Source organism: Thermodesulfobacterium thermophilum DSM 1276 (genome assembly GCF_000421605.1).
GTDB classification, from domain to species: Bacteria; Desulfobacterota; Thermodesulfobacteria; order Thermodesulfobacteriales; family Thermodesulfobacteriaceae; genus Thermodesulfobacterium; species Thermodesulfobacterium thermophilum.
On sequence record NZ_ATXI01000002.1, the window covers coordinates 115,344 to 157,794 of the forward strand.

Genomic DNA, 42,451 nt, shown 5'->3' on the forward strand with positions numbered 1-42,451 from the left:
TTCAGATGCAGACAAAAAAGTAACAGAAGTCTTACAAGGTATAACCAAACCACTTGTTGGAATATCAGTTAGTAGTGGAAATAAACTTAAGGAGTTAGAAAACGAAAAAATCGCAGAAGTTATAAATAAAATTTTACAAGAAAAAGATTGTTATATCGTTCTGATCGGATCCTCTCAAGATAAACTTAAGGCACAAGAGGTATTAAAACTGGTTAAAAATAAAGAAAAAGTTTTAGATTTGACAGGAAGATTTAGTTTAGGAGAACTACCAGCCCTACTTGAAAGACTTTCTGTCTTTATAGGAGTTGATACAGGAATAACCTACATGGCAGATGCTTTAAAAATTCCTATTGTTTACATCCCGGGACCCATAGACATCTCTGAGCAACATCCTACAGAGAGTAGAATATTTTGGGTTAGGGAAAACCTCAGTTGCGCACCTTGTAGTTTTGTTTTTAAAACCGTTAGCTTTTGTAAAAACAACATAAGAACCTGTGTTAAATTGATAGACCCCGAAAAAATCGTAGCCGGAGTTAAAAAATTTTTAGAAACTTCTAAAGAAAATTGAATAAAATATTAAACATGTATGTTTCAAAGATCTCTGATTTTGAAGTTGTTGATGCACATTTGCCGTTTTTTTATAAAATTTTCGACCCTAATTTGTTAAGACTCAACCTCCCTGCTCCTTTTTTTGAACGAGAAAAACGCTACAGACAAATCAAAGGTTATGAGGTAAACGGACAGAAATTTTATATCAAAATCTATACTGCCCACTTTGAGGAGGCAGAGGCTGAGTGGGAAAATCTTTTAAAGCTAAAAGCTTTAGGTTTTTCTGTCCCTGAACCTTTTTTCAGGCACAAATCTTTCGATAAGGTTGAAATAGCAACCTTTGCCCTAAAAGGGGTTCCCCTTTCAAGTTTAATACCAAAGAGCCAACAAAACCAAGAATTTTTACTCTACAGACTTGCAGAGCTGATTTCAAGAATGCATTTAAAAAATTTTTTTCATCAAGATTGTTATCTAAACCATTTTTTCTGGGATGAACATAGCCAAAACTTAGGGTTTTTAGACGTATCAAGGGTTATCAAAGATCCCAAAATTCCCCTAAGGTATCAAATCAAGGATTTAGGCCAGCTTGGCTATTCTTTTGAGGAGTATTTTGGAAATAGCGGACCGATCCTATTTGAGAAGTTCCTATCTTATTATTTAGGTCTGGTTAACCAGTCTTCTAAAGGGTTGCTAAAATTTTTAGTAAAACTCAAAGTCTGGTTAATCAGAAGAAGAACACTCAAAGCCAAAAAAAGAGGGAAAAAACTATAATTTCAATTTTTTGAAAATAAGCTAAAATAGCGGGTATGAAAGACAGGGTTGATAAAATCGGGATAGTAGTTTTACTCATTGGATTTGTCCTCAGACTCTATGAGTTCTGGTCCATAGAGCTTATTTCTCGCGATTCTCCCCTTTATCTTTATCAGGCGATGGTCCTTGCTACAGGCAACCTCAACCTTTTAGACCTTTGTGGCCTTTCTTCAAGGATAAGGGAAATTAACCTTTTTTCAGTTGCGATCGTTCCGTTTTATTATCTTTTTAGAGATTGGGAGGTTGCAGGAAAGTTGGTTTCTTTTGTCTCAAGCTCTCTTTCTTTGGTTTTGCTTTATTCAATCATGAGAAGAGTTTTTAAAGCTCCTATCCTTTATTTAGTTTTATTAGCCTATAGCTTTAATCCAACCTTGATAAAAGAGTCTGCAGAGGTGATGAGGGAGTCTTTTTTTACCTTTTTAGTCCTTTTGGGAGTCTGGTTTTTTATAAAAGGTTATCAGGAGTCAAGCAAAAAAAAGGTTATTTTTTTTGTGTTAGCCAATCTTTTCTGGGTTTTATCTTCTTGGGTAAGGGTTGAAGGGGTATTTCTCATAGGGTTAACTTTCTTGTATCTTCTTTTCTGTTTTATCTTTGGAAAAGACAAAAAATCAGCCTTAAACACCTTGGTTAGCTTTTCTATAATACCTTTTATCCTTCTTTTAGTGGGTATAGGTTATGTAAGTTTTTATAAAGGGTTTTTTTTGGTTGAATTAAAGGGCAAGCTTTCTTGCTTAAACCCCTTTGAACAGCCCTTCGCAAAAGAGTTAAAAAACTTCAGATATTTAGACATTCCTATGCCTTCTCCTTATTTCTGGGATATTTTAAAGCAGAACCTTTGGCTGATTGCCTTTGGAACTACTTTTTTTTATAAATTTATCCCTGCTCTACACTTCCCTATCTTTCTTTTATTTTTAGCAGGATTTAAAAACTTAAGAAGTTTTCTTAAGGAAAACCCTTTAACTACATACTTTTTGGTAATTTCAGTGGGATATTTTGTGGGACTCTGGTATTTTACCTTTGCTAAATGGTATATGGAAAAAAGATATATGTTGCCCCTTCTCTATTTTGTAAGTCCTATCGTGGGGGTAGGAATGCTTAATGTTAAAACCTTTTTAGAATGGAAATTTAGGCTTTCTTCTGACAAGATTATAGGACTTCTTATGGCCTATATCGTAATTTTTTCAGGTATTAAGGTGTTTCAGCCAGAAAGGGTAGATAAATTAGGGATTAAACAGGTAGCCTTAGATATAGCAAGGTCTCTTCCAGAGGAAGAGCTAAAGGTTTGCTCGGAAAAAGCCTGTAAAAATTTAGTTTTTACCAGAGAAGGAAAACTTCTTTTTTATATTTCAAACTACAAAAAGGTTCCTCTGTGTCCCGCAATCGAATGGAGAGATTTTTATGTTAAACTTGGGAAAAGGACTGTGGATGAGGTGGTAAACTACATCACTTCTAAAGGATATAAATTTGCTATCCTGGAACGAGAAATATTTAAAGAAAACACCTTTGTTTTAAAACAACGGTTAGAATTCTCAGGTATCAAAGTTTATGTTTTATAGCGTTTTTGAATGAAAAAAATCATTCTTTTAAGGCCAAAAATAGGTTTTGGGATCGGTGGGGCTGAGGCCCACGCAGCAAACGTAGCCTTAAAGCTTTTAGAACGAGGGTTTAAGGTAGGACTAATTGCCCATACCATATCTTTCCCAGAAGAGATCCTAAAAAATTTGGAGCTATATCAGGTAAAATGGAAAGGCTTTGGGTCAGTACCTAAACATCTTTTCTTTATCTCCCAAGCTAAAACAATCCTTGCCAATCTTTCTTCCTACAAACTCATAAGCTTTTTTCGCTATCCCTATCCCTCTGACCTTTTTATCCTTTGCGACCCTTTGATAGCCTTTTTACAGCAACAAAAAGCTTCAATTTTTAGACGTTTTAGCCTTAGATATAAAATCCTTCTAACCTTTGAAAAAAAAGCACTTGTTAACGCAAAAAAGGTGGTTTCTCTTTTTTGTCTTGGCAAAGAGTTGATCAAACAGTTTTATCCAGAGGTCTACAGTAAAACTGTAGTTTGTTATAGGGGAATGGATTTTAAAAGATTTAACCCCTCTTTGAAAAAGCTAAAAACAATTTGTAGAAAAGAAAAAGGTTTCAGAGAGGAGGATTTTTTGCTTCTTTTCGTAGGGTATGATGCTAAAAGGAAAGGGCTTTCTCTTCTGATGGAGGTTTTACCAGAACTTCCAGAAAGGGTGAAGTTGCTTGTGGTTGGGATAGAAGGAATTTCCACCAAAAGGGTGTTCTTTTTAGGTAAAACTAAAGAAATAGAAAAATACTATGCTATGGCAGACCTTTTTGTTCTTCCTACGAGGTATGACCCTGGAGCCATGGCAACGCTTGAGGCTTTAGCTACAGGAACTCCTGTGGTTACCACTTTTTATGATGGGACAAGTGAGTTTGTTAAGGAGGGACTTAATGGATTTGTGGTAAACCGAACAAAAGAAGACTTAAGGCAGGCAATTTTAAAGGCCTTGGCCCTTAGGTTTGATCCAGAAAGGATTTCGCAAACTGTAAGTCATCTAACCTGGGATAGTTATGTGGACTGCCTTATTTCCCAACTGGAATAGCTTTAGGTTTTACTTTTTTTCTGAAGAAGCTAAAGAGGTTTTTAATCAGCTTAAAACAGCCCCCTTTTTGGCTAAACCTAATAAAATTACTCCGTCTCATCTAAACTTTTTGATATCTTTAGAATCTTCCGGAAAAATAGACTTTTTTGTTAAAGCGTTTATCCCCAGGTTTTTTAAAAAAAACAGGGTTAAAAGTTATTTGGAGGTAGTAAAATCCTTAAAAAAATTAGAGGTCCCTATAGTCGAACCGTTGTTTTTGTTTTGGAAAAGTCCTCAGGTTGCGTTTCTAAAAAAAGAGACCTTTTACGGTGGGATTGTTTTTCCCTATCTTTCCCAAGGTTTTTTAGGTTTTAAAGACTTTTTAGAAAGAGAAAAACTTTTAGAAGATTTGGTCAGGTTTTTGTTTGGTCTTCATCAAAAGGGTGTTTTTATAAAAGATACTAAGTTCAATAATTTCTATCATACAAATGAGGAAGGGTTTAAGATTTTTGACCTTGACGGGGTAAAAGTGTATAAAACCCCACTCGATAAAAAGCTCCGTCTAAAAGACCTATCAGCCCTTGCTATGACTTTAGAATGGAGTGGTATGAAAGGGGCAACAAAACGCATTTGGGAGGTTTATGCAAGCCTTTATTCAGGGCTAACTCAAGAAGACTTTTTGTTTTTTTTAAAACAGGTAGAAAAAAGAAGAAAAAAAAGAGAAAAACATTTTGCCCTAACCCGCAGCACAGTTTAACCCCAGGGTTAGATCAAAATACCTTGTCCCTTAAATAGATTTTAGTTAGATCATCATTCTGTCCCTATAAAGCTTTCTCTTATACTAAAGTAATTTTTTCAACAACCCATCAAGTGTCCTCTTCAATTCTACTAAAGATAGCTCGTTATACTGCCTCATTAATGCTGCTTCGTTAAAACCTTTTTCACTTCCTAAGACACACTTGAACTCTCCATCATCCTCTGCTAAAAGTGTATTAGCCAAAAACTCTTTCTTACCCCTACTGTCAGCCAAATAAACACACCTACTTCACCTTGTTTTTCAAGTATCCCAAAAAATTATCAAAAAATTACAAAATTTTACAAAAATCTACAGTTAAGCCATCTTTAAATCTTCAAAAAATCAAAACATTTTTCTGGCATTAAATTTGAATATCTACTATAAGACCATCGATTGAAGAGTTCAAAGGAGATGAGGATGTTTAAGTTTTTAGTTAGCTGGAGAATGGGTAAAGATTTAAACAAAAATGGGAAAAAGTCTTACAACAATCATTTTATGAAAGAGGTAATAAGAAACGCCTTAAACCTTGTGGAACTTGCGCCTTTAATCAATAAAGAATCAGAAATTCTTAATGAAGTTACCAAAGAACTTAACCTTGAGATTAAAAGCATTAAAAAAGAAGTTAACTCTTTAAAAGAAATAGCCAGCCAAATTTCTTTTTCCTCTATGGAAAACTTAAAAAGGGTGGGTATAGTTAATGAAAACGTGGAACACATAAAAAGAAGTTTTAAAGATACAGAACAGAGCATGCTTTTTGTTAAAAAAGCTGTAGATGAGCTTGTTGAGGCCACTAAAGAAATATATAATACCGTTGAGATTATATCCACTCTTACCAAAACCATAAACAAGATTGCTGATAAAACCAAAATTTTAGCTCTAAATGCTTCTATAGAAGCTGTAAGAGCAGGACAAAATGGTAAGGGATTTGCGGTAATAGCTCAAGAGGTGAGAGAGTTAGCCCAGGCAACCACAGAAGCTACCAAAGATGTTACCATAAAAGCAAAAGAAATTTTTGGCACCATAGAAAAAATAAAAGAAAAAATGAGCTCTATAGACCATCAAGTTCAAAGAACCTACAACCTTGTTTGTTTAAACCGAGAAAAATTAGAACAAATTAATCAACCTATTAAAGAACTAACTCTTAATGCAGAAAGTCTAAATGAAATTTCAGCTAACCTTGACGGAACCACAGCTACTCTTTCTAATACCATCTCCAAACTCTCTGAGCTTATCGAAAAAACCACTCATTCGTCTTCAACATTAAAAACCTATTCAGAAAGGCTACACTCCTTATCAGAAGAGCAAATTTTAACAGTTGGAAAGGCCAGGGTTGACCTCTACGACTATGCAAAAGAAATAATTCAAGAAGCTGCTTCTTCGTTTGAGCTAAGGTCTATGCATAGACCTACCATGGAAAACTATCTAAAGAGATTGATACAACAACATGAAATATTTGAACTTCTTTACATCACAAACGACCAGGGCATCCAGATTACAGACAACATTGCTCGGTGGGATTTCAGAGCAGCCTATGGTTCAACAGGATATGGAGAAAACTGGTCAAGTAGACCATGGTTTATAAACGTAAAGGAAAGCCTTGATACCTATATTTCAGATATCTATGTCTCCTTAGCCACCAATTCTTATTGTCTTACCATTTCCTGTCCTATCTTCGACGATAAACACAGACTGATAGGGGTGCTTGGTGCAGATTTAGATCTAAAGAAGGTTATAGAAGGTGATAGATCATTAACTCAAAAAATAAATGGCCTGGATAAAGTTGATACAAAAACCCTCTCTTAAAGATGTCTAACTAATATCCATTTTGAGCTTCTAAAATAGATTTCTATCTCCAGTTTTACCCATAACTACTAAAAGGACCCATCCCTTTTTTACACTCAACCCCTTTTAAACCTTGACTTTTTGCGAAAATTGATTATTTATTATAACAAATAATGTTATTTAACGTTAACTATGATAACATTAAAAAGTTTTCTTAAAGAATCATTTCCTACAATTTATCACATTTCTGTTACTGGAAAATGCAACGCAAGCTGTGAAGGCTGTTTAAACGGGTTAATCTATGGTGAAAGGAGGGCTTTTGCCTCTTCTTGGGAGGAAGATCCAGAAAAAACCTTTCAGGCGATAAACTGGCTATTAGATCAAACAAACGGAAATCCTGTCTTTATAGCCTTTTATGGAGGAGAACCTCTTCTTGTTTTTGAAAAAGTCCAAGATATTTTTTACAGAATAAAAAATTATTATCCACAGAAAAACCTAAAGTTTTTTCTTTACACTAACGGAAATCTCCTTAGAAAAGCTGTAGAAAAGGACCCAGAGTTTTTCAGCCAGTTAGAATTATTGATCATCTCTATCGATGGAACAAAAGTTCAGCACGAAAGGGTAAGGAAAGGGACCTCATTAGACCAGATTGAAGCAAGTTTGGAGTTTTTAAAATCTCACTGCCAGACCAAAACACTTATGTGGTCCACCTTGAGAGAAGGGATGAGTTTTAGAGATTGCTTAGAAGAGTTTTTTACTCTTAGGCAAAGAGGGCTGGTTGACTTTTTCTTTTGGCATCTGATAGAAAAAGACTGTCCTATACAAAATTTCTCTGCTTTTAGAAGTTCTTACTTAAAAGACTTGAGTTATCTTTTTGAAAGGTTTGTGGCTGAGCTTTTTAAAGGAAAAATCCTTCCAGTACTGCCGTTGGCTGAGCTGTTTTTCTTTTTATTACAAGGTATCAGAAGGGGTCAAACTGGGTGTGGAGTAGAAAAAATGAGAAGTTTTGATGTTCTTTCGGGTAAAATTCTACCATGCGTAGACATGGGAGAAGAATTGATTTTAGCTGATTTTCGCAAAGATGAATTTAAAAATCTCGATTTATCAAAATTGCAGGACAAACTTTTATCCTTAGTTTCTTATAAGGACTGGTTAGGCTGTAACACCTGTGAGGCAGAGTTTTTCTGTGGAGGGAGATGCCCTGTACTTATTAAAACCTCACCTGAAAGAGCGATGCAATACTGTGTTCTTATTAAAGATCTGGTTAGTCTGGCCCAAACCTTTTTACCTGAAGTCAAAAAAGCCCTAAAGGCCCACAACCTCTCAGAAGAAAACCTTTATTATCCCTATGGCTACCTTAACCTTCTTACAGATGTAATTCCCTAATATTAGAACATCTTCTGTTCACCTAAATCAGTTAGCCAAACTTGACCCACAGAGCATATAAAATATAATAAATTTTCTAAAGTAGAAAACCAAAAAACCGAAAAAATTAAAAAAGGAGTTGGTATGAAAAAACTTTATTTTGCCATACCTACCTGGAACAGGGCTAAAAAGCTTGAAAAGTGTATAAGAGCTATTGCAACTCAGATAGTTGAACTTGGGGAACAAGATAACATCGGAATTTTCGTTTCAGACAACTGTTCAACCGATGATACCTTTAAAGTTCTGTCTAAACTGAAAAAAGAATTCCCTTTTCTTGAATATACCCGGTTATCTAAACATGTGGATATGGCTACAAACGGAGCCAATGTAGTTAGGTTTTCTAACGGTGAATATGTTTGGATTTTTGGAGACGATGATATTTTACTTAAAGATGGGTTAAGGATGGTATGGCATGTTCTAAACACCAAAGAGGTAGATATCATCCATGCAGGAAATGGTTGGCTTAAACCTCATAGTTATAAAATCTACGAAGGCACTGTCCTTGAGTTTGCCAATAAGATGGGATTCAACCAATTTCTTGGGTGGATAACCTCTGTAATTCATAAAAAAGAGCTACATAACATACCTTGCAACATCCCTCCAAAATATAAAGAAAGTTTTACTAAATCTGCCTTTTCTCATGTGTTGCGATTTCTTTGTGTAGCTGCCTATTCCCCTGCGGTGGTGATAGACTTTCCTATAGCAGAACCGATGGAACCACAAACCGAAGAAGACATTAAAAGATGGGATGAAGAAAACATAGTTTGGAGATACTATCTTACTGTTGAGGGGTTGCAGGCCCTTTTTGAGATGGAAATCATAAAAGAAAAATTAAAGCCTACGTTTTTTAAATATCTCGAGTATTATCTATGGGATAGGTTTATACTCAACATGATAGCCGCAGAGCTTAAGGAAATACCGTTTCCAGAAAAAGGGTGGGATTTAATCCTTGCTATGGCAGACATGATCGATGACCCTGGACTTGCTAAAAAGATTCGTGAAACTACCATGGCGGCAAGACAGTTGTGTGAAACCAGAAGGTTTATTAAAAACCATCTCAAAGAGATTGAGGAAACCCTGACTCAACTTTATCACGAAGCTAATACCTTACTTTTTGAACCAGGATGGGGAGGTAAATCCTAATTGAAGGCTGTGATCCTTGCCGGAGGGTTAGGCACAAGGCTTGCCGAAGAAACCCATCTCAAGCCCAAACCCATGGTAGAAATCGGAGGAAAACCCATCCTGTGGCACATCATGAAGATCTACTCAGCCTACGGAATAAACGACTTCATCATATGCTGCGGATACAAAGGTCATATCATAAAAGAATTCTTTGCCAACTACTTCATCCATACCTCAGACATAACGATAGACCTAAAGTCCAATCAAATGGTAATACATAACTCTCAGGTTGAAGCCTGGACAGTTACCTTGGTTGACACAGGAGAGTTTACCCAAACAGGAGGTAGGCTTAAAAGGGTTGCCAAATATCTGGAGGGAGAAGAAATTTTCTGTTTTACCTATGGAGATGGGTTAACAGATGCAAACCTAAGGGAAGAGATAGAATTCCACAGACAGCATGGTAAACTGGCTACTGTTCTTGCTGTGCGTCCGCCTGGCAGGTTTGGGGCCTTGATACTTGAAGGTTCTACGGTTAAAGATTTCAAAGAAAAACCTGTAGGAGATGGAGGTTGGATAAACGGAGGTTTTTTTGTGCTTTCTACTAAAGTAATAAAATTGATAAAAGGAGACCATACAAAATGGGAAGAGGAACCCTTGGAGATACTTGCTCAGCTTGGGGAGCTCGTTGCCTTTAAACACGAAGGATTTTGGCATCCTATGGACACGTTAAGAGACAAAAACTACTTAGAAGAACTATGGAGAAAAGGAAAAGCCCCTTGGAAAGTATGGTAAAGTCTGATTTCTGGTTAGACAGGCCTGTTTTTGTAACCGGAGCTACCGGCCTTTTAGGGAGTTGGTTGGTAAAAAGACTGTTAGAACTAAAAGCTGAGGTGGTATGTTTAGTAAGAGACTGGGTACCTCAAAGTGAACTTGTGCTTTCAAAAACGATTGAAAGGGTAAAGATAGTAAGAGGGGATGTTAGGGACCAAAAGCTTTTAGAAAGGGTTTTAGGAGAATATGAGATAGATACGGTGTTTCATCTGGCAGCCCAAACCATAGTAGGAATAGCCAACCGGAATCCTGTTTCAACCTTTGAGACAAACATTCAGGGCACCTGGTCGCTTCTTGAGGCCTGCAGGCGTTCTCCTCTGGTAAAACAAATAGTTGTTGCCTCCTCAGACAAGGCCTACGGAGAACATGAAAACCTCCCCTATACCGAAGAAACGCCCCTTCAAGGCAAACATCCCTACGATGTTAGTAAAGCCTGCGCAGACCTGATTGCTCAAACCTATGCTTATACCTATGGACTTCCTGTAGTAATAACCAGGTGTGGAAACCTTTATGGAGAAGGAGACTTAAACTGGAATAGAGTTATCCCTGGCACCATCAGGTCTATTTTAAAAGGACAGAGGCCCGTGATACGCTCTGACGGAAACTATGTACGAGACTATTTTTACGTAGAAGATGGAGTAAGTGCCTATTTAAGCCTTGCTGAAAAACTTTCTGAAAACAAAGATTTAGCAGGACAGGCTTTTAATTTCTCCAACGAAGAACCGATAAGTGTAATAAATCTTGTAAAGCTTATTCTTAACCTTATGGATTCTAACCTTGAACCTCTGATTTTAAACGAAGCTACCCATGAAATTAGAGAACAGTATCTAAGTTCTAAAAAAGCGCGGGAAATTCTTAACTGGAAACCTAAGTTTTCTCTTGTAGAGGGATTAACCCTTACGATAAATTGGTATAAAAATTTTTTAGAAACTTTCGACTTAAAATAAGTTTGGGAATATGAACCTTATCCAATTCTATAAACCCAAACCTATCGATACCCAAACAAACCTTTATGTACATCTTGACCCTCTTCATAAACTTGGTATTAGCGGTTGGATTGTAGAAGAAAAAACCCTGAACTCAAGAATTATAGAAGTTTGGGTTAACCAAACGAAAATTTTAGAAAGGGCAGCTAACCTTTACAGAGCAGATATAAGCGCTGTTTTAGGGAAAAAACTAAACTGCGGCTTCTTTATAACCTGGAAGGAAATAAATCTACCTTATTCGTTAGAACATAACCAAGTTTTAAAGATTAAGCTCATAGATAAACTAAGTGGTGTTAAACTTGAAAGCATATACATAACCCAAAACTCTTTTTTAAAAATACTTCAGGGAAAAAAGGTAGAAGAGGAGTATCAGATAATTAAGGATAACTGGCTTTTTGATGAACCCTGGTATTTAAAGAACTATCCTGATGTTAAAGAAAATCACTGGGACCCTATAATCCACTATATCTTGGTTGGATGGAAGGAAGGTAGAGACCCATCTCCTAATTTTGATACGGATTACTACCTGTTTTCAAACGTAGAAATAGTTTTAGCTCAAAAAAATCCTCTGACTCACTACATTTTAGAAGGAAGATATAAAGGCAGACGGGCTAAACCTGTTTTTTCTGACTCAGATTACAAGTTAAGCTATTTTCAAGGTTTAAAGGTTGCTCAAAAAGGACCCTCCTTTGAGTTTTTTCCAGAAACTGATGTAGACCTTTCAGAAGCCAGAAAATATCTACCTTTTAAACTGATTGCCTTTTATCTTCCTCAATTTCATCCTATCCCAGAAAACGACCAGTGGTGGGGAAAAGGTTTTACTGAATGGACTAACGTTACCAAGGCTGCGCCTAATTTCTTGGGGCACTATCAACCTCACTTGCCGATAGATTTGGGATTTTATGACTTAAGGGTGCCTGAGGTTAAAAGACGGCAAGTAGAATTAGCTAAAAAATATGGAATATCTGGGTTCTGTTTTTATGTATACTGGTTTAGCGGAAAACGACTGCTTGAAAAACCTGTTGATGCCTTTTTTGAAGATGAAGTCTTAGACTTTAATTTCTGCATCAGTTGGGCTAATGAAAACTGGACCCGTAGATGGGATGGCAAAGAAAATGATGTTCTCATGCCACAGATACACACCTATGAAACCGACTGTCAGTTCATCCATGACATGGCAAAATATCTTGCTCACAGAAATTACCTGAAGATAGAAGGTAGACCTGTAATCTTAGTGCAAAGGGCCCATGATTTGGCAGACCCTGTTAGAACGGCAGAATACTGGAAATCCTTTTGTGTTAAACAAGGTTTAGGGGAACCAATCTTGGTTGCGGTACACTGCTTTAATTTTTATGAAGACCCTGGCCAAATAGGCTTTGACGCCGCTTTAGAGTTTCCACCCCTCTTTCGTAAACCTACCCTTGAAAAAATCAACCAACATGCCTTGCTGTTAAATCCTGACTTTCAGGGCGCAATCTTTGACTATCACCAGGCGGTTGAAGTTTCTCTAAACAAGCCTAAACCTGATTACAGGTATATCAGAACAGCCCTGGTAAGTTGGGATAACACCGCAAGGAGACAAGACCAGGCAACCATTTTTGCCTTCAGTAGTCCCTATCTTTACAAAAAGTGGTTAAGCTTTCTCATAAAAAAAACTTTTGAGGCTAAGTTCCCAGAAGAAAGGCTTATTTTTATCAACGCCTGGAACGAATGGGCAGAAGGGAACCATCTTGAGCCTGACAGAAAACATGGATATGCCTACCTTCAAGCCACAGCAGAAGCTATCCTTGAAAACCTACCTTCAGATGTCTCGGTGAAAAAACCGAGGGTTATGCTGTTTAAAAAAGGGCAGCGGATATTTTATGAAAATATAAACCTGAACCAAATCATCAAAAAGGCTGATTTGGCTGTTATTCTTCATCTATATTATCCAGATTTATGGGAGGAGTTTAAACAATACCTGAGAAATCTTACCTGTAGTTATGACCTTTTTGTGTCTATACCTGTAGAGGTCTATTTTGATACCGATCAAATCTTTGATTTTCATGCTAACTCCTACGTTTATAGAAACCTCAACCGAGGAAGAGACATCGCCCCTTTTTTAGAAATTTTTAAAACTATCTATCCGATGGGATATCTATATGGACTAAAAATACACTCAAAAAAAAGCATTCACAGACCAGACGGAGAGGTATGGAGGAAAAAGGCTATCAAAGCCTTAGTTGGAAGTCCAGAAATAGTAGATAAAATCCTTAAAACCTTCGAAAAGGACAAAAGATTAGGAATAATCTCAGGTAAAGACATGTTAACTACATATCAGGCCCATGTAGGGACAAACCAGCACTATCTAAAACTTTTATGCCATAAACTCGATATTCAGTGGGATGGGGAGGATTTCTTATTTCCTGCTGGGTCTATGTTTTGGTTTAGGTTTGAGGCATTAAAGGACTTACTAAAGCTTGAGTTGTCTTTCAGAGATTTTGAGCCTGAGTTTTATCAAATAGATGGATGTTTGCATCATGCTTTAGAGAGGTTTTTTGGGCTGCTTGTGAGTAAAACCGGTTATTTTTGCAAATCTTTAGATTAGACTTATACCCCTAAGTATTTGACGCAATGATCAAAATACACTTTGGCCCTTTTCTTAGGTATTTCAGGAACATCAAAATTGAGAGCCACATATCTTTGCATTAATTTTATCTCATAGATATGTCTATATTTATTTTTTGAATGAATGACACTTTGGCTGTGCCTTCTGTGTAAATTTAAGCTATCAACGATAAAGGCTATCTTACCTTTTTGAAGTAGTTTAACATAAAAATACCAATCACCTGCTATCTCAAATCTTGCAAGATTTTTTAACACTTTTTCTTCAAAATCTAACTTTTTAAACAAAACTGCACTTACGTTTGGGATAGTATTTTGGATAGACAAAAAATGGATGATTTCATTGCAGCCGTCATTAACATAAGATTTTTTCCATTTATATTTGCTTGAAAAAGCTAAATAATGCAGGTAATCATCCGCTATAATCTTGTCTTTTTCATCGATTATCTTGCTTTGACAATAACTTAACACTACCTCTTCAAATAAATGAAAAGGTTCTATGACTGTTTCTAAAAAAGTTTCTTCACACAAATCATCTGCCTCTGCAATCCAGATTATTTCTCCGTTAACCCGTTTTAAACCATTTATCCACTGTTTATAAGGAGATCCAGAGTTTTGTTGATTTACTATCAAATCTATCTCTAAAACACTTGGTGCTATATCCTCTATATATTTTTTTACGATTTCAACACTTTTATCGTTAGAAGCATCATCTAAAAATATGATTTCATAGATAGGATAGTTTTGCTTGAGTATAGAGTCTAAACGTTTTTTTATGTAGTGTGCATAGTTATAGTTAGGAATAATGACTGAAACCTTAAAAAATCTATCTCCAAACAAACTTAACAAATCATACACATAGTTTTTAAAGGAAAAATCAAACGTATTTTTTAGACAGTTTAGACCTATTTTCGACTTGGCGATCTGTTTTATTTTACCATATAAAGCCTCAGGGTTTTCTCTCTCAACCAACACCTCTTCACTCAGGCATTCTACAAAACCTCCGCTATCTTTAAAAGCAACCACCGGCAACCCACACATCAAAGCCTCTATCAGAGTAGAAGGGAAAGGATCTTCTCTTGAGGAAAGCAGGTATAGATCTGAGGCAAGGTAGTAGCGTATTACCTCATCAGCAAACGGAATTACTTTTAAATTTGAAAGATGTGAATATTTATTATCAAGTAGCTTCTGACTGTTTAAATCTAAGTTTCCTACCCAAACAAAATAAAAGTTGCTGTCTTTCTCTTTTTCTGCTAAAGAAGCAACTTCTAAGAATAGGTCAAAACCCTTTCTGTAGTCTCCATATCCTACTCCTAACACCATAAAGGTAGATTCAGGAAGTTTTAATTCTTCAAAAACATTTTTCCTTATTTTTTCTTTTTCTGGTTTAAGCTGTTTTATAACTTTTTCATAGTAACATCCTTGGGGTCTATATACACACTTTTCCTCTGGAAATTTTATACCAAAACTTTGCTCGATTTTCAATTTGTTATATCTTGCAGGAAAAACAAAGTAATCACCATGGAGGGCTATATTCTTTAGTTTGTCACTCAATTTATACTGATTAATTAGCCACGGTAATTCGTGAATTAAAGAAATTACCTTAAAACCGCAGGATTTTAGAGCAAAAACGGCATCTCCTGTCACAACTGTATTACATATGGCTTTTTTAAAACCTTCTTTAAATAATTTTTTACCTAATTCTCTGATTTTTTGCCAACTTTGTTCTCCGTCATACATCATATCTGCTACTTTAGAATATTCCTCTATGAATTTTCCATCGTATTTCCATAAAATTAATGCTACATGATATTTAAACCGCTCTTTTAACTCTTTTAAAAAATATAAAGTAAGAATTTGTGCACCATGTGGATAGGCATCATGTCCAACAAAGACGATTTTTTTTGCCCCTTCGATCTCAGACTCAACCAAAGCTTGATAAGTAGCCTCTAAATAACCAAATCCATGTTTTCTATCAGGCTCTAAGTATGCACCCTCTGCCCATTCGTTCCAAGCATTTATAAAGATGAATCTTTCCTCTTCAGGAAAATTTTCTCTTGTATACTTTATTAAATATTTCAACCATTTTTTATACTTTTCAGGAGTTGAATCATGAATAACTACTCCTCTACCTGGTCTTCTTGACTCATTATCCCAAGAAGGACAAATTCCTCTAAACTTTCTATAAGGAACTTTTTTAAGAGAAAAGGAAAGTTCGATGAGTTCGTCATACTCAAAAATTTTCCCCTGATAGTCTGGGTTTATGATGGTATATTTTGAGTTTCTTGGGGTTAACGGATAGGTATTTGGAGGATAGTCTACTGCACAATCAAACCCAAATTCCTCAGGATTTATATGTTTAAAAGAATGCACACATAGTAGATATAAGTCTTCGGCAATTCCTTTTTTTCTACACCAATTTTTCCATCTTTCTGCAGTTTCCTTTACATTAGGGAAAAGCTCTGGTCTATAAACGACCAACATAGGTTTATCTTTTACCCTAATATATCTTTCATCCATAAAATACTTTGCGCAATCTTTGATAAACTCTATATCATCCTCTGGACTGTGTTGTTGTTTGATTAAAATCTCATGGTCTAATCCATCCCAGGTCCGCGTCCAGTTTTCGTTTGCCCAGTGAATACAAAATTTAAAATCAATCTCCTTATGTTTTAAAAATAAATCTATCGGAGTTCTCAAAAGTTTCTTACCTTTAAACCAGTAATGATGAAAAACGAACCCATAGATTCCATAATTTTTTGCAATTTCTACCTGTTTTTTAATGTTCTCTACAAGCCTAAGGTCATAGAAACCTAAATACACTGGGAGCCTTGGTTAATAGTGCCCGATAAACTGAGGGAAACACTTGGTTACATTTGTCCATTCTGTGAACCCTTCTTCCCAAAATACATCATTCTCATGAATGGGATGAAATTGGGGTAAATAAAAAGCCAACAACTTAATGTCTGTTAAAACAGGTTCATGAGGTGTATACCCTACATGAGTAGGTATTTCAGATAGCTTTCGCGAAAGGATAAAAAGTTGTTCAAAGTATTCTCTAATTAACCTCATACTTTATAAGTATCGGAAGAAACATATCTTTATTTAAAAATAAACTCGCAAAAATTAAAAAAATTGTTTTTTTTCTTTTTTCAGCATATTAAGTATTTTATTCAACTCAACTAACTTTTCAACCAAAATATCATTAACAGACTGTAAGGAAAAATACTGTAGTCTGACTTTTATTGACCTTATACCTTGAATATCATCTTGGCTACGGGGCCATATCTGAGGGTCATCGTGTAAGAAAATCCAGAAATTTTTGTCTATATTATAACCATTGTGCAGTAAGTTTTCTGTAAGATCTATTACCTTACCATTTTTTAAACACCCCTCTACCCTTTCTATCTTAATTCCACAACGCTTATTTAAGGGGTCGAACCTAAAGTTTTTTACATTTTCAGGCAGTTCGAACACAAACTCCTGGATATAACTATATGGTTTTACTTCACCTATAATAGAATTTTCTTCGGTAAACCCTGTTTCTATATCTATAAAAACCTGAAAAAAATATTTTTTGTCTGATATCCATTCATATATCACTGCTTGCTCTTTTATAAGACTTTCGTATAGATTTCTCCATTCATCAAACTTTTTCTCAAGTTCTAAGCTTAATTTAGCCTCACCTTTTGCTAACCTCTCCAGAGTATATCCAAGCTCTTTAATAAAATCTGGAGTATTTTCTGGTAAATCTGAAAGTTGAAAATTAAATTTTTTTAGCTTTTTGTCTAAAAATCCCAACATGTCTTTATTTCTTAAAAACTCTATGCCAAATTTTGATTGAACTTTGTCCAACTCATCTTTTGGATTATTTATCAACTTTTCATAGCTCACAAAAACCCTTCTAAACATCCTGCTGTTTAATTCAGCATAAAGGTTGTATTTTGCCCATAAAAACAATCCATAACCTATAGAAAAACCATCTCTCTTAAACAGAGAAAAACTAACTTCTAAAGGGTTCCTGTAGGGAATTATTATCAAGGGTTCTATCTCAAGTCTATAAAACACCTCTTCCCAAAAGGGGAATAAAACACAAAGACGAGGGTCTTTTATGCAAAAGATTTCCTCAGATTCATATTCCTCTTTTATTATCTCTATAGCTTCTTTAATGTATTCTTCTTTGTCAGAAAAGTTAAAAAAAATATCTAAACCTAAAGGGGTTAGATCATCCCAGGTTGTTCCCAATTTCGGCATTAATTTAGTCTCATTGAATAAAGTTATTTTCTCATTCTCAAAAAATCCTTTAGGATTATCTTTTGCTGGTTTAAGCAAAGTTTTGCCTGCTTTTATTCCTAAGTGATGTAGTAAACCTGCCAGGGCACTGGTTCCACTTCTGTGCATACCCAAAATACAAATTACTCTTCTCTTCAACTCTTACTCCCTTAAATTTTTACAGCTTTGATAAAAGCTATGTCTGTTCTCCCAATCCCACGAACTATTGAAAAATCAGATATTATAAAATCCTCTTTATTAATCTCTAACAAAACATCCTCTATAGTCCCATGTGTAGAAGTGTCCTCTACAACCTTACCTTCCGAATAATTCCATACCAAATTTTTGTTAGGAATTAAATCGATAGTAAGCAACAAGCTTCCACCTGGTTTAATTACCTGTCCGATATTTTTTATTATATACCTTCTTTTAATACTTGGAATATGTTCTAAAGTAGACACCGAATATACTATATCAACCTTTTCATCATCTTTATTTATTATTTTATCTATGTATAAGGCATCGATGTTAAAAGATTTTATAGTTTTATCAAAGAGAGAATAGTCCAAAAAGCCCCACTCGCTTTTTATTTTATTCGGATCAACCTGAGTTTCGTGATTGTCGATTGTTATCACATCAAACCCCTTTTTAGAAAAGTATAGTGGTAGTGGGTTTACACCTGCACCTATTTCTAAAACTCTTTTTTTCTCACCCTGCATATTTTCAACCTGTTCCACAATATAAGGATATTCGTAAAAACGAGATTTTGTTTCCGTAAACCATCCAAAAGAATCAAAAGAAAGCTGAATTATTTCACGCAGGACCTTTCGATTAGGACAAGTATACAGGTAATATACCGTTTCTATAAATAAATCCAGATCAACAACTTCTTTGTTTTTCATCTTAGCTAATATTATTGAAGTATCTCTATACGACCCTATATGTTTGATTGAAGCTACTTTATGGTTTCTTTTAAGTGTTTCTGTGATAGGCTCATAATAAAAAGTAATGTCAGAGGTATATAAAGGTGAAGAATCATAGCCTTCTACTATAAGCACATCTTCTGTGAGTTCGACCAATTTACTGACAAAATTAAGATACTGTTCATATGTAGGTTGATGGATAAGTACTGCTCCACAGTATACTAAGTCATATCTTTGGCCTTCAAAATTTAAACGATTAAAATCTCCAGCTATAAAATTCCAATCTGTACGCTTTTTTCTTGCTATTTTTATAGCCTCCTCTGATATGTCAATCCCTGTATAGTTTTCACATTCTGCCATACAACTTAATTCCAAGTCTCCACATCCAACATCAAGGATCTGTTTATTTCCATAAAAATAAAAAAAAGGATATAATATCTTTCTTCTTGTCTCTAAATTTTCCCCTCTACTTCCTATGCCTGAACCTATGTCTTCAAATCTTTGATATCTATACTCCCAAAAAATTTTATTATCAAAATTTTTCTTTCTAAAAAGAGAAATAAGTTCATTAGCCTTTTTGATCGACTGATCAATCTTAGGTATACTTAAAAACTCTATAAAACCATGACAATCTAATTTTTTATGATAATGTAAAACTTTAGGAGATGAAAAACTATCTTCATCGTATGCGTTCAAATCTAAGTGTATAGGGAAATTATACTCTACAGGAATTAACTCATAAGGAAATTCTGATTTCATCAATGACAAACAAAAACTTATTTGATCGATATGAATAAAATATCTTCCTAAAAGTGTTTGATATTTGATCAAATCGGAAGCAATTTTTGTCCAAGAAGTATATAAAGTATCTAAATATTTAGAAGGTATTATGTAAAAACCTCCATTCCAGTTCGTATCAAAGGTTAATTCATTTGAATGGGAGGTGTTTGTTAGGTTAGGCTTTTTCTTTATATCAAATTCTTGTCTAAGCTTTTCTAAAATTTCAAGAGGAGGATTAGGAAGGTCTACCACTTTTCCTCTAATAAGTTGAGATGAAGATTCTATGAAATCTCTAACATTATCGGCAAAGGCTATGTCTGTGTCTAACAAAACTACCAACTCTGCGGTTTTTAGATACTCATTTTCAAGCTGTCTAAGTTTATTACAATATCGGGGTAGTTTATAATCTATGGGTTTAACTTCATGTACTTCCAAGGTAAGCTTCTCTACAAACTCAATAAAATCCTTATCTACTCCTTATACAACGTGAACGACAATTTCTTCAGGTTTTGCTGTTTTAGATTTTAATAACGTAGCTATTAAATTAAGAGTTTGAATGTAAAAAATCGGGTCAGCATCTACCACAAAGGAAAAACAAACCTTTTTCTTCATTTCTGTATAATCCTCCTCAAAACTCTATCTACACATTCCTCTATACTCTCTTTTTCTGTTTTTAAGTGGACATCTGGTTTGTCTGGGACTTCATATGGATCATCTATACCTGTAAAATTCTTTATCAGACCAAGCCGTGCTTTTTTGTACAATCCCCTTGTATCTCTTTTTTCGCATACTTCTATAGAAGTATCTACAAATACCTCCATAAACTCTCCTTCTTCAAACATCTTTCTTACTTCTTCTCTATCCTTTCTATACGGAGAAACTAAAGCACATATAACTATATACCCCTGATCTACAAGGTCTTTGGCAATTTTGGCAACCCTTAATACATTTTCTCTTCTGTCTTCTCGAGAAAAACCTAAGTCTTTTGAAATGGTCTTCCTTACCTCATCTCCATCAAACAGACGAACTTTAAAGTTCTCTCTTACAAGGACTTCATATAATCTTTTACTGATTGTCGTCTTGCCTGCACACGGAAGCCCGGTAAACCAGACGCACAACCCTTTATTTTCCTTAAAATAAGCACTCATCCATAAACCCTCTGTTAAAAAAGATATCTACACAATTATGTTTTTAAAATTATACCAACCACTATACCTTATCGGTTATAATCTTTCAACAGTTAAAACTTAGGGCACCAATAGGTATACCCTAAAACCAAAAATACAGTATACTTCAAATAAAGTTTGGTTCAAAAAACCAAAGAGGGGATCCATATGAAGGTAGTGATCCTTGCCGGGGGATTAGGCACAAGGCTTGCCGAAGAAACTCATCTCAAGCCCAAACCCATGGTAGAAATCGGAGGGAAACCCATCCTGTGGCACATCATGAAAATCTACTCAGCCTACGGAATAAACCACTTCATCATCTGCTGTGGATACAAAGGTCATATCATCAAAGAATTCTTTGCCAACTACTTCATCCATACCTCAGATATAACGATAGACCTAAAGTCTAATCAACTGGTAGTCCATAACTCTCAGGTTGAACCCTGGACCGTGACCTTGGTTGACACAGGAGAGTTTACCCAAACAGGGGGCAGGCTTAAAAGGGTTGCTAAATACTTGGAAGGAGAAGAAATCTTCTGTTTTACCTACGGAGACTGTCTAAGCGACGTAAACATTTTAGAGGAAATAGCTTTCCATAAAAAACATGGCAAACTTGCTACTTTTCTTTCTGTTAAAGCCCCTCCAAGGTTTAACTCACCTTTTGAACCTGGTAGCTGGATAAGTGGGGGCTTTTTTGTACTTTCTTACAAAGTGTTGGAACTGATAGAAGGAGACCATACTGACTGGAATGACATTACCAAACTTTTAGCTAACCAAGGAGAACTTGTGCCTTACACCTATACAGGATTTTGGTACTCTATGGAAACCCTTGCAGACAAACTCTATTTAGATGACCTCTGGAAAAGCGGTGCTCCCCCTTGGAAGGTCTGGTAAATCTGCTTGTGTTCTTTATACCAATCTACCGTCCTTTTTAATCCCTCTTCCAAGGAGATCTTAGGATACCAATTAATCTCCTTTTTTAACTTATCGACCTTAGCTTGTAGATACATCGTTTGGTTAAAATCATAAGAAATTTCACCCAAGCCCAACCCCATCGATGGATCTATTAAATCTCTTATCTGTTCTACAATACTCTTTATCTGATGGACCTTACCAGAACCTAAGTTAAAAACCCCCTGAACCTTTTCAGAAACAGCCACCCTATAAATCGCCTCTACCACATCCTCTACATAAAGATAATCCCATTTTTGCTCTCCCTTGGTAAGGGCTGGTTTTTCCCTGTTAAGCAAACTCAGGATCACATAAGAAATCAAGGAAGAAGGATTGTCTGCAGGACCATAGACCCCAAACAAACGCAACCAGACAAACCTCATACCATACAACTCGCAAAGTCTTTGGGCTAACATCCCGGTACACAACTTGGTTAAACCATAAAGAGTAACAGGCTTAGGGCAAAACTCCTCGTCGATCGGTTCGTTATACACCCCATATTCAGCCTGAGAACCTAACCCTACAAACACCTGGCAATTGGAATTTTTTAGCACCTTTAACAAGGTTAGCGTTCCCATAAGATTTTGTATCTGTTCTGGACTGTTAAAATCCCTGTTCTTTACCCCACTCCATCCAAGATGAAAAGCCACAGAAGGATTAAACCCTTGAATTTCTAATTCTACCTTCTCAATCTCTTTGAAATCTCCATAGATAAGCTTCATCTTAGAAACTACATCCTTAATCCTCCAAAGATTACTATCATGTCTGATTAAAACAGCAACCTCCCAGCCTTCTTTTGCCAATCTCTTTACCAGATGACTTCCTATAAATCCTGTAGCCCCGGTTACAAAAGCTCTCATCTTTAATGCTGTCTTTTCTATTATTTTAGCTTAGAATAGCCTCTCCTTTGTCAACCGTCAACCAAAAACCTTGAAGATTTTTTAATTACCTTAAACAAAATATATTTTTCAAACAAACTCAAAAAGTTGCAAAAAACTAAAAAAGAAGTATACTATCAAACCAAGATGAAGATTCCTAACCGGAAAGGATATTTTGGGAAGTTTGGAGGAAGGTTTGTCCCTGAGACCTTAATTCCCCTTCTTTACGACCTGGAAAAGGCTTATCTTAAAGTAAAAAAAGATCCCTCTTTTTGGAAAGAATGGCAATACCTTCTTAAGGAATATGCCGGGAGACCAACCCCTCTATATTTTGCCCAAAATCTTTCCTCTTACCTTGGGAAAAAGATCAAAATCTACTTAAAAAGAGAAGACCTTCTTCATACCGGAGCCCACAAAATCAACAACACCATCGGTCAGGTTCTTCTGGCTAAGAGGATGGGTAAAAACCGGATCATTGCTGAAACAGGAGCAGGACAGCACGGGGTAGCTACAGCCACTGCCTGTGCGCTTTTAGGCCTAAATTGTGTGGTCTACATGGGGGCTAAAGACACTGAAAGGCAAAAATTAAACGTCTTCAGGATGAAGCTTTTAGGAGCAGAAGTAGTCCCTGTCTATTCTGGTACTCAAACCTTAAAAGACGCCATAAACGAAGCCCTGAGAGATTGGGTTACTAACGTAACCTCTACTTTATACGTAATCGGCTCAGTGGTAGGGCCTCATCCTTACCCTATGATGGTAAGAGATTTCCAAAGTATTATCGGGCTTGAGATAAAAAAACAGATCCTAAAAAAAGAAGGACGTCTCCCTGATTTAGTGCTTGCCTGTGTAGGAGGAGGATCTAATGCCATGGGGACTTTTTATCCCTTTAGGCAGGACCTTCAGGTAAGACTTGTCGGGGTTGAAGCAGCAGGAGAAGGCTTACATACAGACCATCATTCAGCTACCTTAGCTGTAGGAGAACCAGGGGTCTTACATGGGATGCTTACCTATCTACTTCAGGATAGGGTAGGGCAGATAAAAGGAGCTCACTCTATAGCCCCTGGGCTTGATTATCCAGGAGTAGGGCCTGAACATGCCTATTTTAAAGATACAGGCAGGGCTGAGTATGTCTCGGTTACCGATGAAGAAGCCCTTGAGGCCTTTCAACTACTTTCTGAAAAAGAAGGCATCATCCCTGCGTTAGAGTCCGCCCATGCAGTAGCTTATCTTTTAAAAATTGCTAAAGACCTCCCTAAAGACACCATCGTGGTGATAACCCTTTCTGGAAGAGGAGATAAAGACGTTGCCTCTGTAAGAGAATACTTGGAAGGGAACTAAGCTTGATGGAAAAAAACGCCTCTTTGATAAAAAAGGCTATAAACACCATTAAATCTAAAGGTGATGTAGCTGTCATTCCTTATATCTGCTGCTGGGACCCTGACCTTGAAACCACAGAGGCTATCCTCTGGGAATTGGCTGAGGTTGAACCCGCCTGTATCGAGTTAGGTTTCCCTTTTTCCGACCCTGTTGCAGATGGCCCCACCATCCAAAAAGCTATCGTGAGAGCCCTTGAACATCAACCTACCTTTGAAGCCTATTTTGAATTTATCTCAAGACTAAATCAAAAAGGATTCCCTTATCCTATTGTTTGCATGACCTACTATAACATCATCTACCGGTTCGGTTTGGAAAAAACCGTAGAACATGCTTTACAATCAGGTCTTGCTGGCTTTATCATCCCGGACTTACCTATAGAAGAAGCCCAACCCTGGATAAAGGCAAACCAAAACTCAGGTCTTGCCACCATCTTTCTTGCAACCCCTACCTCCTCTGAAGATCGCATCCAAAAAATTGTTAAACACACCAAAGGATTTCTTTACTACGTTTCTATTACAGGTATAACAGGAGCCCGAGACTCTCTACCAGAAGACTTAGCAGATCGACTAAAAATCACTAAAAATCTTTGCGGAAATAATCTCCCTTTAGCCGTTGGGTTTGGCATCTCAAAAAAAGAACAAATAAAGCTTCTCTATCCTTACGCAGACGCCTTTATCATAGGTAGTGCCATAGTAAAAATCATAGAAGAAAAGGGGAAAAACTCACCTAAGGAAATAAAAACCTTCTTGAAAAACCTTAAAAATCTGTAACATGTCTGTAATTACTGTTAAAACTAAGCCATCTTACCAGATATTGATCAAACCTCATATCTTTGATGAAATAGCCGAAGACCTAAAAGCCTCTTTTAACTTTGGCAAAGTAGCTATTATAACCGATGACACGGTAAAAACTCTTTACGGAGAAAAGCTTTCATTACAGTTAAATACCTCTGGAATCAAGGCTGAAATTTTCTCTTTTCCTCCTGGAGAAGGGTCTAAAACCATAGACACGGTGATCTCTTTAGCCCGAAGTCTTATTCAAAAAAGGTTTGACAGAAAAGACCTTTTGATTGCTCTTGGAGGTGGGGTAGTAGGAGACATCACGGGTTTTCTGGCAAGCATCTACCTTAGAGGGGTAAAATATGTGCAGGTCCCAACCACCCTTCTTTCCCAGGTAGACTCTTCTGTCGGAGGAAAAACCGGGGTTGACCTGCCAGAAGGCAAAAACCTTATCGGCACCTTTTACCAACCAAGTAGGGTTTACATCGATCCCGTGGTTTTGAAAACCTTACCTAAAAGGGAAACCCAAAACGGACTTGCTGAGGTAATAAAGTATGGCTGTATCCTAAAAAAGAAGTTGTTTACTTTTATCTCTCAAAAAGGAGAAGAGCTTTTTCAACTAAACCCTGAAGACCTTCAATACCTTATCTATGAAAGCTGTAAAACTAAAGCTTATGTGGTTTCCAAAGATGAAAAGGAATCAGGACTAAGAAAAGTACTAAACTTTGGGCACACCATCGGACATGCCCTGGAAACTGAATTAAACTATTCTATCCCTCATGGACTGGCAGTAGCCTTAGGGATGCTTGCCGAGGCAAAACTTTCAGAAAAACTTGGGGTTGCAGAAAAAGAGGTTTTTTCTCCTTTAAAAAATATTTTAGCGAATCTTTCCTATCCTCTCAGCCTTCCTTCTAATCTATCTCCTCAACAAGTGTTAAAACACCTTTCAAAAGATAAGAAGGTTTTTCAGGGGAAACTGACTATAGTGCTTCTTAAGCGTATAGGAAAATATTGCTTCTATGAAGACCCTCCTATAAAAGAATTCCTTGAAACTTTAGAAGAATTAAGATAAAATTGTAAAATATATTAATAGTAGTATTATCGTATAATTAAACATACGAGGTTTTTTATGAGTATCGAAAGACTTGAGTCTGAAAAAGAGGGAATAAGTTTTTACAAACTTTGTGCTTCAGGAAACGACTTTATCGTTATTTTAAACTTTAGTGGTGAGATCTCTCCAGAAGAAGGGAGAGAACTTGCCAAAAAACTCTGTCGTCCCAAATTTTCTGTATCAGCAGATGGTCTTATCTTGCTTGAAAAATCATCAAATCCACAAGCTAAGTTTGCCTGGAGGTTTTTTAACTCTGACGGAAGCGAAGCCGAAATGTGCGGAAACGGTGCAAGATGTGTAGCAAGGCTTGTTACAGAACTTGGACTTTTCGAAAGCCCTTTTTATTTTGAAACCAAAGCAGGACTAATCTATGCTGAGGTTAAAGGGAAACGGGTAAAGGTTGCCCTTACTTCTCCTAAAGATTTAAAGCTCAACCTGGTTTTACGTACAGACTATGACTGGTTTTTAGCCCACTTTGTAAACACCGGTGTTCCTCATACAGTTATCTTCTGGGAGGACATAGAAAACGCACCGGTAACCAAGATAGGGCCTAAAATAAGATACCACGAAGTCTTTAGTCCAGCAGGAACCAACGTTAACTTTATAAACATCGTAGAAAAAGACGGTCAGAAAATTATCCAAATAAGGACTTATGAAAGAGGGGTCGAAGGAGAAACACTTGCTTGTGGGACCGGTTCTGCAGCTTCAGCATATATAGCCTATAAACTTGGTCTGGTAAACTCTCCGGTAAACGTTCTTACCAGAGGTGGAGAGCTTTTAACCATTTACATTGAAGAAAATGAGAATAAAATCTACTTAGAAGGAGATACCCTTTTGGTGTTTAAAGGGACAATTTTCGAAGACGCTTTAAAATAAATAAGGAGGGCATTAAAAATGAACCTGCAGGGCTCTATAGTAGCCTTAGTTACCCCTTTTAAAGATGGAAAGGTAGATGAAACTTCTTTGAGAGGATTAATTCGCTGGCACCTTCAACAAGGCACAGACGGAATTCTTGTCCTTGGAACAACCGGAGAAGCCGCAACCTTGGAAAAAGAAGAGAGAAAAAGGGTTATGGAAATAGCCCTTGAAGAGGCCAAAGGTAAGGTACCTCTTATCGTTGGTACAGGAACAAACAACACAGCAAGAGTTCTTGAATATACAAAACTTGCCGAAGAGATGGGGTTTGATGCAGCCCTTATCGTTACTCCTTATTACAACAAACCAACCCAAAATGGCCTTTACGCTCACTATAGCTACATCGCTAAACAAACCAAAATACCTATCATCTTATATAATGTGCCTGGCAGAACCTCGGTAAACATGCTCCCTGATACCACCGCCAAATTGGCAGAAATAGAAAACATCATCGCCATCAAAGAAGCCTGTGGGGATATAAAGCAGGTTACCGAACTTTTGATGAGATGTCCAAAAGATTTTATAGTGCTTTCAGGGGATGACTTTACTGCCCTGGCTACGGTATTTTTAGGAGGAAAAGGGGTAATTTCTGTGGTTGCCAACGTAACCCCTAAGGAAATGGCAGCCCTTATGCGTTATGCCCTAAGCGGGGATATTGCCAAGGCCAACGAACTAAACCTTTACCTTTATCCGTTATACAAGGCTATGTTCATAGAAACCAACCCTGCACCTGCTAAACATGCCCTTTGGCTCATGGGAAAGATTGAAACCCCTGAGGTAAGACTACCTCTTGCTGGGTTAACAGAAAGTTCAGCAGAACAATTAAAGAAACTGTTACAAGAAAAATATAAACTTATCTAACCCCCCTATCAGGGCCAAATGTTCCACGTGGAACATTTGGCCCTGACTGTTTTTTTTTGAAGTTCAGGCTCAAAATAACTATATGGATTCATATCCATCTAAAGGTTTTATGGCAAAAATTAAAATCACTCAGCAAAGGCATAAAAAGCTTCTAAGGTAAAGGGAAAAAACTGAAAAATTCCAAGACTCAATTTCTAATTTTGGCATGTTTTCTCCATACATGTGAAGAAATTACAAAGTCTCACCAAATTATTTGTTAATAGGCTTTAAGCTTTTCAAAAGACAAAGTAGATGGTAATATAATAAAAAACAACTCTTTTAGTGCGGCAGGAGGGGCAAATGAAAGTAATTGCCTTTAACGGAAGTCCAAGGAAGCAGGGAAACACCCAAAAAGTGCTTGAACTCTTGGCAGACGAGCTAACTTCTCAAGGGATAAAAACCGAGATCATTCAGGTTGGAGATAAAGCCATCAGAGGATGTCTTGCCTGTTATACCTGCAGGAAAAAACAGAACGAAAGGTGTGCTATAGAGGATGAGGTAAACGATTGGATTCAGATGATGAAAAAGGCTGACGGGATAGTTTTGGCATCTCCTGTTTATTTTTCTGGGATAGCAGGGACGATGAAATGTTTTTTAGATCGAGCTTTTTTAGTTTCTGCGGTAAACGGGAATCTTTTTAGGCACAAGGTTGGGGCTGCTATCGCAGTATGTAGAAGGGCAGGTGGTGTTGCCACCTACGACCAACTTTTACATTACCTAACTTATGCAGAAATGGTTGTGGCTACCTCTAACTACTGGAACGGAGTATTTGGGCTCAGTCCTGGAGAGGTTTTACAAGACGAGGAAGGAAAACAAATAGTAAGGATTTTAGCTAAAAATTTAGCCTGGTTACTAAAGACTACCCAAGGGAAAAGGGCGAAAAGCTTAAGTCCAGAAATAGAGCCCAAAATATTTACCAATTTTATAAGATAATTTTTCTTAAAAAGAGGTGTTCCACGTGGAACACAAGGTTTCTCAAAACGAAGATTTAAAATCTTTCTTAAAAAGTACCTTCTATTTTAATCGGCTGTCTGAAGATGACCTCTCTAAACTTAGTGAAATCGCTATGGTCAAAAAATTTTCCAAAAAAGAACATATCTTTGCTGAAGGAGACAGAGCTACCGGATTTTATCTGGTAAAAGACGGCTGGATAAAAATTTACAAACTTTCTCCAGAAGGCAAGGAAATGGTAGTACATATCTTTGGATCTGGGGAAATTTTCGGAGAAATAGTATTGGCTGGGGTGGGAGAATATCCTGCCTGGGCACAGGCTCTTACAGAAACCGAAGTAATATTTTTTGAAAAGAACCTTTTTAAAAGCTTGATCGGAAGATCACCAGATTTATGCCTTACTCTTCTATCTGTCTTTGCTTTAAAAATAAAGGACTTGCTCCATAGTCTTGAGAATATAACTTTAAAAGATGCTAAGGAGAGACTTTTAAATTTTTTTTATCACGCTGCCAAGGCTTCTCCAGAAAGGCTTGTAAAACTTGAAATCCCTAAATCTCAATTAGCCTTGCTTTTAGGTATTACCCCAGAAACTCTTTCAAGGCTTTTAAAAAAACTTGAGGAAGATGGATTTATCAAGGTTGATGGCAAGCAAATCTGGGTTAATGATAGAGTTTTAACCTAACTAAACCTAGTTTAAGTTTAAACATGCAACAGCTTTACCTTATACAAAAAAGGAGGGGACATCTTGATGAAAATAGCCTTTATCTGTACAGGAAACTCTGCAAGAAGTCAGATGGCTGAAGGTTATGCTAAACATTTTGCAAATCTTTATAAGCTGAATATAGAAGTATACTCAGCTGGTTCAAACCCTGCTTCAAGTATAAACCCCTTAGCCATAAAGGTTATGGCTGAAGAAGGGATAGATCTATCTTCTCAAAGGCCCAAATCTTTTCAGGAAATCCCGTTTGATCAGATCAATATAGTTATAACCCTTTGTGGAGACGCTAAAGAAACCTGCCCTTATGTTCCTGCCCAGAAAAGAGAACACTGGGGACTTCCTGACCCTGCTAAAGCTGAAGGAACTGAAGAAGAAAGATTAAAAATTTTTCGCAAGGTCAGAGATGAAATAAAAGAAAAAGTTAAAAAACTTATCCTTTCCCTTAAAAACCCATAAACTTCATCTATCCCTAATTTTTATAAAAATTTAAAAACCTTTTAACATAGTTTTAACCTTTCTCTTTTATCTTTCTTATTAACAAAATAACCCAAAACATCACAAGGAGGTGACTTATGAACCAGGAGTTTTTTATAAGCCTAATTAGAAGTTGTATAAAAGATTGGGGACTAAAAGTTTTTGATAAATCTCCTGTTTTGACAGAATTTTTTAACTATCAAAAAGTAGCGAACCTAAAAGATTTTTCTTACAAAGGATGGTACGAAAACGATCTCTTAGGGCTAATCATGGTGATAACTGCTGAAAAAAAATTGGTAATCCAGTATGCCAAAAAGGTATCTCCACATTTTATGATAGACTTTAACCTACTTAAAAATTTAGACTCCTTCTGTTTAAAATCTTTTCAAGAACTTATTCAGGAATTAACCCAAAAGGTATTAGATAGATTAAATCAAAAAAACCTAAAGTTTTGTATTAAAACTCAAGAATTTTTCAGGTCTTCTAATTTATCTCAAAGTTTTTCTGGAATGTTAAATCTTTCCTTTAGTTATAGAATACCTCCCATAGGAGATTTAAGTTTTTATTTAATAAGTGGTCCCAAGGAATATCTTGCTAAGAGAAACTTAGAGTCAGGATATTTAAAGTCTTTTTATAATCCTCAAAAAGCCTATTTGGTTGCCTAAACATATCCATAACTATGGATATATATTTTTTAAATTTAGACCGTAGACTTAGAGATCTTGTGATTAAGATTCCCCCGATTCATTTTGAAATGTTTGTCAGAGAAGCCTTTTTACTTTTTATGAAAGATGAAAACTTTAATCTCCTTCCAGTCATAAACTATGATAAATCTGTGGTAGGACAACTTCAGAGGAGGAGGTTTTTAGAGCATATCATTTTAGGAAAGTATGGATACGGAATCCATCTAAATGGGAATAAAAAGGTAAGAGATGTGATGGAACCCCCAGGTTTAACCCTTGAGGCTTCTAATACCATAGAAGAAGCTGCGATGCAACTACAAAATAGAACCTATCCTCATACTTATGATGACATAATCGTAGTAGAAAAAGGAAGGTATTTAGGGGTGGTATCGGTGTCTCTTTTGATAGAGGCCTTAGCTCAAAAATCACTGATGCTTGCCAAAGATGCTAATCCTCTTACAGGCCTTCCTGGAAACTGGGCTATCAAAAATGTAATAGAAGAAAGAATATCAAAAATGGAAGATTTTGACGTAATCTACATAGACATAAACCATTTCAAACCTTTTAACGATAAATATGGATTCGCTAAGGGTGATGAGGTCATCATATCTCTTGGTGAAATAATAAAAGAAACAGTAAATGGAAAGAAAAACACTTTTGTTGGCCACATTGGAGGGGATGATTTTATAGTAATATGCCCACCAGAGACTTCCTTAGAAATAGCAGAAAAGATTAAAGAAGAATTTGAAAAACTTTTGCCAGATTTTCATGGAAAAGACTTTTTAACTGGATATTATCTTTCTAAAGACAGAGAGGGTAAAGAAAAAAACTTCCCTCTCCTTTCTCTAACCTTTGCCATAGTAAGTAGCACTAACAGGAAAATAACCTCTTATGCCCATTTAGCTTCTATAGCCTCAGAGGTCAAAGCTAAAGCTAAGAGTATGGCAAGAGAGGCAAAAAATTCTGTAATCTTTAAGGATCGAAGAAAAGACAAGACTACGGAGGTTAGCTTTTATGAACGAAACGAACTTTTTTCTTCTTGAAAGTCATCTTGATATTTACCTTCAACCTGTAGTAAATCTTGACACAGGGAAGGTGTTAGGGTTTGAAGCTTTAGTAAGAGGTATTAATCAAGAAAAAAACCTAATCATCCCTCCTAACGTGCTTTTTGAATTAGCTAAAAAACAGGGAGTTCTGATAGAATTTGATCGTACCTGTAAAGCACTGGCTATGAAAAAATTCAAAGAATTTGGGTTAGAACGGGACTTTTTACTCTTTCTCAACGTTAACAGCGAAACGATCGACCTTGGACTTGCAGGAACTAACTGGATTAAGAAAAAGGCTAAATACTATGGGATAAGCCCTGAAAGTATCGTAGTGGAAATAAGCGAGGCTAAAATTGCACATACTGAAAAACTGGTATCTTTTGTAGAAAAGTACTTAAGTTATGGATTTTTAATAGCTCTTGATGACTTTGGGGTTAGGCATTCAAATTTAGAGAGGTTAGTACTTCTTGATATACATTATGTAAAATTAGCCAAACCCTTTATTCAAGACCTAAATAACTTCAAAAAGAAACAAAAACTTTTAGAGGTAATGTATATCTTAAGTCAAAAAATAGGCTTTTTTGTCGTTGCAGAAGGAGTAGAAACCTGGGAGGAAGCTCTTTTCTTAAAAGCTCAAAAAATTCCCTTAGCCCAGGGATATCTTTTTGCCCATCCCAATCCTAACCCTAAAGAGGCTCTCTTCTTAGCAGAAAAGAGACTTAGAGAATTAGAAAGGATAGGGGCTAATCCGCAACCATTAGGATTAATTAACCCTCTATTTCCATCTCCTTGAAGGAACATCTTCTATCGTATCCTTTCGGACAAAAAGTACCTTGATGGTTTCATACTCACTAAAAGCTTCTTTTACCATGTTCTCTACATCTGATAATATCTTACTCACCTGAAACCTTACCATTACATCCTTAAGGTTTGTATCGTGGCTTAACAAAAACAGAGCATCCCACATTATGATACTTGAAATTTTAGCCCCTATCTTGTTATTAAGCACATCTCTTATGCTTTTAATGTCATCCACACAACCGATAAGAGCTCCCATAAGATAAGGGGCAAAATATACCCCTGAAACCAAAGTATAAAACCTGAAGATATCAGTCTCAGTTATAATCCCAACTACCCTGAGATTTCTATCTACCACAGGTAGGCCTGAAACTTTATTTTCAAGCATGATGACAGAGGCCTTTTCTATGGTTTCATCTGGATAGGTATATATAGGATCTTTGGTCATAACTTGTTTTATTGGAATATTTTTTAACTCCTGAAAAAATTCATCAAACCTGGGATCTTTGATGATGTCTTTAGCTTTATAAGGAAGTAATCCTTTTATGTCGGTAAGGGTTATGATACCGGTAAGTTTACCATTCTTAGTAATAGGGATCTTCCTAAAGGTTTTAAAATCTTCTAAAATCTTAAAAGCTTTTTCTAAGGTTTCATCTTCTTCTAAGGTTACTACATTTTCTGTCATCCAATCTTTAACAAGCATTCTAACCCCCTTTGTGTTAAATTTTTAAAAATCTTTGCTATATACTTTTATTATAGGAATCTAACCGACTGAATCAAGAGGTTTTTGTAACTTTTTTATGAAAAAATATTTTTGGTGAGTTTTTATTTTATTTATGATTCTGTAAAGACCAGTTTTATCTGAGGAAAGTTATCAAAAAGTAAGGAGATATTTTCCTGAGAAAGTAAAAGCTTGTCTCCGTTTATCTCAAAGTTTACGATGGCATCAGGATAGGTGATCTGAAGGCGGAAAGGGAAAGTATTCGTTTCTTCTTTAGTAACAAAGGTCTTCAAAAATTCTAAAAATTGTCTGTTTGCTAAGGTGTGAGGTACACAAACATTAACCACTCCTTCCTTAAAAAATCTAAAATCATTAAAAGGAGCAAGGTCTTCTACTAAAAGGGTTAAGGAATCCTCATCTCTGTCTACGGCAACTCTAAACCAGAGAATAGATCCTTCGGACATTACAGAAAAGTTTTGTTTGTAAAGATTCGGAAAAACCAGAGCTCTTTCCGAAGAAAACTCGTCTTCTATCGTAAGAATAGCCATCTTATCCCCGTTTTTTGTCTGCTTAAGCTTTATCTCTGAAATCAACCCCAGTAACACTACCTGCGCGCCGTCTTCTACTTGAGAAAGATTTTCTAAGTTGTAAGGGGTAAACACTTCTATAAAACGCCGGAGTCGTTTTACTGGATGGTCTGAAAGATAAAAACCAAGGCTTTCTTTTTCAAAAGCAAGCTTTGTTTCTAAATCCCACTCAGGTACTTCTTCTAAGGTATAAGAAGTAGACGGATTTAAAAGGGTGGCTTGCCCAAAAAGAGAAGAAAATTTGGTTTGGGTGGTAACAGAGAGGATCGAAGGAAGATTATGCATTAGCTTAGCTCTGTTTTGGTCTAAGCTATCAAAAGCACCAGCTTTTATCAAAGCTTCTATAGTTTTGCGGTTTACTTTTTTGGTGTCTACTTTATTGCAAAAATCCCAAAAAGAACTATAAGGACGTTTGTTAATAATCTCGTTTACTGCCTCTTCCCCTACGTTTTTTACTGCTTGAAGCCCTACTCTAATAGCTCCTTGTTCTACAGTGAAGCCTACATCACTTAAATTTATATCTGGAGGAAGAATAGGTATCCCCATTTCATTGGCTACAGAGATATATTTACTTACCTCTTCTCTTTTATCAACCTCGTAAGTAAGGATAGAAGCCATAAAGTAAACAGGGTAGTGGGCTTTTAGATAAGCTGTCTGATAAGCCACTAAAGCATAAGCTGCCGAATGGCTTTTGTTAAATCCGTAGTCAGCAAATTTTTCTATAAGATCAAATACCTTTTGAGCGATGTCTTCAGGAATTCCTCTATCTACAGACCTTTTAACAAACTCTTCTTTTAGGCTTTCCATCAACTCTTTTTCTTTTTTTCCAATAGCACGCCTAAGAAGGTCAGCTTCCCCCAGAGTATATCCAGCCATCACCTGGGCTATTTGCATAACCTGTTCTTGATAAACGATTACCCCGTAGGTTTCTTTTAAAATAGGCTCTAAAAGTGGATGTAGATATTCTGGCTTCCTTCTTCCATGTTTGGTTTCGATATACTGGTCTACCAGCCCACCCTCTAAGGGACCAGGACGATAAAGAGCTAAAACTGCGATAAGGTCGTTAAAGTCGGAGGGTTTAAGCCTTCTTAAAAGGTCTTTCATTCCTTGAGATTCTAATTGAAAGACTCCGTCAGTTTCGCCTGCCCTTAACAGTTCAAACGTTTTGGGGTCATCAAGAGGGATCCGATTTAAATCTAAGTCTATCCCCTCATATTTTTTGATAAGTTTAAGGGTTTTATCTATGATGGTAAGGGTTTTAAGCCCTAAGAAATCAAACTTAATAAGGCCAACAGCTTCGCAGGCCTTCATATCAAACTGAACAACTATTTCATTTTCCTCGACCTTCATCAAAGGAGCTGTCTCTATGATGGGTTTACCTGAAATAATAACCCCTGCTGCATGCTGACTTGCATGTCTTGGAAGGCCTTCAAGTTTTTTAGCCAGGTCAAAGAGTTTCTTTATCTCTTCATTTTTTTGCATAAGTTCTTGAAACTCTGGCCTTTCAAGTTCTTTTTCTAAAGACACATCAATCCCTGGACTTATCATCTTAGCGATAGGGTCTATCTCCTTAGGTTTAAAACCAAGGACTCGTCCTACGTCTCTCACTACTTGTCTTGCTTTTAACTGACCAAAGGTAGCAATTTTAGCGATATACTCTCTCCCATAAGTCTGAGCTACATATTCTATCACTTCATCTCTTCTTTCTTTGCAAAAGTCAACGTCTATATCAGGAAGACTGGGGCGTTCTTTATTTAGAAACCTCTCAAAAAGAAGACCCCATCTGATAGGATCAAGGTTGGTAATTCCTAAGGCATAAGAGGTGAGGGCTCCGGCAGCAGACCCTCTTCCTGGCCCAACAGGTATCCCTTTTGACCGTGCCCATTCTATAAAATCACAAACGATAAGAAAATAACTGGCATAACCTTTTTCGATGATAACCTCTAACTCCTCTTCCAATCTTTGACGATAAACCTCCTTTTCGGCAGCAAGTTGTCCTGTTTCTTCTAACTCAGATAGTCTTTTTTCCAGACCCTCTTTAGCCTTTTTGCTAAAATAACTCTCGGCGGTTTCTCCTTCAGGAACTTTAGCCTTGGGGAAAAGGACTTCTCCTGTTTTAAGTTCTAAGTTTACCTTTTCTAAAACCTCCAAGCTATTGGTAAGCACCTCCGAAGGCAGGTCTTGAAACCTTTGGGCCATATCTTCAGCACTTGCCAAATAGAGCATATCGGTGTTAAACTTGAACCGGTCTGGGTCAGAAAGCTTGTGTCCTGTTTGAATACAGAGCAACACCTCATGAGCCAAAGCGTCTTCTTTGTCTAAATAATGACAATCTGCAGTAGCTACACATTTTATTCTAAGTTTCTCTGCTATCTCTAAGATTTTTTGGTTACAAACCTCCTGTTCTGAAAGACCATTTCGCTGAACCTCAAGATAAAAATCCTCCTTAAACAAGTCTTTATACCACTTAGCTACCTCTATGGCTTTATCAATCTGGTTGAAAAGGATAAGCTTAGGGATCTCCCCTTCTAAACAGGCAGAAAGGGCTATTAGCCCTTCGTGGTGTTTAACTAAAAGTTCTTTGTCTATCCTGGGCCTATAGTAAAAACCTTCTAAATAGGCTTGAGAGGCAAGTTTGATTAAATTTTTGTATCCTACTTCATCTTTGGCTAAAAGAACCAGATGATGCCCTGCCTCTCCGCGCTTAGCAACCTTTTTATCAAATCTGGAATTTTCTGCTACGTAAAACTCGCATCCGATAATAGGCTTTAAACCTGCTTCTTTTAAAGCCTTGTAAAAATGAATAATACCATATAAAGTTCCATGGTCGGTGATAGCGCAGCCAGGAAGCTGATAGTCTAAGAGCCTTTTCACCAAATCTTTAATACGGATAGCACCGTCAAGGAGACTCCATTCAGTATGAAGATGAAGGTGAACAAACTCCCCCATAAGGCTACGTTCAAAAAAATAAACTATTCAGTAGGGGTTAAAAAGAGCTGATTTAAGTCTAAGGGTCTCTGGCCAAGCTCTTTATCTAAATAAAAAAGGGCTTGAGGGTCGTTTTTTATAAGTTTTAGCTTAGAAAGAATGGCCTTAAATGAGGCCTCTTCTTCTACCTGTTCGTTTACAAACCACTGAAGGAAATTATCGGTTGCGTAATCTTCCAGTTTTTTAGCTAAACTTACCAGTTGGTTTATTCTTTTGGTTACTTCTTTTTCGTGATTATAGGCAAACTCAAACACAGCTTCAGGGGAATCCCACTTATTAGGAGGTGCTGGAATTTCTTGTAAAATCACTTTACCATCCCTTTCTACGACAAACTTGTAAAATTTCATCGCATGCATAAACTCTTCTGCTGTCTGAGCCTTCATCCATTTAGAAAACCCATCTAACCCTAAATCGTCAAAATAGGCTGCCATAGAAAGATATAAATACCCTGAATAAATTTCCCACTTAATCTGTTCGTTTAAAGCTGCCTCGATTTCTTTTTTCATAGGAATTTCCTCCTTTTTAGCTTTATATATTTAAACCTTTCTTAACCTTACCGCAAAAAACCCGTCTAATCCGTGTTTATGGGGGTAGGTTCTTAAGTATTTATTTTCTACACAGAGTTCTTTTACTTTTTCTGGACAGGTTTTGCTAAGCACCTTAGCAGGATCTTCCAGCATAAACTCTGGATGGGACTGTAAAAACCTTTCTATTACCTGCTCGTTTTCCTCAGGCTCTAAACTACAGGTTGCATATACCATTATACCACCTTTTTTAAGAAAAGGGGCTAACCCTTCAAGAAGTCTTAATTGCCTTTCTGGAATTTTTAAAAAGTCTTCCTCAGTACGGGCCCATTTAACGTCTGGATGTTTTCTTATCACTCCCGTTCCTGTGCAAGGTGCATCTATTAAAATATAATCAAAAGAAGGAGGTTGCAACTCTTTAAGCTTTTCTACCACATCCCCCACAAATACCTTAGGAAGTTTTAAACCTAATCTTTGAAAATTCTCTTTTAGTTTTTCCAACCTCCATTCATAGAGGTCAAAAGCCCAGATGGTACCTTTATCCTGCATAAGCTCCGCCATATGAGTGGTTTTACCTCCCACCCCTGCACAGGCATCAAGAACCTTAGCCCCTGGTTTGGGATTTAACAAAAACCCTACCAGCTGGCTGGCAGAATCCTGCACACTTATCCAGCCGAAATGATAAGGTTTAAGTTCGGTAATCTTTCCTCTAAACCCCTCTAATATGATACCTGAAGGAGAATAAGGACAAGGTTTAGCTGTAGGAACTTCGTCTTTTTGCAGATAAACCAAAAGACTGTCTCGAGAAACTTTTAAGGTATTAACTCTTATTACTAAAGGGGATCTTTCGTTGCTCGCATGCAGCAAAACCTCAGTTTCTTTTCTCCCAAACCTTTGAAGCCACCTTTTTACCAACCATTCGGGAAAGGAATATTTTACTGAAAGATAATATACCTCATTAAAATCAGGGGGTTCTGGTAAGTTATCTTTATTCTCAAGCACTTTATGTAATACTGCATTTACCAGCCCTCTTATCCAGGCTCCTCTCTTTCTTTCAGAAAGAATTTTAAGACTTTCTGCTATGGCTACTCTTTCTGGGATCCGGGTGTAAAGAAGTTGATAAGCACCTAAACGAAGAAGATTTTTGACCTCTAAGTCCATTTTTTCTAAAGGATGTTCAGAAAACCTTGCAAGGATAAAATCAAGATAATAGAGATGTCTAACCACTCCATTTACCAGTTCACTCACCAAAGCTCTGTCCCTTTCATCTGGCAACACACTTTTAGTAAGAACCTGTGAGAGGACCTCATCTAAAAGAGGTTTCCCTTTTTCCCAGCGAATAAGAATTTTTAAAGCTACTGCTCTTGGGTTGGTTTTCGATAGTCTTGGCATGGTGCTAAAATTATAAAATCGTTATTCCCACTGAAGGGCCATTTGTTTTAAGGTAAAAAGCCTGTCCCTCAAGACCGCGGCTTTCTCAAACTCGTAATTTTTGGCTGCTTCTTTCATTTCTTTTTCTACCCTTGCTATCTCCTGTTTTAGAGCTTCCAAGCTCTCAAAACTTTCAGAGATCTCGATTACCTTTTCTAAATCTACAAAATCCGCCTCAACTATTTTCATAAGAGCATCATCTAAGGATTTTACCACGGTTTGGGGAATAATACTATGTTTTTTATTATATTTCTCCTGAAGTTTACGTCTGCGCTCTGTTTCTTTTACGGCTTTTTCTATGGCAGGTGTTATGGTTTGAGCGTAAAGAATGGCTGTCCCGTTTATGTTTCTTGAAGCCCTTCCTATCATCTGAATAAGACTTCTCTCAGAACGCAAAAAACCCTCTTTGTCTGCATCCAAAATAGCAATCAGAGAAACCTCTGGTAAGTCTAACCCTTCTCTCAAAAGGTTTATCCCTATAAGGACGTCATAAACCCCTCTTCGTAAATCTCTTATTATTCTTGCCCTTTCAAGGGTCTTTAAGTCAGAATGCATATAACAAGCCTTAATACCAAGGCCTTGATAATAGTCTGTAAGCTCTTCAGCCATCCTTTTAGTAAGGGTACACACAAGAACCCTTTCGTTTTTTTCTACCCGCTTTTTTATTTCAAAAAACAGGTCTTCCACCTGATTTTCAGAAGGTCTGATCTCTACCTTAGGGTCAAGAAGCCCTGTAGGACGAATGATTTGCTCTATTACTCTCCCCTGTGCTTTTTCGAGTTCATAGTCCCCTGGGGTAGCAGAGACATAGATTACCTGATTAACCCTTTCTTCAAACTCTTCAAACGTCAAAGGACGGTTATCAAGGGCTGAAGGCAGTCTAAAACCATATTCTACCAAGGTTTCCTTTCTGCTACGATCACCTCGATACATTCCTCTTAACTGAGGGATGGTTATATGGCTTTCGTCTATAAAAATTAAAAAATCATCTGGAAAGTAGTCAAGCAAGGTATAAGGAGGCTCTCCTGGTTTTCTTCCGTCTAAATACCTGCTGTAGTTTTCGATCCCTTTGCAATAACCTATCTCTTCTAAAAGTTCGAGATCATACAAGGTTCTTTTCTCAAGTCTTTCTGCATAAAGATACTGACCTTGCGACCTAAACCATTCAACCCGCTCTTTTAGTTCCTTTTTTATTTCTTTTATGGCTACCTTTAATTTGTCCTCTGAAGTAACATAGTGGCTTGCAGGAAAAATAAGCACCTCATCTACCTTACCTAATACCTTCCCTCTAAAGGGATCTATGATTTTTATCTCTTCTACTTCGTTTCCCCAGAGAGAAAACCTTACCGCACGTTTTTCTTCGTTTGCAGGAAAAATCTCTATTATATCCCCTCTTACCCTAAAGGTTGCTCTGGTAAACTCAAGCTCAGTCCGTTCATAATGCATCGTAACCAGCGCCCTTAACAACTCATCCCGAGAGATGGTTTGTCCGCGTCTTAAATAAAGATGTTTTTGAAAATACTCATGAGGCGAACCTAAGCCATAGATACAGGATACACTGGCAACGACGATCACGTCTCTTCTTGAAAGCACCGCGGCTGTAGCCGAATGCCTTAAACGGTCGATCAACTCGTTGATAGAAGCATCTTTTTCTATATAGGTATCTGTAACCGGAACATAAGCCTCAGGCTGATAATAATCATAATAAGAGACAAAATACTCTACCGCGTTTTCTGGAAAGAGTTTTTTAAACTCATTATAAAGTTGAGCTGCCAAGGTTTTGTTAGGGGCAATCACTAAGGTAGGTCTACCTACTTGAGCGATAACATTAGCCATGGTAAAGGTTTTACCTGAACCGGTAACACCTAAAAGTACCTGATATTTCTCCCCTCTAATAACCCCTTCTACCAACTCTTTTATAGCCTGTGGCTGATCTCCCTTAGGCTCTACCTCAGCTTTTAATCTAAAGTTTGCCTTTTTTCTCTCCATACCCTTCCTACCTGACAACCCTTTAGTTTAACAAAAAACTTCCATCACATCTTCCCTGAAAAGAAAACTCTACCAAACCTTCTCGACAGGTGGCAAAACCAACCCCTTTTACCTGGTTCACCCTATGATATATTCTTTTTACAAGGCTTCTTCTTATCTCTTCTGGTAAATAGATACCACCTTTTTTCTTTTCGCCCTTTTGAAGATAAAGAGCTGTTAATGTTTTAGCTTTTTCAGGAAAGGCTTCTATAAGTCTTTTTAGCGACTGAGGTTTAGCCTTGTAAGTACTTACTACCACATGCTTAACAAAGGGCAATACCTCGGTTAAAACCTCTAAAGCCTCTTCTTCGTTAATCTCAGGAATAATAGGGTCTATTCTAACGATGGTAGGGATTCCTTCTTGAGAGAGAACCTTTAAAACTAAAAGCCTTTCTTCAAAAGGTGGAGCCCCAGGTTCAAGCCTTGCCTGATAAGACTTTGTGGTGATGGTAATGGCTACAGCAACCTTTAGTTTTTTCAAAAGGTCTATATCCCTTAACACAAGGTTTGATTTGGTAATGATGAGCACCTTCAAAGGAAGTCCCTTAATTAGGTCTAAAAACATCCTGGTAGATTTGTAAATTTTTTCTAAAGGTTGATAAGGGTCTGAAGAGTTAGAGAGAGAAATAAGGCTTTCAGGGGGGAGTTTAGGTAACTCCTTTTCTATCTTTTTTAAAAACTCCTTTTTAGGGCGTGGGGAGTAAAAGTCCTTGATAAAGATGCTTGCATAACAATAAAGACACCCATGTCCACATCCAGTGTAAGGGTTTAAAGAATACTTAGGAGGGCAGGTACAAAGAGGGGATTTCCATGGATCAAAGGGAGTAATATATGGCATAGCGATTTTAAATATAAACACCCTAACCTAAAATTCAACCAAGTCATAGTGTTTATTTAATTGTGTCTATTAATGTGGAGTAAAAAAGCCTCTCCTAAAATTAGATATCCTTCAACATCCAACTATACTAAATATACCACCTTACAAACTACATCCACCACAGAAAATACCTCTATCACCTTAGCCCTCATCAAGATATCCTTCATTTGAACCATCTCTCCTTAAACTTCATCAACCCCTGCCTCGCTTCCTCCCTACTTCCCACCCTGTAAATACCTTTTAGGCTCTCTGCTACCCCTTCCTGTCCTTATTCCTCACTTTCCTTAAACTACCCCTCACAGCATGCAGTACACAAAGCTGAGATCTTGCTCCAAGAAATTCTAATTTCACTGCCTCCTTTAGCCCCCTCAATCCGTCTCCTATTACTACCTCTACCCTCTTTAGCCCCCTACCTTTAAGCTCTACCAATACCTCCCTCCAATTAATCGCGCTCCCCAATCCTAACCCGTCTTGCTAAGCTTCTTGGTCTTTTTTACTTGAGAATTTAGGTTCGTATCTGATACCTTTATCACCTGGATATGGCTTTTTATGCCCCCCAATTGAATACCACAGCTCTTTTGGGATCCTGTCAAAGGCTTTGCATTTAAGCATCCAACTGTCTATTAAGTGTTTACAGTTAAGACATACTTCATCCGAAAAAATATTTATACTGACTTCCCAATCATCAAGTTTTATTCCATATTTCCCATCGTCTAATTTTTCAATCATGTAATATAAATCACCAGGCAAACTTTCATAATCAAGCTCACCCTTGTTCAACATTTCAATGACCTTCGTAATGTCCTGAGGTATTTTTTTACTCATCCTTATTCTCCCATTACTAAGAATTTTATCACTGTTTCCTTTATTTCTTCTAAATCTTCATTAGTTAGCTGTAAAAAGGGTCTTGCGGGTATATTTACTTTATGTCCCCTTCCTGCCTTTCCTCATACACCTTATTCGTCCCGCGTTTCAATTCCTTATAGGTAGGCTCAAAACCATGAATTTATAGCCAAAGCTTTGGATGAACTCAAGAGTTTCAATTCCTTATAGGTAGGCTCAAAACAAGAG

Annotated in this window: 38 protein-coding genes and 2 pseudogenes (1 of these 40 running past the window's edge); 23 read left to right on the forward strand and 17 right to left on the reverse strand. The window is 36.9% G+C overall.

What is annotated here, in order from left to right; genetic code table 11:
* The 5 genes in view from H529_RS0101470 to H529_RS0101490 are tightly spaced (at most 35 nt apart) and all read left to right on the forward strand, a layout consistent with a single transcriptional unit that may run on beyond the window.
* Window positions 1-568, forward strand: the 3' portion of a protein-coding gene (locus H529_RS0101470) for a glycosyltransferase family 9 protein (RefSeq protein WP_022854793.1). It extends 560 nt beyond the left edge of the window; the window shows 568 of its 1,128 coding nt (coding positions 561-1,128); the start codon falls outside the window, past its left edge; it ends in the stop codon at window positions 566-568.
* A 14-nt stretch (window positions 569-582) separates the two neighbouring features.
* Complete coding sequence (locus tag H529_RS0101475; RefSeq protein WP_155984454.1) at window positions 583-1,320, forward strand: lipopolysaccharide kinase InaA family protein; 738 nt, start codon at window positions 583-585, stop codon at window positions 1,318-1,320.
* A 35-nt stretch (window positions 1,321-1,355) separates the two neighbouring features.
* On the forward strand, window positions 1,356-2,915 hold the full coding sequence (locus H529_RS0101480) for a glycosyltransferase family 39 protein (protein WP_022854795.1): 1,560 nt from the start codon (window positions 1,356-1,358) through the stop codon (window positions 2,913-2,915).
* Between the two features lie 9 nt (window positions 2,916-2,924).
* The gene (locus H529_RS0101485) at window positions 2,925-3,977 is read left to right on the forward strand and encodes a glycosyltransferase family 4 protein (protein ID WP_022854796.1); all 1,053 of its coding nucleotides are present in this window, start codon (window positions 2,925-2,927) and stop codon (window positions 3,975-3,977) included.
* Window positions 3,946-4,713 carry a hypothetical protein gene (locus H529_RS0101490; RefSeq protein WP_022854797.1) on the forward strand — a complete coding sequence of 256 codons (768 nt, stop codon included), beginning with the start codon at window positions 3,946-3,948 and terminating at the stop codon, window positions 4,711-4,713. The genes H529_RS0101485 and H529_RS0101490 overlap by 32 nt, the downstream gene beginning before the upstream one ends.
* 84 nt (window positions 4,714-4,797) lie before the next feature.
* On the opposite strand, the gene H529_RS0101495 is transcribed toward H529_RS0101490, so the two are convergent.
* Complete coding sequence (locus H529_RS0101495) at window positions 4,798-4,986, reverse strand: hypothetical protein (protein WP_022854798.1); 189 nt, start codon at window positions 4,984-4,986, stop codon at window positions 4,798-4,800.
* A gap of 183 nt (window positions 4,987-5,169) precedes the next feature.
* On the opposite strand from H529_RS0101495, the gene H529_RS0101500 reads away from it, so the two are divergent.
* From H529_RS0101500 to H529_RS09705, 6 genes are all read left to right on the forward strand, one after another.
* Window positions 5,170-6,555: a methyl-accepting chemotaxis protein gene (locus tag H529_RS0101500; RefSeq protein ID WP_022854799.1), complete on the forward strand. Its 1,386-nt coding sequence runs from the start codon at window positions 5,170-5,172 to the stop codon at window positions 6,553-6,555.
* A 171-nt stretch (window positions 6,556-6,726) separates the two neighbouring features.
* Window positions 6,727-7,920, forward strand: a complete 1,194-nt coding sequence (locus H529_RS0101505; protein ID WP_022854800.1) for a radical SAM/SPASM domain-containing protein — start codon at window positions 6,727-6,729, stop codon at window positions 7,918-7,920.
* Window positions 7,921-8,043: 123 nt separating this feature from the next.
* The gene (locus tag H529_RS0101510) at window positions 8,044-9,102 is read left to right on the forward strand and encodes a glycosyltransferase family 2 protein (RefSeq protein WP_022854801.1); all 1,059 of its coding nucleotides are present in this window, start codon (window positions 8,044-8,046) and stop codon (window positions 9,100-9,102) included.
* Window positions 9,103-9,873, forward strand: a complete 771-nt coding sequence (gene rfbF, locus H529_RS0101515) for a glucose-1-phosphate cytidylyltransferase (protein WP_022854802.1) — start codon at window positions 9,103-9,105, stop codon at window positions 9,871-9,873. It abuts the gene before it with no gap.
* Window positions 9,837-10,859, forward strand: a complete 1,023-nt coding sequence (locus H529_RS0101520) for an NAD-dependent epimerase/dehydratase family protein (RefSeq protein ID WP_211209631.1) — start codon at window positions 9,837-9,839, stop codon at window positions 10,857-10,859. The genes rfbF (H529_RS0101515) and H529_RS0101520 overlap by 37 nt, the downstream gene beginning before the upstream one ends.
* A gap of 10 nt (window positions 10,860-10,869) precedes the next feature.
* Entirely contained in the window at window positions 10,870-13,485 is a 2,616-nt protein-coding gene (locus tag H529_RS09705) for a glycoside hydrolase family 99-like domain-containing protein (RefSeq protein ID WP_022854804.1), read from the forward strand.
* A 2-nt stretch (window positions 13,486-13,487) separates the two neighbouring features.
* Here the strand turns inward: H529_RS09705 and H529_RS11955 are convergent, their stop codons facing one another.
* The 6 genes and pseudogenes from H529_RS11955 to cysC form a co-directional block, all read right to left on the reverse strand.
* The gene (locus H529_RS11955) at window positions 13,488-15,245 is read right to left on the reverse strand and encodes a glycosyltransferase (RefSeq protein ID WP_340371395.1); all 1,758 of its coding nucleotides are present in this window, start codon (window positions 15,243-15,245) and stop codon (window positions 13,488-13,490) included.
* A 210-nt stretch (window positions 15,246-15,455) separates the two neighbouring features.
* Window positions 15,456-16,574 (reverse strand): annotated as a pseudogene (locus H529_RS11960) (glycoside hydrolase family 99-like domain-containing protein); the annotation flags it as partial.
* Between the two features lie 54 nt (window positions 16,575-16,628).
* A complete protein-coding gene (locus H529_RS0101535) occupies window positions 16,629-17,933 on the reverse strand; it encodes a sulfotransferase family protein (RefSeq protein ID WP_155984455.1) in 1,305 nt (434 codons plus the stop codon).
* A gap of 11 nt (window positions 17,934-17,944) precedes the next feature.
* The gene (locus H529_RS0101540) at window positions 17,945-19,912 is read right to left on the reverse strand and encodes a class I SAM-dependent methyltransferase (RefSeq protein ID WP_022854807.1); all 1,968 of its coding nucleotides are present in this window, start codon (window positions 19,910-19,912) and stop codon (window positions 17,945-17,947) included.
* 42 nt (window positions 19,913-19,954) lie between these two features.
* Entirely contained in the window at window positions 19,955-20,089 is a 135-nt protein-coding gene (locus tag H529_RS12050) for a hypothetical protein (RefSeq protein WP_022854808.1), read from the reverse strand.
* Window positions 20,086-20,625 (reverse strand): adenylyl-sulfate kinase, encoded by a 540-nt coding sequence (gene cysC / locus H529_RS10930; protein ID WP_022854809.1) that lies wholly within the window; start codon window positions 20,623-20,625, stop codon window positions 20,086-20,088. Before cysC ends, H529_RS12050 begins: the two co-directional genes overlap by 4 nt.
* A 186-nt stretch (window positions 20,626-20,811) precedes the next feature.
* Between cysC and rfbF (H529_RS0101555) the strand changes: the two genes are divergently transcribed.
* Window positions 20,812-21,537: a glucose-1-phosphate cytidylyltransferase gene (gene rfbF / locus H529_RS0101555; protein ID WP_022854810.1), complete on the forward strand. Its 726-nt coding sequence runs from the start codon at window positions 20,812-20,814 to the stop codon at window positions 21,535-21,537.
* On the opposite strand, the gene H529_RS09715 is transcribed toward rfbF (H529_RS0101555), so the two are convergent.
* Window positions 21,486-22,454 carry an NAD-dependent epimerase/dehydratase family protein gene (locus H529_RS09715; RefSeq protein ID WP_022854811.1) on the reverse strand — a complete coding sequence of 323 codons (969 nt, stop codon included), beginning with the start codon at window positions 22,452-22,454 and terminating at the stop codon, window positions 21,486-21,488. The genes rfbF (H529_RS0101555) and H529_RS09715 overlap by 52 nt on opposite strands.
* Window positions 22,455-22,619: 165 nt before the next feature.
* On the opposite strand from H529_RS09715, the gene trpB reads away from it, so the two are divergent.
* The 11 genes from trpB (at window position 22,620) to H529_RS0101615 (ending at window position 32,219) form a co-directional block, all read left to right on the forward strand.
* Window positions 22,620-23,810 carry a tryptophan synthase subunit beta gene (trpB, locus tag H529_RS0101565; RefSeq protein ID WP_022854812.1) on the forward strand — a complete coding sequence of 397 codons (1,191 nt, stop codon included), beginning with the start codon at window positions 22,620-22,622 and terminating at the stop codon, window positions 23,808-23,810.
* 5 nt (window positions 23,811-23,815) lie between these two features.
* Window positions 23,816-24,619, forward strand: coding sequence for a tryptophan synthase subunit alpha (gene trpA, locus H529_RS0101570; protein ID WP_022854813.1), 804 nt, complete (start codon window positions 23,816-23,818; stop codon window positions 24,617-24,619).
* Window position 24,620: 1 nt separating this feature from the next.
* A complete protein-coding gene (gene aroB, locus H529_RS0101575) occupies window positions 24,621-25,700 on the forward strand; it encodes a 3-dehydroquinate synthase (RefSeq protein ID WP_022854814.1) in 1,080 nt (359 codons plus the stop codon).
* Window positions 25,701-25,757: 57 nt separating this feature from the next.
* A complete protein-coding gene (gene dapF / locus H529_RS0101580; protein ID WP_022854815.1) occupies window positions 25,758-26,615 on the forward strand; it encodes a diaminopimelate epimerase in 858 nt (285 codons plus the stop codon).
* A gap of 18 nt (window positions 26,616-26,633) precedes the next feature.
* Window positions 26,634-27,515 (forward strand): 4-hydroxy-tetrahydrodipicolinate synthase, encoded by an 882-nt coding sequence (dapA, locus tag H529_RS0101585; RefSeq protein WP_022854816.1) that lies wholly within the window; start codon window positions 26,634-26,636, stop codon window positions 27,513-27,515.
* Between the two features lie 339 nt (window positions 27,516-27,854).
* A complete protein-coding gene (locus H529_RS0101590) occupies window positions 27,855-28,487 on the forward strand; it encodes a flavodoxin family protein (protein ID WP_022854817.1) in 633 nt (210 codons plus the stop codon).
* A 25-nt stretch (window positions 28,488-28,512) separates the two neighbouring features.
* Complete coding sequence (locus H529_RS0101595; protein WP_022854818.1) at window positions 28,513-29,187, forward strand: Crp/Fnr family transcriptional regulator; 675 nt, start codon at window positions 28,513-28,515, stop codon at window positions 29,185-29,187.
* A 66-nt stretch (window positions 29,188-29,253) separates the two neighbouring features.
* Entirely contained in the window at window positions 29,254-29,679 is a 426-nt protein-coding gene (locus tag H529_RS0101600) for an arsenate reductase ArsC (RefSeq protein WP_022854819.1), read from the forward strand.
* Between the two features lie 116 nt (window positions 29,680-29,795).
* Window positions 29,796-30,362, forward strand: coding sequence for a hypothetical protein (locus tag H529_RS0101605; RefSeq protein ID WP_022854820.1), 567 nt, complete (start codon window positions 29,796-29,798; stop codon window positions 30,360-30,362).
* Window positions 30,363-30,421: 59 nt separating this feature from the next.
* Complete coding sequence (locus tag H529_RS09720; protein ID WP_211209632.1) at window positions 30,422-31,423, forward strand: GGDEF domain-containing protein; 1,002 nt, start codon at window positions 30,422-30,424, stop codon at window positions 31,421-31,423.
* On the forward strand, window positions 31,395-32,219 hold the full coding sequence (locus H529_RS0101615; RefSeq protein ID WP_022854822.1) for an EAL domain-containing protein: 825 nt from the start codon (window positions 31,395-31,397) through the stop codon (window positions 32,217-32,219). Before H529_RS09720 ends, H529_RS0101615 begins: the two co-directional genes overlap by 29 nt.
* Here H529_RS0101615 and H529_RS11115 read toward each other — a convergent pair.
* The 9 genes and pseudogenes from H529_RS11115 to H529_RS12145 form a co-directional block, all read right to left on the reverse strand.
* Window positions 32,202-32,927: a CBS domain-containing protein gene (locus H529_RS11115; RefSeq protein ID WP_022854823.1), complete on the reverse strand. Its 726-nt coding sequence runs from the start codon at window positions 32,925-32,927 to the stop codon at window positions 32,202-32,204. The two genes, H529_RS0101615 and H529_RS11115, sit on opposite strands and share 18 nt — an antisense overlap.
* A 131-nt stretch (window positions 32,928-33,058) precedes the next feature.
* Entirely contained in the window at window positions 33,059-36,481 is a 3,423-nt protein-coding gene (dnaE, locus tag H529_RS0101625; protein WP_022854824.1) for a DNA polymerase III subunit alpha, read from the reverse strand.
* Between the two features lie 23 nt (window positions 36,482-36,504).
* Window positions 36,505-37,026, reverse strand: a complete 522-nt coding sequence (locus H529_RS0101630) for a ferritin (protein WP_022854825.1) — start codon at window positions 37,024-37,026, stop codon at window positions 36,505-36,507.
* 30 nt (window positions 37,027-37,056) lie between these two features.
* A complete protein-coding gene (gene rsmB / locus H529_RS0101635) occupies window positions 37,057-38,436 on the reverse strand; it encodes a 16S rRNA (cytosine(967)-C(5))-methyltransferase RsmB (RefSeq protein ID WP_022854826.1) in 1,380 nt (459 codons plus the stop codon).
* A 21-nt stretch (window positions 38,437-38,457) separates the two neighbouring features.
* Entirely contained in the window at window positions 38,458-40,464 is a 2,007-nt protein-coding gene (gene uvrB / locus H529_RS0101640) for an excinuclease ABC subunit UvrB (protein WP_022854827.1), read from the reverse strand.
* 22 nt (window positions 40,465-40,486) lie between these two features.
* Window positions 40,487-41,362 (reverse strand): SPL family radical SAM protein, encoded by an 876-nt coding sequence (locus H529_RS0101645; RefSeq protein WP_245540261.1) that lies wholly within the window; start codon window positions 41,360-41,362, stop codon window positions 40,487-40,489.
* A 270-nt stretch (window positions 41,363-41,632) separates the two neighbouring features.
* Window positions 41,633-41,839: a transposase gene (locus H529_RS11405; protein WP_081642238.1), complete on the reverse strand. Its 207-nt coding sequence runs from the start codon at window positions 41,837-41,839 to the stop codon at window positions 41,633-41,635.
* Window positions 41,840-41,854: 15 nt separating this feature from the next.
* On the reverse strand, window positions 41,855-42,205 hold the full coding sequence (locus H529_RS09730; RefSeq protein WP_022854831.1) for a hypothetical protein: 351 nt from the start codon (window positions 42,203-42,205) through the stop codon (window positions 41,855-41,857).
* A gap of 2 nt (window positions 42,206-42,207) precedes the next feature.
* A pseudogene (locus H529_RS12145) lies at window positions 42,208-42,327 on the reverse strand (phage virion morphogenesis family protein); the annotation flags it as partial.
* Between the last annotated feature and the right edge of the window lie 124 nt (window positions 42,328-42,451).

Excerpts from the sequence above, each read along its gene's own strand:
- H529_RS11115 (WP_022854823.1), bottom strand. The coding sequence starts at position 32,927 with ATGCTTGTTAAAGATTGGATGACAGAAAATGTAGTAACCTTAGAAGAA.
- H529_RS0101630 (WP_022854825.1), bottom strand. The coding sequence starts at position 37,026 with ATGAAAAAAGAAATCGAGGCAGCTTTAAACGAACAGATTAAGTGGGAA.
- trpB (WP_022854812.1), top strand. The coding sequence starts at position 22,620 with ATGAAGATTCCTAACCGGAAAGGATATTTTGGGAAGTTTGGAGGAAGG.
- H529_RS09715 (WP_022854811.1), bottom strand. The coding sequence starts at position 22,454 with ATGAGAGCTTTTGTAACCGGGGCTACAGGATTTATAGGAAGTCATCTG.
- aroB (WP_022854814.1), top strand. The coding sequence starts at position 24,621 with ATGTCTGTAATTACTGTTAAAACTAAGCCATCTTACCAGATATTGATC.
- H529_RS12050 (WP_022854808.1), bottom strand. The coding sequence starts at position 20,089 with ATGAAGAAAAAGGTTTGTTTTTCCTTTGTGGTAGATGCTGACCCGATT.
- H529_RS09705 (WP_022854804.1), top strand. The coding sequence starts at position 10,870 with ATGAACCTTATCCAATTCTATAAACCCAAACCTATCGATACCCAAACA.
- H529_RS0101490 (WP_022854797.1), top strand. The coding sequence starts at position 3,946 with ATGTGGACTGCCTTATTTCCCAACTGGAATAGCTTTAGGTTTTACTTT.
- dapF (WP_022854815.1), top strand. The coding sequence starts at position 25,758 with ATGAGTATCGAAAGACTTGAGTCTGAAAAAGAGGGAATAAGTTTTTAC.
- rsmB (WP_022854826.1), bottom strand. The coding sequence starts at position 38,436 with ATGCCAAGACTATCGAAAACCAACCCAAGAGCAGTAGCTTTAAAAATT.
- H529_RS0101605 (WP_022854820.1), top strand. The coding sequence starts at position 29,796 with ATGAACCAGGAGTTTTTTATAAGCCTAATTAGAAGTTGTATAAAAGAT.
- trpA (WP_022854813.1), top strand. The coding sequence starts at position 23,816 with ATGGAAAAAAACGCCTCTTTGATAAAAAAGGCTATAAACACCATTAAA.
- H529_RS0101485 (WP_022854796.1), top strand. The coding sequence starts at position 2,925 with ATGAAAAAAATCATTCTTTTAAGGCCAAAAATAGGTTTTGGGATCGGT.
- H529_RS0101475 (WP_155984454.1), top strand. The coding sequence starts at position 583 with ATGTATGTTTCAAAGATCTCTGATTTTGAAGTTGTTGATGCACATTTG.
- H529_RS11955 (WP_340371395.1), bottom strand. The coding sequence starts at position 15,245 with ATGATGTATGACGGAGAACAAAGTTGGCAAAAAATCAGAGAATTAGGT.
- cysC (WP_022854809.1), bottom strand. The coding sequence starts at position 20,625 with ATGAGTGCTTATTTTAAGGAAAATAAAGGGTTGTGCGTCTGGTTTACC.
- H529_RS09730 (WP_022854831.1), bottom strand. The coding sequence starts at position 42,205 with ATGAGTAAAAAAATACCTCAGGACATTACGAAGGTCATTGAAATGTTG.
- H529_RS0101500 (WP_022854799.1), top strand. The coding sequence starts at position 5,170 with ATGTTTAAGTTTTTAGTTAGCTGGAGAATGGGTAAAGATTTAAACAAA.
- H529_RS0101615 (WP_022854822.1), top strand. The coding sequence starts at position 31,395 with ATGAACGAAACGAACTTTTTTCTTCTTGAAAGTCATCTTGATATTTAC.
- H529_RS0101600 (WP_022854819.1), top strand. The coding sequence starts at position 29,254 with ATGAAAATAGCCTTTATCTGTACAGGAAACTCTGCAAGAAGTCAGATG.
- H529_RS0101590 (WP_022854817.1), top strand. The coding sequence starts at position 27,855 with ATGAAAGTAATTGCCTTTAACGGAAGTCCAAGGAAGCAGGGAAACACC.
- rfbF (WP_022854810.1), top strand. The coding sequence starts at position 20,812 with ATGAAGGTAGTGATCCTTGCCGGGGGATTAGGCACAAGGCTTGCCGAA.
- H529_RS0101510 (WP_022854801.1), top strand. The coding sequence starts at position 8,044 with ATGAAAAAACTTTATTTTGCCATACCTACCTGGAACAGGGCTAAAAAG.
- dnaE (WP_022854824.1), bottom strand. The coding sequence starts at position 36,481 with ATGGGGGAGTTTGTTCACCTTCATCTTCATACTGAATGGAGTCTCCTT.
- dapA (WP_022854816.1), top strand. The coding sequence starts at position 26,634 with ATGAACCTGCAGGGCTCTATAGTAGCCTTAGTTACCCCTTTTAAAGAT.
- H529_RS0101520 (WP_211209631.1), top strand. The coding sequence starts at position 9,837 with ATGGAGAAAAGGAAAAGCCCCTTGGAAAGTATGGTAAAGTCTGATTTC.
- H529_RS0101505 (WP_022854800.1), top strand. The coding sequence starts at position 6,727 with ATGATAACATTAAAAAGTTTTCTTAAAGAATCATTTCCTACAATTTAT.
- uvrB (WP_022854827.1), bottom strand. The coding sequence starts at position 40,464 with ATGGAGAGAAAAAAGGCAAACTTTAGATTAAAAGCTGAGGTAGAGCCT.
- H529_RS0101480 (WP_022854795.1), top strand. The coding sequence starts at position 1,356 with ATGAAAGACAGGGTTGATAAAATCGGGATAGTAGTTTTACTCATTGGA.